This is a genomic window from Microbacterium barkeri, from assembly GCF_027921765.1.
Taxonomy (GTDB): Bacteria; Actinomycetota; Actinomycetes; order Actinomycetales; family Microbacteriaceae; genus Microbacterium; species Microbacterium barkeri.
Genome location: NZ_BSEJ01000007.1, coordinates 1 through 57,671, shown reverse-complemented (window position 1 = coordinate 57,671; position 57,671 = coordinate 1). Strand labels below are relative to the sequence as shown.

Here is a 57,671-nt window from a genome sequence, read left to right as displayed (position 1 = left end):
GGGCATGCGCCCGGCCCTCGCGCGTGCACGGTTCCTACAAGGCTAGACTTCCAGGCGACCGATTCCGACAGTGGGAGCTGACCTTGTTCTACTGGCTCATGAAGTACGTCTTCGTCGGTCCGATCGTGAAGGCCATCTACCGCCCGTGGGTCACCGGACGCGAGAACGTTCCGGTGACGGGCGCGGCCATCCTCGCGAGCAACCACCTGTCGGTCATCGACTCGGTCTTCCTTCCGCTCATGCTCGATCGTCCCGTGTCCTTCCTCGCGAAGGCGGAGTACTTCACGGGGCGCGGTCTCAAGGGCTGGGCCACGAAGTGGTTCATGAAGGGCACAGGGCAGATCGCCCTCGACCGGTCGGGCGGGCCCGCCTCGGAGGCTGCGCTCAACACGGCTCTCCAGGTCATCGGCCGAGGCGACCTGCTCGGCATCTACCCCGAGGGCACGCGCAGCCCCGACGGCAAGCTCTACCGGGGCCGCACGGGCATCGCGCGGATGGCGCTCGAGGCGAAGGTGCCGGTCATCCCCGTCATCATGGTCGACACCGGCACGATGATGCCGATCGGCCAGACCCTCCCGCGCGTGATGCGCGTGGGCGTCGTGATCGGCGAGCCGCTCGACTTCTCGCGCTACGCGGGCATGGAGGGCGACCGCTACGTGCTGCGCTCCGTGACCGACGAGATCATGGTCGCGCTTCAGCGGCTCGGCGGCCAGGAGTACAGCGACGAGTACGCGTCGACGGTCAAGAACCGCCTCGCCGCCAGCTGACATCCGCCGGCCACCGGCCGTGAACGGAGGGGCCGCCGTCCCGCGATAACATCGGACAATGCCCCGAACGCTGGATGCACTCGACGCCTGGAAGTCCCTGCCGATCAAGCAGCAGCCGGTGTATCCCGACGCGGCGGCGGTCGCCGAGGTCGCCGCCGAGCTCAGCACGCTCCCGCCGCTCGTCTTCGCCGGCGAGGTCGACACCCTCAAGGCGCGTCTGGCCGACGCGGCCGCGGGCCGCGCGTTCCTCCTCCAGGGCGGCGACTGCGCCGAGACGTTCGCGGGTGCCACGGCCGACAAGATCCGCAACCGGGTCAAGACCGTGCTGCAGATGGCCGTCGTCCTCACGTACGGCGCCTCGATGCCCGTCGTCAAGATGGGGCGGATGGCCGGCCAGTTCGCCAAGCCCCGCTCGAGCGACACCGAGACGCGCGGCGACATCACCCTCCCCGCGTTCCGCGGCGAGATCGTCAACGGCTACGACTTCACCGCGGCGTCGCGTGAGGCCGACCCGCAGCGCCTCCTGCAGGCGTACCACACGTCGGCTTCGACGCTGAACCTCATCCGCGCGTTCACGCAGGGCGGCTTCGCCGACCTCCGCGAGGTGCACTCGTGGAACAAGGGCTTCGCGGAGAACCCCGCCAACAAGCGATACGAGCGCCTCGCCGCCGAGATCGACCGCGCCATCCGCTTCATGGACGCGTGCGGCGCGGACTTCGACGAGCTGCGCCGCGTCGAGTTCTACACGGGGCACGAGGGCCTGCTCATGGACTACGAGCGCCCGCTCACGCGCATCGACTCGCGCACGGGGGAGATCTACAACACGTCGAGCCACTTCCAGTGGATCGGCGAGCGGACGCGCGAGCTCGACGGCGCGCACGTCGAGTACTTCTCGCACATCCGCAACCCCATCGGCGTCAAGCTCGGTCCGACGACGTCGACCGACACCGCACTCGCGCTCATCGACAAGCTCGACCCCGAGCGGGAGCCCGGTCGCCTCACCTTCATCACCCGGATGGGCGCCGGCAAGATCCGCGACGCGCTGCCCCCGCTGCTCGAGGCCGTCAAGGCCTCCGGCGCGCAGCCGCTCTGGGTCACCGACCCGATGCACGGCAACGGCATCACGACCCCGACCGGCTACAAGACGCGTCGCTTCGACGACGTCGTCGACGAGGTCCGCGGCTTCTTCGAGGCGCACCGCGCGGCGGGCACGTTCCCGGGCGGCATCCACGTCGAGCTCACGGGCGACGACGTCACCGAGTGCCTCGGCGGATCCGAGCAGATCGACGAGGCGACCCTCGCGACCCGCTACGAGTCCCTGTGCGACCCGCGCCTCAACCACATGCAGTCGCTCGAGCTCGCCTTCCTCGTGGCCGAGGAGCTCGAGAAGCGCTGACCTGCGCGGCACCCGCGCACACCGGCCCCGGGCATCCGATTCGGGTGACGGGGGATGGCGCCGCATCGGTTCCGGGAATCGGATCGGTGGGGCGGGTGAGCGCCAGTGGGGTCGACACGCGCACACCAGGCGCGTGCATCCGATTCCGGTGACGGCGGATGGCGCCGCGGAACGAACGCGCGCGGCTAGAACGAGCCGGTGATCGTCAGCGTGATCGTCGTGCCGGCACGCTGCTGCGAGCCGCCCTCGGGGCTCATCGACACGACCTCGGTGAACTCGTCGACCACCGCGTCCCACAGCCCGTTGTACGAGTAGGCGAAGCCGGCGGCCTCGAGCTCGGCCTTCGCCTCGTCGCGCGTCATGCCGACGACGTCGGGAACCTCGAACAGCTGCGGGCCGAGCGAGGTGACGAGACGCACGGTGTCGCCGGGGCGCCAGCTGCCCGGCTCCGACCGCTCGAGGAAGTAGATTACGTGACCTTCGGGCACCGTGTCGTGGTACTCCTGCGACACGACCTCGGTCTTCACGCCGACGGCGTCGAGGGTCGCCGCGGCCTCCTCGGAGCTCATCCCGACGACGTTCGGCAGCTCTCCGAGGGAGACGGTCAGCTGCGCCGCGTCGCCCTGGTGCACCGAGCAGCCGGCGGCGCAGTCGACCGGGTCGCCCCCGGCCGCCGGAGTGATGCTCACCCCGAGGACCGTCCCCTCCGCCTCCTCGGCGAAGAGCGGCACGTCGTCCTCGGCTACCGAGATCCGACTGTCCTCGAGCAGTCCGCGCACCTCGTCGGCGCTCAGACCCGCGAGCTGGCCGAGCTCGGCGCTGGCGGGACCCGCCGACGTCACCACCGTGACGACCGTGTCCCTGTCGACGCGCGCGCCCTCCGAGGGGTCGGTGCGGATGACCTCGCCGGCGGGCACGTCGAGCGTGTTCTCCGTGCGCTCCTGCGCGTCGAGCTCGAGCCCCGCGAGCGTGCTCTCCGCCTCGGCGTAGGTGAGCCCGTCGAGATCCGGAACGGCGACGTACGATCCCGGACCCGAGCCCCACCACCATCCGGCGCCCGCCGCGCCTCCCGCGAGCAGGAGCGTCAGCACGATCAGCCACACGCCGCGCGCGCGTCGGCGCTTCGCCCGTCGGCGGAGGACCGCGGCGTTGTCGGCGTCCTCCTGCGGGCCCGTGCTCGTCAGCGACGGCGGGAGCACCGAGGTCGCCGCCTCGGGCATGACCTTCGTCTGGCCGCCCGTCTGCTCGCCCTCGTCAGGAAGCTCCTCGGGGAACCTGCTGGCCGCGGCCGTGCGCGTCGGCAGGGGAGTGACGCCGAGCTCGCGCTCGATCTCGCGCAGCCGTTCGAGCATCTGCTGCGCGTCGGACGGACGCTCGTCCGGCTCCTTCTCGGTCGCCCACAGCACGAGCTCGTCGAGCTGCTCGGGCACGCCGGGGTTCTTCACGCTCGGTCGCGGCACCGACTCCGTCGCGTGCTGATACGCGATCTGCATGGGCTGCTCGCCCTTGTACGGCTGCTCGCCTGCGAGCATCTCGTACAGCATGATGCCGAGGGCGTAGATGTCGCTGCGGGTGTCGGCGGTGCCGCGCGTGACGAGCTCGGGTGCGAGATAGGCGATCGTGCCCAGAAGCTGCTGGCCGGTCGCGGTGTTCGCGGACGTCGCGCGCGCCAGGCCGAAGTCGCCGATCTTGATGCGGCCGTCCTCCGCGAGGAGCACGTTCTCGGGCTTGACGTCGCGGTGGATGAGCCCCGCGCGATGCGCGGCGGACAGCCCGGCGAGCACGGCGTCCATGATCGTGATCGTCTGCGTCACCGTGAGCCGGCGCTGCTCCTTGAGCAGCTCGCGCAGCGTGATCCCCGGCAGGTACTCCATCACGAGGTACGCGAGCTCGCCGTCCTGGCCCTGGTCGAAGACGTTGACCACGTGCGGGTCGGACAGGCGGGCCGCGGTGCGCGCCTCCTGGATGAAGCGGCTCTGGAAGACGCTGTCGTCGCTCAGATGACTGTGCATCACCTTGAGCGCGACGCGGCGCTCAAGTCGGAGGTCCGTGGCCACGTAGACCGTGGCCATCCCACCACGCGCGATACGGGCGCGGACCCGGTATCTGTCGTCGACAAGCCGCCCGATGAGGGGATCGACCTGCTGACTCATGGACACCGTTGAATTCTACGAAAGGGCCCCTGAGACGCCTGTGACCGGCGCGCCCGGCGCCGGTCACAGGTCGATGACGATCCCGCGCGCCTCCGCGCGGATCAGCCGAGCTGGGCCAGCCAGCTGTAGGCCTGCTGCTCCCAGCGGCGGTACCGGTCGGGGAACGCCGAGATCTGGACGGTCTGGGCCGCCTCGCCGAACTCCATGCTCTCCCAGCCGGGGATGTCGCGCAGGCCGCGCGTCGTGTGCCCGTTCGGGTCGCCCGCGCCGCCGTAGAAGACCCGGATGGAGTAGTCGCGGTCGAGGATCTGCTCCTCGGTGCCCCAGCCCGTGCTCGGGCGCTGCTGGAACAGGCCCAGCGAGTCGCGGTCACCCCAGCTGACGTTGCGCAGCGAGGACTCGACCATCGCGGTCGCCAGCGCGATCGCGATGCCCTTGTCCGGGATGCCGAGCTCGCGTCCGATGCGGATGATCATCTGCGCGTTCTCGGTCTGCGGCGCGTTGAGCGACGAGGTGAGCTGATCCTGCGGCGAGTCGTAGATCGACGGGGGAGCGGACTCCTCCTTCTTCTCCTCGCCCTGCGGCGCCGGCTTCGCGTCGGCGCGCGGGATGACGATCTTCTGCCCGGGGTAGATGATGCTCGACCCGTTGAGACCGTTCTCCGCGAGGAGCTCGCTCACGCTCACACCGTGCTCCTGCGCGATGCTCCAGAGGGTGTCGCCGGCCTGGACGATGTAGGTCTCGTCGGCGGGGGATTCGGGGACGGCGGGCGCCTGGGGTGCCTCGGGCGCCGACTCCTGCTGCTTCGCCTCGGCCTGGGGCGCGACGGCGTTGCTCGCGACGAGGAGCTTCTGCCCGGGGAAGATCATCGCGTCCGCGCCGAGCTTGTTGAGCGAGATGATGCGGTCGACCGACGTGCCGTGCTTCTGCGCGATCGACCAGACCGTGTCGCCCGCCGCGACCGTGTGGCTCTTCGTCGTGGCGGACGCCTCGATCGAGGGCTTCGCCTCGGTCTGCGCAGGCGCCGCGGCGCGCGTGGCCAGCGTGAGCTTCTGGCCCGGGTAGATCGTGCTCGACCAGCTGAGGCCGTTCCACGTCAGCAGGTCGACGGTGCGCAGGCCGTGGCGGATGGCGATCCCGGTGATCGTGTCTCCCGACTCGACCGTGTAGCTCGTCGCGACAGCGGCGGCAGCGCGCACCGTGATCTGCGCGGCGGCGGCCATCGGCTGCTTCGGGGCCGTGCCGGCGGCGACCGCGAGGCTGCCCTGCACGTGGCCGAACGCCGACGGCAGATGGCGCATGCCGTCCCGCGGCTTCGGCTCCGCGGCGACGGCAGCGGCAGGAGCTCCCAGGGTCACGGCGATGGCGCCGGTGACAGCCATGGGAACGGTGGTGAACAGGTCGCGCCTGCGGCGCGGAGTCGGTCGATGCACGTTGAACCCCCAACGATCGGACTCGAGAAACGTTGTCACGGAAGTGTTACGAAGTCAATTGGTGTCACCGGAAGTGACCGGTGGTGCCCGGGGTGTCAACGGGACGGGTGTGACTGATGTGATTTGTGCCGCGGTGCCGCCCGAGCGGCGTCGCCCGTCGAGGAGATGAGAAACTGATGACGTGACTGCGGAGACCTCCTCGACCGTTCCCACCGACTGGCTGACCATTCCCGAGCTCGTCGAGATCCTCGGCGAGCCGCAGGGGCGCATCCGCCGGCTGCTCGATGAGCGCGCGCTCATCGGCTCGCGGCGCGAGGGGCCGCTCAAGGTGCCCTCCGTCTTCATCGTGGACGGCCATCCGCTGTCCTCGCTCCGGGGCACCGTGATCGTCCTCGCGGACGCCGGCTTCACCGACGACGAGGCGATCGACTGGCTGCTCACGACGGATGACACGATCGGCGTCGCGCCGATCACGGCGCTGCTCGCGGGGCGCAAGAGCGAGGTGCGCCGGGTCGCTCAGACGCTCGCGTGACTCACGCGGTGCGCTGGGTGGCCGCGTCGAGCAGCTGACGCAGCTCGACGACCGCATCGGCGTCGATGGGCGCGGATGCCAGCGCCGCGACGGCCTCATCGGCGTACGCGGCGATGCGCTCCTCGACGCGCTCGAGCGCTCCGCTGCCGACGATCTGCTCGCGGAGGAAGGCGATCTCGGCGTCGCCGAGATCGGGGTCGCCGACGAGCGCGTCGATCCGCGCGCGGATGTCCGCGGTCGCGCGCTCGCGCGCGTACGCGATGAGCAGGGTGCGCTTCCCCTCGCGGAGGTCGTCGCCGGCGGGCTTGCCGGTCTCGTCCGCGTCGCCGAACACGCCGAGCACGTCATCGCGCAGCTGGAACGCGAGCCCGAGCGGATGGCCGAAGGCCGCGAGCGCCGCGAGCTGCGCGTCCGAGCCGCCCGCGAGGGCCGCGCCGATGACGAGGGGCTGCTGCACGCTGTATCGGGCCGACTTCAGGGACGCGATGCGGAGGGCGCGATCGGCGTGCTGCGCGTCGGGTGTGCGCGGCCAGGCCGATTCCTCGGCGACATCGAGGAACTGCCCGATCATCACCTCGCGGCGCATCCGCGCGTACTCGGACCGCGCGCGGCCAGGGGTCGTGTCGAGCCCCTCCAGCGCGGCGTCGAAGAGATCGGCGCTCCATGACAGGAGCAGGTCTCCCAGCAGGACCGAGCCGGATCGCCCGAAGGCGGCCGCGTCGCCGGCCCAGCCGGCGTCGCGGTGCCACGCCTCGAGGGCGCGGTGGGCGGAGGGCCGCCCTCGGCGCGTGTCGGAGTTGTCGATGAGGTCGTCGTGCACGAGCGCGGCGGCCTGGAACACCTCGAGCGCCGCGCACGCATCGACGACGCTGCTCGGGAGGGCGGCGTCCGCCCCGCGCACCGCGCGCCATCCCGTCGCGCAGAACCGCCCGCGGAGGCGCTTCCCGCCGACGAGCGCGGCCGTCGCGCTGGCGACGAATCCCTCGGCCTCGGGGCCGTGCTCGCGAGCGGCCTGGTGCTGCACTGTCGAGAAGCTCTCCAGTCGCTGGGAGATCGTCTCGATCAGGGGGAGAGGAGGCGCCACAGGCCTAGCCTAGTGAGGACACGCGGCGATAGAATGATCGTCAGTTTCACCCGAGGGGGACACCATGCCACTCTCCGAACAGGAGCAGCGCCTGCTGGACGAGATGGAACGCCATCTCATGCAGAACGACGCCGACGTCGTGAGCGCTTCGGCGAGCCGTGCGCTCAGCTATCGCAATCTCATCTACGGGGCCATCCTCGTGCTCGTCGGCCTCGCCGCCGTGATCGCGGGCATCGCCCTGTGGAACAGCATCCTGGCTCTCGGCATAGGACTCGGGGTCGCGGGCTTCGCCGCGATGGTCGGCGGGGTCGTGCTCGCCACGACGCCGGCCAAGGGCGACGACGCGCAGGGTCTCCCGCGCACGGGCACCGTGCCCGGCAAGCCGATGCAGGGTGCGTCCTTCATGGACCGCATGAACGATCGATGGGACCGCCGCCAGCAGGGCCGCTGAGCCCCACCGTCCTCCACACCAAAAGCGCCGACCTTCGGGTCGGCGCTTTTTCTGTGCCCGGCGACCGCCGTCCGCTCCACTCGCCCTCCACTTGGCCTCCACTCTCCTCCACCGCGTTCTCCCTTGAGATCACGCGGCACTCCGACGCGCCGCATTCCTGAGAATGCGCAGATCTCCCTGGACAGTGGAGGGAAGTGGAGTAAAGTGGGGCGCACCTGAGTTGGCCGGAACGAAGGGGGGTGTGATGGCCGATGCTGTTGGGCACGCATACCCCCAAGCTCGACGACAAGGGCCGCGTCATCCTCCCCGCGAAGTTCCGCGAGGAGCTCGCCGGCGGGATCGTCGTGACGCGCGGACAGGAGCGCTGCCTGTACGTGTTCAGCACGGCGGAGTTCGAGCGGGTGCACGAGCGGATCCGCGAGGCTCCGCTCACGAACAAGCAGGCGCGCGATTTCATGCGCATGTTCCTGTCCGGTGCGAGTGCCGAGACCCCCGACGGTCAGAACCGGATCACCATCCCGTCCCACCTGCGCACCTACGCGGGTCTGGAGAAGGAGCTCGTCGTCACGGGCGTCGGGTCGCACGCCGAGATCTGGGACGCGGGCGCGTGGAACGCGTACCTCGAGAGCAATGAAGAGAGCTACTCCGAACTGGAGGAGGAGGTGATCCCCGGACTGTTCTGACCCCGGTTGTGATCCCCACCCGCAGCCCTGAAGCCACTTCCCCGGCGGCAGGTCGAGCGGTTGGGAATCAGAGCCGGGGACGGATGAGGGAGACGACATGGGCATCCGCGACATCCACACCCCGGTGCTGCTGGAGCGCTGCGTCGAGCTGCTCGGCCCCGCGCTCGAGCACGACGGCGCCGTGTACGTCGACGGCACCCTCGGCATGGGCGGCCACTCGGAGGCGTTCCTCGAGCGCTTCCCGGGGATCCGCCTCGTCGGCCTCGACCGCGACCCCGATGCGCTGCGCATCGCGGGGGAGCGGCTCGCGCGCTTCGCCGACCGGACGACGCTCGTCCACACGGTGTACGACGGCATCCGGGCGGCGCTCGACTCCGCCGGCTTCCCCCGCGCCGACGGCATCCTCTACGACCTCGGCGTCTCGTCGCTCCAGCTCGACGAGGCCGAGCGCGGCTTCGCCTACGCCCAGGACGCTCCGCTCGACATGCGGATGGATCCCACGGGCGGCATGACGGCAGCGGACGTCATCGCGACGTACGGCGAGGGCGACCTGCGCCGCATCTTCGAGCGGTACGGCGAGGAGAAGCTCGCCGGGCGCTACGCCCGCGCGATCATCGCGGCGCGGGCAGAGGCTCCCATCGAGCGCTCGGGACGGCTGGTCGACATCCTCCAGGACGCGACGCCGTCGGCGCTCAAGAACGCCGGGCACCCCGCGAAGCGCGTCTTCCAGGCGCTGCGGATCGAGGTGAACGGCGAGCTCGCCGCGCTCGAGCGGGCGATCCCGGCCGCGCTCGCGTCGCTCGCGGTGGGCGGACGGATGGTCGTGCTGTCGTACCAGTCGCTCGAGGACCGCTTCGTCAAGCGGCTGTTCGCGGAGGCCGTCAAGTCGAAGGCGCCGGCCGGCCTCCCGATGGAGATGCCCGAGCACGCCGCCGAGTTCCGCCTCCTCGTCCGCGGCGCCGAGCTCGCGAGCGACGCCGAGGCGGAGTCGAACCCCCGTGCCAAGCCGGTGCGCCTGCGCGCCATCGAACGAGTGAGGGATGTGCCATGAGCCTTGCCACCCAGAGCTCCGTGCTCGCGCCGCCCGCCCGGCGGCCCGTCGAGAAGCGCCGCCCCGACCTGCGCCCGGTCGAGGCCCCTGCCCGCCGCAGACGTCCGAAGCTGGCCTACGCCGTCGTCGCGGTGGTCGGCGCCGTGCTCATCGCGGTCGCGCAGATGGCGCTGTCGGTCATGACGACGCAGAGCACCTTCGAGATCGCGGCGCTCGACGCGCAGCAGCGCGAGCTGACGCTCGAGACGCAGGCGCTCTACGACGAGGTCGCGGGCCTCAGCTCGCCGCAGCACCTGGCCGAGCAGGCCGCGTCGCTCGGCATGGTCATCGACGCGGCTCCCAGCTACCTGCGCCTCAGCGACGGAGCCGTGATCGGCGGCGGCGCCGCGGCGGGCTCCGCCTCGGCCGTCGATGCGGCGGGCCGCGGAGCGGTCGGCAACGCGTTCCTCGCCGACACGCAGTCGGGCTCCGCCGAGGAGTCGGCGGATGAGGCACCCTCGAGCCAGACGGAGAAGAGCGACGAGAGGGCTCAGGAGGAGCAGCCGCAGCTGCCGCCCGCCGTGACCGACGGCCTGCCGAGCCCCACGACCCACTGATCCGACCCGCCGAAGCACGCGACACCAGGAGGCGAGATGCACGCGAAGGCCCGTCGAAGCGCGAGGCGCCGCACCGCCGTCGCCGGAGCCCTCGTCGCGGTCGTCGTGGCCGGCTTCGCCGTGCGCCTGGTCGACATCCAGGTGGTCAACGCGCAGGAGCACCTCGACAACCGCGCGGCCTACAGCGGCATCGCCTCGACGCAGACGCTGTACGGGACACGCGGCTCGATCGTCGACGCGAACGGAGCCGTGCTCGCGAGCAGCACGATGCAGTACGCCGCGCAGTTCAACCCGCAGAACGTGAAGGACCTCACGCGCGAGGACGAGGACGGCGAGGAGCACGTCGTCACGTGGGAGGAGAGCGCCGCCGCGATCGGCGAGATCGTCGGGATGAGCGGCGAGGACATCGAGAAGATCGTCTCGGACGCCCTCGCGGCCAACCCGGACTCGGAGTACGCGCCGCTCGGCAAGAAGCTGTCGACCGAGCAGTACCGCAAGATCCTCGCGCTCGGCCTGCCGTACATCCACTTCGAGCCGGTGCAGTCGCGTGCTTACCCGTACGGCGCCGTGGCGGGGAACCTCCTCGGGTTCGTCGGAACCAACGGGACCCCCCTCGCGGGCTACGAGTCCGCGCAGAACGCGTGCCTCGAGGCGAAGAACGGCTCGCTGAGCTACCAGCAGGGATCGGACGGGCTCATCATCCCGGGCACGGAGACGACGAAGGCGCCCGTCGACGGCGGCACGCTGCAGCTCACGATCGACGCCGATCTCCAGTGGTACATGCAGCAGATGATCGCGGAGGAGACCCAGAACCAGGGTGCGCAGTCGGGCGCGGTCATGGTCGTCGAGGTGGCGACCGGCGCGGTCCGCGCGGCTGCGGAGTACCCCACGGTCGACCCCAACGACTTCGGCGCGAGCAAGGAGGACGACCGCTACTCGCGCATCTTCTCCCGCACGTTCGAGCCGGGTTCGACGTTCAAGGCCATCACCGCGGCGACGCTGCTCGACCAGGGCGCCGTGACCCCCTCCAGCTCCGTGACCGCCTCGGGGTTCGAGACCTTCCCGAACGGCGCGCGCGTCGGCGACTCGTTCTCGCACGGCACGTTCAACTACACCCTCACCGGCGCCCTCATCGACTCGTCGAACGTCGCGCTGTCGAAGTTCGGCGAGCTCGTCCCCGATGAGACGCGCTACGAGTACCTGCAGAAGTTCGGCGTCGGCACCCCCACCGACATCGGATTCCCCGGGGAGGAATCCGGGCTGATCTACCCGCCCGATCAGTGGGGCCCGCAGGGCCACTACGCCACGACGTTCGGGCAGGCGTTCACGACGACGATGCCGCAGGTCGTCAACGCCTACCAGACCATCGCCAACGGCGGCGTGCGCGAGCCCCTCCATATCGTGGAGTCGTGCACGACGGCCGACGGCGAGGTCGAGAAGCCCGAGCTGAGCGACCCCGAGCGCGTGGTCAGCGAGGACGCGGCCGACACGACCATCCGCCTGCTCGAGAACGTCGCGACGCAGGGCACCCTCGCCGACCAGGTGGCCGTCGACGGCTACCGCATCGGCATCAAGACGGGCACCGCGCAGAAGAGCGACGGCAAGGGCGGATACAAGGCCGGCGTCTACTTCACGAGCATCGTCGGAGTGGTCCCCGCCGACGACCCCGAGTACATCGTGATGGTCACGCTCGACGAGCCGACGCGGGTAACATCGTCTGCGGCCACGGCTCCCGCCCTGCAGAAGGCGATGACGCAGGTCGTGAAGAACTACCGTGTGATGCCGTCTGAGACGACAGAAGAGCCGCTTCCCAAGTTCGCCGAATGACGCGCACCGCGCGGAGGATCTCCATTCCATGATCGCTTTGTCCCTTGCCGAGATCGCTGCCGCCGTCGGCGGAGAGCTGCGCCTGCACGGCGCCGACACTCCCGAGACGACGGTCGACGGGGTCGTCGACACCGACTCGCGGAACATCCGCGAGGGCGGCGTCTTCGTCGCCAAGCCCGGCGAGGCGACCGACGGGCACCTCTTCGTCGGGAAGGCGCTCGAGCAGGGCGCGGCACTCGCCCTCGTCGAGCGCGTCGTCGACGAGCCGATCACGCAGATCGTCGTGCCCGATGTCGTGGTCGCGATCGGCGAGCTCGCTCGCGAGGTCGTCGCCCGCGTGCGCGCCGCCGGCCGCCTCCAGGTCGTCGGGATCACCGGCTCGAACGGCAAGACGACGACCAAGAACATGCTCGCGACGATCCTGCGCGCAGAGGGCGAGACGGTCGCGCCCGTCGGCTCGTTCAACAACGCGGTCGGAGCCCCGCTCACCATGCTCCGCGTCACGCATGACACCCGCTTCCTCGTGTGCGAGTTCGGCGCCGACGCCTCGGGGCAGATCGCGCGCCTCGCGGGGCTCGTGACGCCCGACGTGGGCGTCGTGCTCATGGTCGGGATGGCCCACGCGGGCGGATTCGGCGGAATCGAGGCGACGGTGAAGGCCAAGTCGGAGCTCGTCTCGGCCATCCGCGACGGCGGCACGGCCGTCCTGAACATCGACGACGCGCGTGTGGCGAGCATGGCCGGCATCGCGCGCGAGCGGGGCCTCGGCCTCCTCTGGTTCGGCGAGGGCGAGGGCGCCGACGTCCGCGCCTCCGACCTCCGTGTCACGGCGTCGGGCACGGATGCCGTGATCTCGGCGGGGGAGACCGCGCTTCCGCTCCACCTGCAGGTGCTCGGCAGCCACCATGTCAAGAACGCCCTCGCCGCCGCGACCGCGGCGACCGCGCTCGGGGTCTCGCTCGACGACGCGATCGCGCGCCTCGAGACCGTCGAGCTCGCCGAGCGCTGGCGCATGCAGGTCATGGGATCCGAGCGCGTGCGCATCATCAACGACGCCTACAACGCGAGTCCCGACTCGATGCAGGCCGCGCTGCGCACGCTCGCGCAGATCACGGGACCGGACGAGCGGATGGTCGCGGTGCTCGGCGCGATGAGCGAGCTGGGCGAGTACGCCGTCGAGGAGCACAGCAAGATCGGCCTCCTCGCCGTGCGCCTGCGCATCCCGCGCATCGTCGTCGTCGGCCAGGAGGCCCGGCCGCTCTATCTCGCGGCCGTGGCCGAGGGGTCGTGGAACGACGAGGCGGTCTTCTTCGAGGACGCCGAGGCGGCGTTCGCGTACCTCCAGGGAGAGCTGCGCGACGGCGATCGGGTGCTCGTGAAGTCGTCCAACTCGGCGGGACTCAGGTTCCTCGGCGATCGTCTGGGAGAATCGTTCTCGTGAGATCACTTCTGACGGCCGCGGCGATCTCACTGGCGTTCACGCTCTTCCTCACGCCCCTCTTCCTCCGCGCGTTCCGCCGCTGGGGCTGGGGACAGGTCATCCGCACCGACGGCGAGAACTTCAACGCGCCCAAGCACGAGCTGAAGCGCGGCACGCCCACGATGGGCGGCGTCGTCTTCATCGTCGGCACGATCGTCGGCTATCTCATCGGCGCGTACACGGGCTACAACCCGCCCACCGTCTCCGGCTGGCTCGTGCTCTGGATGATGGTCGGCTTCGGCGCCGTCGGGTTCATCGACGACTTCCTCAAGGTGCGCATGCAGCACTACGCGGGGCTGTCGGGCTGGAAGAAGATCGTCGGCCAGGTGCTCGTCGTCATCCCGTTCGGCATCGTGTCGCTGAACTTCGCCGACACCTACAACCTCACGCCCGGCAGCGCCTACGTGTCGTTCTTCCGCGACATCTCGGTGCTCTCCTTCATGGCGCTCGGCCCCGTGCTCGGATGGATGCTGTACCTCGCCTGGCTCGCGCTGCTCGGCGTGGGCTTCTCGAACAGCGTCAACCTGACCGACGGCCTCGACGGCCTCGCGGCGGGGGCGGGAATCTTCGTCGTCGGGTCGTACAGCCTCATCGCGTTCTGGCAGTTCAATCAGTCGTGCTCGACGACGCAGCTGGCCGACGAGTACCTGCAGGCCTGCTACCAGGCGCGCGATCCGCTCGACCTCGCCATCGTCTCGGCCGCCTTCGTGGGATCGCTCGTCGGATTCCTCTGGTGGAATGCGCCCAAGGCGAAGGTCTTCATGGGCGACGTCGGGTCGATGGCGATCGGCGGCGTCGTCGCGGCGCTCGCCATCCTCACCCGCACGGAGCTGCTGGGCGTGCTCATCGCCGGCCTCTTCGTTCTGTCGTCGGGCTCGGTCATCCTGCAGCGCCTGTACTTCAAGGCCACCAAGGGCAAACGCCTCTTCCTCATGAGCCCGCTCCACCACCACTTCGAGCTGCGCGGATGGCCCGAGGTGACGATCGTGGTGCGGTTCTGGATCATCGCCGGCATGCTCGCCGTGAGCGGCGTCGGCCTCTTCTACGTCGAATGGCTCTCGAAGGTATGACGAACGAGCAGGACGCTCCGACCACCCGACTCGACGCTCTGACGAGCTGGCACGCGGACTGGAAGGGGCTGCGCGTCGCGGTGCTCGGCCTCTCGGTGACCGGCTTCTCCGTCGCCGACACCCTGGCCGAGCTGGGTGCCGAGGTGCTCGTCGTCACGGAGAGCGCGGCGGAGGAGTACGCGCGCCTGCTGCCGGTGATCGGCGCGCGCCTGTGGGAGGGGCCGCTCGACGTCGTCCCCGATGAGCTCGTCTCGTTCGCTCCCGAGGTCGTCGTCGCCTCACCCGGCTTCCCGCCGTCGCACCCCGTCATCCGGTGGGCCGACGAGGCGGGCGTCCCGCTCTGGGGCGACATCGAGCTCGCATGGCGCGTGCGAGACAAGGTCGTGCGCCCCGACGGCAGCCCCGCAGCCTGGGTGCTCATCACGGGCACGAACGGCAAGACGACGACCACGCGACTCGCGGCCACGATGCTGGTCGAGGGCGGCCTGCGCGCCGCGCCCTGCGGCAACATCGGGGTGCCGGTGCTCGACGCCGTGCGCGACCCCGCGGGATTCGACGTGCTCGTCGTCGAGCTCTCGAGCCACCAGCTCTGGTACCTCGGCCGCAGCGCGGAGGCGGGCGCTCCCGTCCCGCACGCGTCGGTGTGCCTGAACCTCGCCGACGATCACCTCGAGTGGCACGGGTCGTTCGAGGCGTACCGCGACGCGAAGGCGGTCGTGTACCGCAATACGCGCGTCGCGTGCGTCTACAACAAGTCGGACGCGGCGACGCAGCGGATGGTCGAGGACGCGGATGTCGTGGAGGGGGCGCGCGCGATCGGCTTCGATCTCGGCGTCCCTGGCCCGAGCGACTTCGGCGTCGTGGACGGCATCCTCGTCGACCGCGCGTTCCTCGACGACCGGCGGACGTCGGCGCTCGAGCTCACGACCGTGGCCGACCTCGCGGAGGCCGGGCTCGCCGCGCCGCACGTCGTGGCGAACATCCTCGCCGCGTCGGCTCTCGCGCGCTCCCTGGATGTGCCGCCTGCGGCCATTCGCTCGTCGCTCGCGTCGTTCCGCCTCGACCCGCACCGGATCGAGGTCGTCGGCGTCGCCGACGGCGTGACGTGGGTGGACGACTCGAAGGCGACCAACCCGCACGCCGCTGCCTCGTCGCTCGCGGCGTACCCGGGAGCCGTGTGGGTCGTCGGCGGGCTCCTCAAGGGCGTCGACATCTCCGATCTCGTCGCCCAGCACGGCGCCCGCGTGCGCGCCGCGATCGTCATCGGCGTCGACCGCTCGGCGGTGCGCGACGCGTTCGAGCGACACGCGCCGGCGGTACCGCTCTTGGAGGTCGACGACGCGGACACTGAAGACGTCATGGCGCGGGTCGTGGAGCTCGCCGCAGGGGTCGCCGTCGCAGGCGACACGGTGCTCCTGGCACCGGCGGCGGCGTCGTTCGACCAGTTCCGCAGCTATGGCGACCGCGGGGAGCGCTTCGCCGCCGCGGTGAGGGAGCGTCTGGGGAAGGGGACCGAGGATGGCCCGCACGACGACGATCCCGAAGGCCGCTGAGTCCGAGCGCCGCGCGCTCTCGGCACGGGTCTCGCTCGGCGCGGCCTTCAAGCCGGTTCCGCTCGAGTTCCTCCTCATCGCCTCCGCGGCGCTGCTGCTGACGATCTTCGGCATCCTCATGGTGTTCTCGGCCACGACCGTGACGTCGATGCAGGCGCAGAACAACCCGTACAACGACGGGGCGAAGCACGCGGTCTTCGCGGCGGTCGGCGTCCCGCTCATGTTCATCGTGAGCCGGTTCTCCATGGCATGGCTCAAGCGGCTGGCCTGGCCCGCGCTCATCGGGGCGATCCTCCTGCAGCTGCTCGTGTTCACGCCGCTCGGCATGGAGAACGGCGGAAACCGCAACTGGCTCAACTTCGGCTTCATGTCGGTTCAGCCGTCGGAGTTCATCAAGCTCGGCCTCGCGATCTGGTGCGCCTTCATGCTCGACCGGAAGAAGGCGGTCCTCGGGAAGTGGAAGCACGTCCTCATCCCGCTCGGCCCGGTCGCGGTGCTCGCGATGGGAACGGTCATGGCGGGCAAGGACCTCGGCACGGTCATGGTCATCGCGCTCGTCGTGCTCGGCGCGCTGTTCTTCTCGGGTGTGAAGCTCCGCTTCTTCATCGCCCCCGTGCTCGCCGCCGTGGCCGCGGTGGCGGCGTTCGCGATCGCGAGCCCCAACCGCATGCTGCGCATCATGAGCGTGCTCGACCAGAGCTGCCTCGACCGCTACCTCAACGAGTGCTATCAGCCGCTGCACGGCATCTGGGGACTCGCGAGCGGCGGCTTCCTCGGGCTCGGCCTCGGCAACTCCAAGGAGAAGTACGACTGGCTCCCCGCGGCCGCGGACGACTACATCTTCGCGATCGTCGGCGAGGAGCTCGGACTCCTCGGCTGCATCGCCGTTCTCGCGCTGTTCCTGGTGTTCGCGCTGGGCGCGTTCCGCATCGTGAGCCGCGCCGATGACCTGTTCGTGCGCGTCGTGGCGGGCGCACTCGGCGTCTGGATCATCGGCCAGGCGCTCATCAACATCGGCGTCGTGCTGAGGGTCTTCCCCGCGCTGGGCGTCCCATTGCCGTTCCTGTCATCGGGAGGCTCCTCGCTCATCGCGGTGCTCCTCGCGTCGGGTGTGCTCCTCGCGTGCGCGCGCACCCTGCCCGACCGGCCGGCGCGCCGCGCCTGACCCGCGCCATCCGGCCGGCGCCGTGCCTGACCCGCGCCATCCGGCCGGCGCCGTGCCACCCGCCCGCCATCCGGGTTCGGGTTCCGTGAACGTTCGGGACATGCCCGTCCGTGCGGTCGTGCCCGGGCGCGCGCTGCGCACATGGGAGGATCGAGGGGTGACGACGTACCTCCTCGCCGGCGGCGGGACCGCCGGCCATGTGAACCCGCTTCTCGCTGTCGCCGACGGGCTCCGCGCCCGCAGCGCGTCCGACGAGGTCCTCGTCCTCGGCACGCGCGAGGGGCTCGAGTCGCGTCTCGTGCCGGAGCGCGGCTATGAGCTGCTCGTCGTCGACAAGGTGCCCTTCCCGCGTCGGCCGAACGGGTACGCGCTCCGCTTCCCGGCGAAGTGGCGGAAGGCCGTCGCGGACGTGCGCCGTCACATCCGCGAGCGCGGTGTCGACGTCGTCCTCGGCGTCGGGGGCTATGCGGCAGCGCCCGCGTACGTCGCCGCCCGGAAGGAGGGCGTGCCCTACGTCGTCCACGAGGCCAACGCCCGTCCGGGTCTCGCGAACGTCCTCGGAGCCCGCGGCGCCGCGCACGTCGGCGTCGCATTCGAGGGCACGCCGCTCAAGCGCGGCGAGGTCGTGGGCATGCCGCTGCGCCCCGAGATCGTGAACCTCGACCGGGCTGCCGCGCGCGAGGAGGCCGCAGCGCACTTCGGCCTCGACCCCGACCGGCCCACCCTGCTCGTCTTCGGCGGGTCGCTCGGCGCGCGCCGCCTCAACGAGGCGATCGGCGCGTCGTGGCAGGAGATCCTCGACACCGGATGGCAGCTGCTGCACGTCACGGGGGAGAAGTCCGACCTGGTCGACCCCGGCGTCGCCGGATACGCGGTCCGCCGCTACGTGGACCGGATGGACCTCGCGTTCGCCCTCGCCGACCTCATCGTGTCTCGCTCCGGCGCCTCCACGGTGAGCGAGGTCAGCGCGCTCGGCATCCCCGCGATCTACGTGCCGTATGCCGTGGGCAACGGCGAGCAGCGCCTCAACGCGGCATCCGCGGTCGACGCGGGCGCCGCCATCCTCATCGACGACGCCGATTTCACTCCCGAGAAGGTGCGCACCGACATCCTGCCGTTCCTGCAGCGCTCGGACCTCCTCGAGCGGATGGCCGCGGCGGCCGACGGGGCCGGCACGCGTCGCGGGACCGAGAACGTCATCGAGCACCTCGACCGGGCCCTCGCGGAGCGGCCCCGGGCATGACAGCGCGCCGTGAGCCCGATGCCAGGCGCGCGGCTTAGACTCGACGGGCCATGATCAAGCCCGACCTCTCCGTCCCCATCCCCGAGCGCATCGGCGCCGTGCACTTCATCGGCATCGGCGGCTCGGGCATCTCGGGCCTCGCCCGCATGTTCCTCGCCGCCGGCATCCCCGTCTCGGGCTCCGATCGGTCGGAGAGCCAGAACACGCGCGATCTCGCCGAGCTCGGCGCCACGGTGCACATCGGCCACGACGCCGCGAACCTCGGCGACGTCGACACCGTGGTCTACACGGGCGCGATCTGGCCCGAGAACCCCGAGTTCCTCGCGGCGAAGGAGCGCGGCCTCGCCGTCATCCACCGCTCGCAGGCTCTCCACTACCTCATCGGCGGGCGTCGCCTCGTGTCCGTCGCGGGCGCGCACGGCAAGACGACCTCGACGGGCATGATCGTGACCGCCCTGCGCGCGCTCGACGCCGACCCGAGCTACGTCAACGGCGGCGTCATCCAGCAGGTCGGCGCGTCGAGCGGCGTCGGCTCCGATGACCTCTTCGTGATCGAGGCCGACGAGTCGGACGGGACGTTCCTCCTCTACGACACCTCGGTCGCGCTCATCACCAACGTCGACGCCGACCACCTCGACCACTACGGCTCGCACGAGGCCTTCGACGACGCGTTCGTGCGCTTCGCCGACGAGGCGCGCGAGGCCGTCGTCATCTCGTCCGACGACCCCGGCGCCCAGCGCGTCGCCGCGCGACTGCGTCACGAGAACGTCGTGACGTTCGGCGAGGCCGAGTCGGCCGGCGTGCGCGTCGTCGACATCGAGACCGACGGGCCCGTCGGCTTCACGCTCGTCCACGGCGAGGAGCGCGTCTCGGGCCGCCTCGGCGTGCCCGGCCGCCACAACGCGATCAACGCGGCCGGAGCCGTCGCGGTCCTCCTCACGCTCGGATACGACCTCGAACCCGCGGTCCGCGCGGTCGAGACGTTCGGCGGCACCGTGCGCCGATTCGAGCTGCACGGCGTCGAGCGCGGGGTGAGCGTGTACGACGACTACGCGCATCACCCGACCGAGGTCGCCGCCGCGCTGTCGGCCGCGCGCACCGTGGTGGGCGAGGGGCGGATCATCGCGCTCCACCAGCCGCACACCTACTCGCGCACGAAGCTCATGGCGGGCGAGTTCGCCAGAGTCCTCGAGGAGCTCGCCGATCACACCGTCGTGCTCGACGTGTACGGCGCCCGCGAAGATCCGATCCCCGGCGTCACGGGCGAGCTCGTGAGCGGCGCGTTCGACGACCCGTCGCGCGTGCACTTCGTCGCGGACTGGCAGCAGGCGGCCGACTACACGGCGTCCGTGGCCCGCGAGGGCGACTACGTCATCACCCTCGGCTGCGGTGACGTGTACCGGATCATCCCGCAGGTGCTCGACTCCCTCGCGAGCTCGGACGCCCGCGCAGCAGGCTAGGCGCCATGCGGCGACCGGGACCCCTCCCACCCTCCTCCGGCACGGAGGAGGACGCGTCGGCTCACGACGAGGAGCGCCGGCTCGCCGAACGGCGTTCGGCGATGCAGCGGCTCGGCATCGGCGAGCCCGTCTCCGAGAACCGCGCTTCGAGCGCACCTGCCGGCGATCACGTCGACACGGCCCCGATCGTGCAGATCCGCTCGGGCGGTTCAGCCGAGCCGGGTGACGGCGGTCGTGCGGAGGAGCGGTCTCGGCCGGGCGCACGCGGCGCCGACGACGAGGCGAAGGGCCGGGTGTCGGGCCGCGCGGACGACGACCGGGTCGGATGGCGCGGCGTCTGGCGCGCTGCGCGCGCACGCCGGAAGGCCCTCCGCGCGGAGGTGCGCCGGTTCACGGTGCGCGCGCGGCGGCGCCGTCTCGCGTGGCTGATCGGGATCGGCTCGGTGCTGCTCCTCGTCGTCGGGAGCGTCGGAGCGGCGTACAGCCCGCTCTTCGCGGTCGAGGAGATCTCGATCGAGGGTGCCGAGCAGCTCGATGCCGCGGCGGTCGAGTCCGCGCTGGCCGACCAGCTCGGCAAGCCGCTGCCCCTCGTCGACGCGAGCGCGGTGAAGGCCGCGCTCGTGGCGTTCCCGCTCATCGAGACCTACACCCTCGAGGCGCACCCGCCGCACGATCTCGTCATCCGCGTCGTCGAGCGCACGCCGGTCGGCGTGGTCGAGTCGGAGGCCGGCTTCACGACGGTCGACGCCGCGGGCGTCGTGCTCGCCACGGCGGGGGAGCGACCGGCCGGGCTGCCCCTCATCCAGGTGGAGGGCGGGACAGGCGCCGACGCGTTCCGCGCAGTCGGCCAGGTGCTCCGCTCCCTGCCGGAGGACCTCCGCGCGCGCGTCACGGGCGCGGGAGCGACGTCGCCCGAGGACGTGACTCTCACGCTCGGCGACGGCGGCCCGCAGGTCATCTGGGGGAGCGTCGACGACACGTCCGAGAAGGTCTCGACACTCCAGGGAGCGCTCAAGGGCGCCCTGGCCGAGGGGGCGACCGTCTACGACGTCTCCGCACCCGGGACCATCATCGTGCGCTGACAACCTTGGACCGTGTCTCACGACGGGCGGTTTTGGGCGTCGAGATCCGTGCCGAAGTGAGACATGCGAGCAGGGGGCGGGGCATTCCGGGAATTTCTCCCGACACGCCCGCATCCATTGCGCGCGTGGCGCCCGCGCCGCACGTAGCGTCGAGCACGAAAGAAATACATACCGGGCAATACTTTAACCCTCTACTTGAACGTGAAGGTTGAGGCCCGGTGAAGCCTGGGGTCGATACGGAGGCCGGCATGAGCCAGAACCAGAACTACCTCGCCGTGATCAAGGTCGTCGGCGTCGGCGGCGGTGGCGTCAACGCGGTGAACCGCATGATCGAACTCGGGCTTCGCGGCGTCGAGTTCATCGCGGTCAACACGGATGCGCAGGCGCTGCTCATGAGCGACGCCGACGTCAAGCTCGACGTCGGCCGCGAGCTGACGCGAGGGCTCGGCGCGGGCGCCGACCCCGAGGTCGGGCGCCGCGCGGCGGAGGACCACGCGGAGGAGATCGAGCAGGCGCTCGCGGGCGCCGACATGGTGTTCGTCACGGCAGGCGAGGGCGGCGGCACCGGCACGGGCGGCGCGCCCGTCGTCGCGCGCATCGCGAAGTCGATCGGCGCGCTCACGATCGGCGTCGTCACGAAGCCCTTCTCCTTCGAGGGCCGTCGCCGGCAGAACCAGGCGGAGCTCGGCGTCGCGACCCTGAAGGAAGAGGTCGACACGCTCATCGTCGTGCCGAACGACCGTCTCCTCGAGATCAGCGACCGCGGCATCTCCATGGTCGAGGCGTTCGCGACGGCCGACCAGGTGCTCCTCGCGGGTGTTCAGGGCATCACCGACCTCATCACGACGCCGGGTCTCATCAACCTCGACTTCGCCGACGTCAAGTCGGTCATGCAGGGGGCCGGTTCCGCCCTCATGGGCATCGGCTCCGCGCGCGGAGCCGACCGGGCGATCAAGGCGGCGGAGCTCGCCGTCGAATCGCCCCTGCTCGAGGCGTCGATCGAGGGTGCGCACGGCGTGCTGCTGTCGATCCAGGGCGGGTCGAACCTCGGCATCTTCGAGATCAACGACGCCGCGCAGCTCGTCAAGGAGGCCGCGCACCCCGAGGCCAACATCATCTTCGGAACGGTCATCGACGACACCCTCGGCGACGAGGTGCGCGTCACGGTCATCGCGGCCGGGTTCGACAGCGGCGAGCCGCAGCCGCGCGTCGAGGTCCCCGCGTTCGGCGGGCGCGTCGAGCCGCAGAAGCCCGCGTCGCTCCCGACCGTCGTGAAGACCGAGGAGAAGCCCGCGGCCGAGACGTCGCGTGCCGAGCGCGAGCCCGTCAGCGTCGGCGCGACGAACCCGGTCCTGCCCGACTCGAGCGGGTTCGACTCGGCGTTCGGCGACGACGACCTCGACATCCCCGACTTCCTGAAGTAGGCCGTGTCGGGCCTCGCCGAGCGTCTGGCGGCCGTCGACGCTCAGATCGCTGATGCCGCACGCGCGGCGGGGCGCGACGCCGGGGAGATCACCCGGATCGTCGTGACGAAGTTCCATCCCGCCGCGCTCGTGCGCGAGCTGCACGGGCTCGGGGTCGTCGACGTCGGCGAGAACCGCCAGCAGGAGCTCGTCGCGAAGGCGGAGGAGCTCGCGCCCCTCGGCCTGCGCTGGCACTTCATCGGCCAGCTGCAGACGAAGAAGGCGCGAGCGGTTCGCCGGGTCGCCTCGGCCGTGCACTCGGTCGACCGTGATCGGCTCGTCGACGCGCTCGAGGCTGCGGCCGAGCCGGGGGAGAGCCCGCTCGACGTGCTCGTGCAGATCAACCTCACCGACGACCCCGCCCGCGGGGGCGTCGCGCCGGATGGCATCGAGGCGCTCGCCGAGCGGATCGCCGCGGCGCCGTCGCTCGCCCTCAGGGGCGTCATGGCCGTCGCGCCGCTCGGAGAGGCCCCTGCTGCCGCGTTCGAGCGACTCGCGGGCTACGCCGCGCGCGTGCGCTCGGTGGAGCCGCACGCGACCTGGATCTCCGCCGGCATGTCGGCGGATCTCGTCGAGGCGATCGCCTGCGGCGCGACACACCTGCGGATCGGATCCGCAATCACGGGCCCGCGCGACGCGCGGGGTTAGCCTCGGACAAGACGCGAACACAACGGAGGACGCCATGGCGAACCCGCTCAAGAAGACGATGGTCTACCTCGGCCTCGCCGACGAGGAAGAGTACGAGGAAGAGGCCGCGGCGCAGTCCCGCACGCCGCGCGAAGAGCGCATCGTGCGCGAAGAGCGTCCGCACCGAGAGGAGAAGCTCATCGAAGAGGCAGCTCCCGCGCCCGTCACGCCGCTGCGTCGCCCCGCCGTGGTGCGCCAGCCCGCGTCCGGCGCGGTCAACGAGATCGTCACGGTCCACCCCAAGCAGTACCGCGACGCTCAGACGATCGCCGAGCACTTCCGCGACGGCATCCCCGTGATCATCAACCTCTCGCAGATGAGCGACGCCGACGCGCGCCGCCTCATCGACTTCGCGAGCGGTCTCTCGCTCGGCCTGTACGGCCGCATCGAGCGCGTCACGAGCAAGGTCTTCCTGCTGTCGCCGGAGAACATCGCCGTCTCGGGCGACGGGGCGATCGCGCACGCCGACATCGAGTCGGCGCCGTTCGCGCAGTCGTGACGGCCCCGCACAGCCGAATCGGGCAGAATCGTACGCTGTGAGCGCACTCGGACTCATCGCGTCGATCCTGAACTTCGCACTGCTGCTGTACATCTTCGTGCTCTTCGGGCGCCTCATCCTGGAGTACATCCCGATGTTCAACCGCGAGTGGCGTCCCAAGGGAGCGGTGCTCGTGCTCGCGGAGATCGCGTACACGCTCACCGACCCTCCGATCAAGATGTTCCGGCGAGTCATCCCCCCGCTTCGCGTCGGCGGGATCGCGATCGACTTCGCGTTCGCGCTCACGATGCTGCTCTGCTTCATCCTGCTGTCGGTGACGCGGACCCTCACCTATCTCTGACCCCTCCCCGGGTCGCGGCTCGGCAACGCCCATGAGCGGCGGTTATGCTGTCAGACACGGACACGTGCCAGGTTCGTTCCCGGCCGCCGACCGAGTACTCATCGAAAGAGGAGCCAAAACCATGGCATTGACCCCGGATGACGTCGTCACCAAGCAGTTCCAGCACGTCCGGTTCAAGGAGGGCTTCGACCCGGACGAGGTCGACGACTTCCTGGATGAGATCGTCGTCGAGTGGCGCAAGACCATCGAGGAGAACGAGCAGCTGAAGGCGAAGCTCGCTCAGTACGAGTCGGGCGAGGCCGCTCCGGCGCCTGCCGCCGCTGAGGCTCCCGCCGAGGTCGCTCCGGCTCCTGTCGCCGAGGCACCCGCCGCGCCGGCCCCCGCGCAGGAGGCTCCGGCCGCTGCTCCCGCCGTGTCGTCGACCGCCACGAGCGCCGCGAGCATCATCGAGCGCGCGCAGCGCCTGCACGACGAGCACGTCGCCGAGGGCCAGGCCACGGCCGAGCAGATCGTCAGCGAGGCGAACACCAAGGCGAGCCAGATCGTCTCGGAGGCCGAGGCCAAGCAGCGCGAGATCCACGCGAAGCTCGAGAGCGAGCGCAAGACGCTCGAGGGCCGCATCACGGAGCTCCGCCAGTTCGAGCGCGACTACCGTCAGCAGCTGCGCACGTACTTCGAGACCAAGCTCAAGGACCTCGACTCGTCGGCCACGCCCGCGAGCTCGACCCCGGTCTCGGCAATCGGTCTGTAAAGCCCGTCTTGTCGGGCCGACCCCCTCTGCGTGCGGCGGCGGCCGGTACGACGATCGCGATCCTCGCGATCGTCGTGCTGGCCGCCGACCAGTTCAGCAAGCAGCTCGCCATCCAGAGCCTCGACCCCGGGCGCACGGTTCCCGTCGTCGGCGACGCTCTGCAGTGGCACCTCGTCTACAACCCGGGTGCGGCGTTCTCCCTCGGTGAGGGCGTGACCTGGGTCTTCACCCTCGCCATGGCGCTCGTCGCGTCGGCGATCGTCTGGCTCGCGATCACGCGCATCCGCTCGCGGCTCTGGGCGGTCGTGCTCGGCCTGCTGCTCGGCGGCGTGCTCGGCAACCTCGTCGACCGGGTGTTCCGGGAGCCCGGGTTCGCCGTGGGCCACGTGGTCGACTTCATCCTGACGCCGTGGATGTGGTTCTGGACCACTCCCGCGATCTACAACGTCGCCGACATCTTCATCGTGTCGATGATGATCTCGGTCGCGCTGCTCACTCTCGTCGGCATCCGCTTCGACGGCTCGCGCGAGAAGGACCGCGCCGTCGCCGAGGGCGCGCATCCGGATGACGAGGGCGCCGACGCAGGACGGCACGCGTGAGCCAGTCCCGGCGGCTGCCGATCCCCGACGGGCTCGAGGGGACGCGCGTGGACGCGGCTCTCGCGAAGATGCTCGGCTTCTCGCGGACCTTCGCCGCCGAGGTCGCCGAGTCCGGCGGCGTGCAGGTCGACGGCGTCACGGTCGGCAAGTCCGACCGCGTCTCGGCCGGCTCCTGGATCGACGTCGAGTGGCAGCCGAAGGAGGAGCCGCGGGTCGTGCCGGTCGAGGTGCCCGAGCTGGGCATCGTCCACCAGGACGACGACATCGTCGTCGTCGACAAGCCATCGGGAGTGGCGGCGCATCCCTCCCTCGGCTGGGAGGGGCCGACCGTGCTGGGCGCCCTTCTGGCCGCGGGCGTGCGCGTCGCGACGACGGGCGCCGCGGAGCGCCAGGGCATCGTGCATCGCCTCGACGTCGGCACGAGCGGGCTCATGGTCGTGGCGAAGACCGAGCGCGCCTACACGCTGCTCAAGCGCGCGTTCAAGGAGCGCACGGTCGACAAGATCTACCACGCGGTCGTGCAGGGCCACCCCGACCCGCTGACCGGGACGATCGACGCGCCGATCGGCCGCCATCCGAGCCATTCGTGGAAGTTCGCCGTCACTCCGGACGGCAAGGACTCCATCACGCACTACGAGACCATCGAGGCGTTCCCCGGCGCCTCGCTTCTCGAGATCCACCTCGAGACGGGCCGCACGCACCAGATCCGCGTGCACATGGCGGCGCACCGCCATCCCTGCGTCGGCGACCCCCTCTACGGCGCGGACCCGACGCTCTCGGCGCGGCTCGGTCTCACGCGCCAGTGGCTGCACGCGCATAAGCTCGCGTTCGCGCATCCCGGATCGGGGGAGTGGGTGCAGTTCACCTCGGAGTACCCCGCGGATCTCGCCCACGCGCTCGCGGTCCTCCGCGGCGAGTAGCGCCGTCGCCCGCCCTCGGGCGGCGCGGGCGGCGCGCGCCCGACACGCCCCCGGCTCCGTGTCGGACGCCGAACGTAGACTCGAGGCATGGCGTCTGATTCCTTCGTCCACCTCCACGTGCACAGCGAGTACTCGATGCTCGACGGGGCGGCGAAGCTCTCGGCGATGACGCAGGCGGCGGCCGACTACGGCATGCCGGCGATCGCGGTCACCGACCACGGCAACACGTTCGCGGCGTTCGAGTTCTACAAGGCCGCCAAGGCCTCGGGCGTGAAGCCGATCATCGGACTCGAGGCCTACGTCACGCCCGGAACGCACCGCAGCGACAAGTCGCGCGTGCAGTGGGGCTCGCCCGATCAGAAGAGCGACGACGTGTCGGGCTCCGGCGCGTACACGCACATGACGCTGTTCAGCGAGACGACGCAGGGCATGCACAACCTGTTCCGCCTCAGCTCGCTGTCGAGCATCGAGGGCTACTACTTCAAGCCCCGCATGGACCGCGAGCTGCTGCAGACGTACGGCAAGGGCCTCATCGCCACGACCGGATGTCCGTCGGGCGAGATCCAGACGCGCCTGCGCCTCGGGCAGTACGACGCCGCGCGCGCGGCCGCCGCCGAGTTCCAGGACATCTTCGGCAAGGAGAACTACTTCGCCGAGATCATGGATCACGGCCTCTCCATCGAGCGCCGGATCATGAGCGACCTCCTGCGCCTCGCGAAGGACCTCGGCATCCCGCTCGTCGCGACGAACGACTCGCACTACACGCACCAGCACGAGGCCGATGCGCACGCGGCGCTCCTCTGCGTGCAGTCCGGCTCGACGCTCGACGACCCCAACCGCTTCAAGTTCGACGGCGACGGCTACTACGTCAAGACCGCGCAGGAGATGCGCCAGCTCTTCCGCGACCATCCGGAGGCGTGCGACAACACGCTGCTCATCGCCGAGCGCTGCAACGTCGAGTTCAACACGTCGGCGAACTACATGCCGCGCTTCCCGGTGCCCGAGGGCGAGACCGAGGAGAGCTGGTTCGTGAAGGAGGTCGAGAAGGGCCTCCACTACCGGTACCCGAACGGCGTCCCGGAGGCGTCGCGCAAGCAGGCCGAGTACGAGATCGGCATCATCACCCAGATGGGGTTCCCCGGCTACTTCCTCGTCGTCGCCGACTTCATCAACTGGGCGAAGGACAACGGCATCCGCGTCGGTCCGGGCCGCGGCTCGGGCGCCGGCTCGATGGCCGCCTACGCGATGCGCATCACCGACCTCGACCCGCTCGAGCACGGACTCATCTTCGAGCGCTTCCTCAACCCCGACCGCGTCTCGATGCCCGACTTCGACGTCGACTTCGACGACCGCCGCCGTGGCGAGGTGATCGACTACGTCACCGAGAAGTACGGCTCCGAGCGCGTCGCGCAGATCGTCACGTACGGCACGATCAAGTCCAAGCAGGCGCTGAAGGACGCCGGCCGCGTGCTCGGCTTCCCGTTCAGCATGGGCGAGAAGCTCACGAAGGCCATGCCTCCGGCCGTGATGGGCAAGGACATGCCGCTCGACGGGATGTTCAACCCCGAGCACCCGCGCTACAAGGAGGCCAGCGAGTTCCGGACGGTCATCGAGACCGATCCCGAGGCGCGCACGGTCTTCGACCGCGCGGTCGGCCTCGAGGGCCTGAAGCGCCAGTGGGGCGTGCACGCGGCCGGTGTCATCATGTCGAGCGAGCCGCTCATCGACATCATCCCGATCATGCGCCGCGAGCAGGACGGGCAGATCGTCACGCAGTTCGACTACCCGGCGTGCGAGTCGCTGGGCCTCATCAAGATGGACTTCCTGGGGCTGCGGAACCTCACGATCCTCTCGGACGCGCTCGACAACATCCGCACCAACCGCGGCGAGGAGGTCGACCTCGAGCACCTGCCGCTCGACGACCGCGGTGCCTACGACCTGCTCTCCCGCGGCGACACGCTCGGCGTCTTCCAGCTCGACGGCGGCCCCATGCGCTCGCTTCTGCGGCTCATGAAGCCCGACAACTTCGAGGACATCTCGGCCGTCATCGCCCTGTACCGTCCGGGCCCCATGGGCGCGAACTCGCACACGAACTACGCGCTCCGCAAGAACGGGCAGCAGGAGATCACGCCGATCCACCCCGAGCTCGAGGAGCCGCTGCGCGAGATCCTCGACACGACCTACGGCCTCATCATCTACCAGGAGCAGGTGATGGCCATCGCCCAGAAGGTCGCGGGCTTCAGCCTCGGCCAGGCCGACATCCTCCGGCGCGCGATGGGCAAGAAGAAGAAATCCGAGCTCGACAAGCAGTACGAGGGCTTCTCGAACGGCATGAAGGAGCGCGGGTTCGGCGAGGGCGCGATCAAGGCCCTCTGGGACATCCTGCTGCCCTTCTCGGACTACGCGTTCAACAAGGCGCACTCGGCCGCGTACGGCGTCGTCTCGTACTGGACCGCGTACCTCAAGGCGCACTATCCCGCCGAGTACATGGCGGCGGTGCTCACGAGCGTCGGCGACTCGCGCGACAAGCTCGCGATGTACCTGAACGAGTGCCGTCGGATGGGCATCCACGTGCTGCCGCCGGATGTCTCCGAGTCGATCGGCTTCTTCGCGGCCGTCGGCGACGACATCCGCTTCGGCCTCGGCGCGATCCGCAACGTCGGGTCGAACGTCGTGGACGGCATCATCGCCGCGCGCGAGGAGGGCCCCTACACCGACTTCCACGACTTCCTCCGCCGGGTGCCGATGCACGTCGCGAACAAGCGCACGGTCGAGTCGCTCATCAAGGCGGGCGCCTTCGACACGATGGGCTCGACGAGGCGCGCGCTGCTCGAGATCCACGAGCAGGCGGTCGAGTCCGCGGTCACCGACAAGCGCAATGCGGCGGGCGGCGCGATCGGATTCGACTTCGACAGCCTGTGGGATGAGCCAGAGGCCGTGCAGAAGGTGCCGGACCGCCCCGAGTGGACGAAGAAGGACAAGCTCGCCTTCGAGCGCGAGATGCTCGGGCTCTACGTGTCCGACCATCCGCTCGCGGGCCTCGAGGTGCCGCTCGCGAAGCACCGGTCGATCACGATCAGCGACCTGCTCGCCTCCGAGGACCTGCAGGATGGCGACCAGGTGACCGTCGCGGGGCTCGTCACGAGCGCGCAGCACCGCGTCGCGAAGTCGAGCGGAAACCCCTACGGCATGATCACCGTCGAGGACTTCGACGGCGAGGTCACGGTCATGTTCATGGGCAAGACGTACACGGAGTTCCAGCCGATCCTGCAGCAGGACTCGGTGCTGGCCGTGCGCGGCCGCGTGTCGCGACGCGACGACGGGCTGAACATCCACGCGCAGATGGCCTTCGTGCCCGACGTGGGCGCGCTCGAGGTGTCGGGGCCGCTCACGCTGCTCCTTCCCGAGCAGCGTGCAACCGAGCGCGTCGCGCAGGACCTCGCGGAGGTCCTGCGGCGCCACCGCGGCGAGACCGAGGTGCGCCTGAAGATGCACCGCGGGCGCACGGCGAAGGTGTTCGAGATCCCGATGCCCGTCTCGATCACGGCCGAGCTCTTCGGCGACCTCAAGGCGCTCCTCGGGCCGCAGTGCATCGCGTGAGCGATCGCCCGGCGGGCAGGGGAGTCGTGCCCGCGGCCGCGCTGAAGCGCGGCAAGTAGGATCGACCCGCACCTCGACGGAAGGACACAGGGTGAGCGACCAGTACCCCGGCTACACGCCCCAGCCCGAACCGGCGGCGCACGCGCCGCGGGAGACGAACAGCGGGCGCCCGCAGAACGGCGTCGGGCCGTTCACGGCGCGTGAGCTCATCCTCGTCATCGTCGGCGGCCTCGCGCTGCTGTTCTCGTTCTTCTCCATCGTGCGGTTCTCGTTCGTGCCGATCTGGGCATCGGGCCTCGACTGGATCCTCGGCGCCCTCCTGCCCGCCGCCGGCGCGTTCCTCATCCTGCTCCGCCGTCTCGCGCCCACGGCCATCACCCGCGTCGGATCGCTCGGCGTCGACCAGTTCGCCTCGGTCGCGTTCTCGGTGGGCGCGGTGCTGTGGGTGAGCCGCCTCGCCTGGGGTGCGCAGGGCGGCGAGTGGTTCCTCACGTGGGTGCCCTGGCTCGAGGCGCTCCTCATGCTCGCCGGGGTGTTCTTCACGGTGGTCGCCCCGTTCGTCCCGCCCTTCCGCGAGGACTTCGACGGCCGTGAGGAGAGCACCGCGCACCCCGCGGCGCGGAAGGCGCGTCCTGTCGCACGCGCGCCGCGTCCGCAGCCGGCCGCGCAGGGCGGATGGCCGAACGCGCCGGCCGGGCAGGGCGGATGGCCGCAGGCGCCGGGAGCGCAGCAGGGCCAGCACCCCTACGGTCAGCAGTACGCGCAGACACCGTACGGCCAGCAGGCGTACGGGCAGCAGCCCTACGGTCAGCAGCCCCACGGGCAGCAGGGCTACGGCCAGCAGCCGTACGGACAGCCCTACGGTCAGCAGCCGTACGGACAGGCCGGCTACGGTCAGCAGCCCTACGGGCAGCAGCCCTACGGCCAGCAGGCCGGTCAACCGGGTCAGGCCGCATACGGCCATCAGCACGGTGCCGCGCAGGACGCCTGGGTCGCTCCGGGCGCGAATCCCTACGTGACTCCGGCGGCAGCTGCTCCGGACGACGCGTCGGCGCCCGAGTCCGCCGCGGCGCCCGAGTCCGCCGCGGCGCCCGAGGAGCAGTCGGCGCCCGAGCAGGCGTCGGCCGCGCAGCCTGCCGATGAGGGTCTCTACGACACGATCCTCAGCGACGACGAGCCGCGCGGCGCCGAGCATGGTGTGCAGGAGACCGAGGTCTTCTCCGACGTCCAGGTCACCGAGCCCGATGCCGAGCAGCCGGCGCCCGCCCCCCATGACGGTGCCGACGAGCTGTCGCGCCTCGTCGAAGGATCCGAGGGCGCCCCGGCGGCCGATGCTCAGACGACGCAGGCCGACGAGCGTCCGACCTCCGCCCAGCCCTTCTGGGCTCTCGTCCCGGTCGAGCGCGACGTCGTGGATGAGAGCGGCGATCCGCTGTTCCGCATCGGTCCCACCGCGTGGGCCCTCGTCCTGGAGGACCGCGGCGACGTCTTCGTCGTGCGCGACGACGACGGCCGCATCGGCTACCTGCACGATGTATCCGGCGTGACGCGCGGCTGATCGCCCTCACCGACGGCCTCTCCTCGCTGCGAGGGGAGGCCGTCTGTCATGAGCACGTCGCCGCCGCGGGATAATCGATGCATGCGCACCATCGACCTCCGCGGCCGCTCGCTCACCCCCGCCGAGCTGCTGGCCGTCGTCCCCCGTGCCGCCGAAGCGCTGCAGGCGGCGGCGTCGGTCGCCGTCGAGATCGTCGCCGACGTCCGCGCCCGTGGCGAGGCGTCCCTGCGGGAGCAGGCCGAGAGGTTCGACCGCGTCTCGGGGCACGAGATCCGCGTGCCGGCCGAGCACATCGCCGAGGCGGTGGCGGGGCTCGAGCCCGAGGTGCGGTCGGCGCTCGAGCAGGCCATCGACCGCGTGCGCGCGGCATCCGCCGCACAGGTGCCCGAGGGGCGTGAGACGCGCATCGGGCAGGGAGCCCGCATCATCCAGCGCTGGCAGCCCGTCGCCCGTGCCGGTGTCTACATCCCGGGTGGGAAGGCCGTCTACCCGTCGAGCGTCGTGATGAACGTCGTGCCCGCGCAGGTTGCGGGCGTCGAGAGCATCGCACTCGCGTCGCCTCCGCAGGCCGACCAGGGCGGCCGCGTGCACCCGACGATCCTCGCTGTGGCGGGCCTGCTCGGCGTCGACGAGGTCTACGCCATGGGCGGGGCCGGCGCGATCGGCGCGCTCGCAGCGGGCGTGCCCTCGCTCGGCCTCGATCCGGTCGACGTCGTGTCGGGGCCGGGGAACAACTTCGTCGCGGCGGCCAAGCGCGCCGTCGCTGGCTTCGTCGGCACGGACGCCGAGGCCGGCGCGACCGAGATCCTCGTCGTGGCCGATGACGCCGCCGATCCGCGCCTCATCGCCTACGACCTGGTGAGCCAGGCCGAGCACGACGAGCAGGCCTCGGCCGTGCTCGTCACGACGTCGGCTGCGCTCGCCGACGCGGTCGCGACCGAGCTCGCGCGCATCGCGCCGCTCACCCGCCACGCGGAGCGCGTTGCGACCGCCCTCGCGGGGGAGCAGTCGGCGATCGTCCTCGTCGACGATGAGGCGACCGCTGAGGCGTTCAGCAATGCCTATGCGCCCGAGCACCTCGAGCTGCACCTCGAGGACGCGTCTCGCGCGGCGGCGCGGTACACGAGTGCGGGCGCCGTCTTCGTCGGCGGCTTCGCTCCGGTGAGCCTCGGCGACTACCTCGCGGGGTCGAACCACGTGCTGCCGACGGGCGGGCAGGCGCGCTACGCCGCAGGACTCGGCGCGCACACGTTCTTGCGACCGCAGCAGGTCATCGAGTACGACCGGGATGGCCTCGCCGAGGTCGCCGACGCGATCGTCGCGCTCGCGAACGCCGAAGCGCTCCCGGCGCACGGCGAGGCGATCACGGCCCGATTCGCAGGAACCGCCGAGTAGGCTGACGCGCTATGCACTGCCCGTTCTGCCGCCACGGCGACTCCCGCGTCATCGACTCGCGCACGAGCGACGACGGCCTCTCGATCCGGCGTCGACGGCAGTGCCCGCAGTGCGGGGGCCGCTTCTCGACCATCGAGACCGCGAGCCTCAACGTCATCAAGCGGTCGGGCGCCGCTGAGCCGTTCAGCCGGGAGAAGGTCGTCGCCGGTGTGCGCAAGGCCTGCCAGGGGCGCCCGGTCACGGACGCCGACCTCGCGATCCTCGCGCAGCGTGTGGAGGAGTCGCTGCGGCAGACCGGGCTGAGCCAGATCGACGCGAACGACATCGGCCTGGCCATCCTCGGCCCGCTCCGCGAGCTCGACGAGGTCGCGTATCTGCGGTTCGCGAGCGTGTACCAGGCGTTCGACTCGCTCGAGGACTTCGAGGCGTCGATCGCCGACCTGCGCGCGGACCACGCGCGGCGCCGCAGCGCAGAGGCTCCGTCGGCGAACTGACGGCGGCACCCGATACCCTGGCGGGGATGTATCCCCTCATCTTCACGCACGTCCTCTCGCGCTTCGACCCCGAGGTCGCGCACCACCTCGCCATGCCCGTGATCCGGGCCATGGGCATCCGCCCGCTCTCCTGGGTGGCGCGCGCTCTCACGCGCCCGGCTCCGGAGCTGCGCGTGAAGGCGCTCGGGCACGAGTTCCCGACGCCGTTCGGCGTCGCCGCGGGATTCGACAAGAACGCCGTGGCCGTGCGTGGTCTGGACGCCCTCGGGTTCGGCCATGTCGAGGTCGGCACCCTCACCGCGATCCCGCAGCCGGGCAACCCCCGTCCGCGCCTGTTCCGTCTCGTGGCCGACCGGGCGCTCATCAACCGGATGGGCTTCAACAACGCGGGCGCGGAGGCGGCCGCGCGGCGACTCGCCCGACTGCGTCGCGGAGGCGCCGTCGTCGGGGTGAACATCGGCAAGAGCCGGGTGGTCGCCGTCGAGGACGCCACGGCCGACTACGTTGCGAGCGCCCGCATGCTCAGCCCGCTCGCCGACTACCTGGCCGTGAACGTGTCATCGCCCAACACACCGGGCCTGCGCGGGCTGCAGGCCGTCGAGACGCTGCGCCCCCTCCTCGCCGCGGTCAAGGACGCGGCGGGGGAGACGCCCCTGCTCGTCAAGATCGCGCCCGACCTGCCCGACGACGAGGTCGAGGGTGTGACGCGTCTTGCCCTCGAGCTCGGGCTCGCGGGCCTCATCGCCACGAACACGACGATCTCGCGCGAGGGCCTCACCGCCGACCCCGCGACGATCATCGCGGCGGGCGAGGGCGGCCTCTCCGGCGCTCCGCTCAAGGCGCGCTCGCTCGAGGTGCTGCGGATCGTCCGGTCGGTCGCGACCGATCCCGGCTTCTGTGTCATCTCGGTCGGCGGCGTCGAGACGGCCGAAGAGGTGCAGGAGCGCCTCGACCTGGGCGCGACGCTCGTGCAGGGGTACAGCGCGTTCATCTACGAGGGCCCGCTCTGGGCCCGCAGGATCAACCGCGACCTCGCGGCTCTTCGCGCCCCCGGTCGCTGAGCTCCCGGCGCTCCGCGCCCGGAATCGCAGAAGCCCCGGAGCCGATGGCTCCGGGGCTTCTGCGATGCGTCAGACCGCGGGGTACTGGCCGCGCTTGACCTGCGCCTTGGGGAGGCGCATGAAGCGCATCTGCACCGAGCGCATCGCGGCGTACCAGCCGAGGCCCTTCTCGAGCTTGTCCTTGCCGCCGAACTTCTCCGCCGCCTTCGTCTTCACGCGTCGCGACAGGATGATCATGTCGCCCACGGCGAAGAGGATGAAGACCCAGAGCACGATGAACGACCAGTACTGGGTCGCCGGCGACGGGATGAACGTGGCGACGATGACGAGCACCATCATCGGCATGAGGAACTCGCCGAGGTGCCAGCCTGCGTCGGTCCAGTCACGGGCGAACCGCTTCTGCGGGCCCTTGTCGCGCAGGGGGAGGTACTTCTCCTCGCCGTTCGCCATGCCGATGCGGGCACGCTCCTGGCGCGCGCGCAGCTCGGCCTTCGCGGCCTGGCGGGCCTCCTTGGTGTCGGGCACGAGGGGTCGACGGCGAGCCGCCTCGCGTTCGGCGCGGGTCGGGGTGGGGCGCCCCTTCCCGACGGGGGGCGTCGCCTCGGACGCGTCGTTCTCGGCGGGTGGTGTCTTGGCCATGAGGGAACCTCGGAAGTCTCGTCGCGGGATGTACCTAAGATTACCGGCATGAACTCCCAGCTCCCTGCGGAACCCCAGCTCATCGACGCCGCGGAGGGCGGCATCCCCTCGGCGCTCGCCGATCTCGGGCGCCTCGTGCGCATTCCCGGGATCGCATGGCCGGCTTTCGACCAGGAGCAGCTGCAGCGCAGTGCGCAGGCGATCGCGCAGCTCGCGGAGGACACCGGCGTCTTCGACGAGGTCCGCGTCCGCACCGCGGCGATCCCGGAGACGGGGGAGCAGGGGCAGCCGGCCGTGCTCGCGACGCGGGCGGCGCGCAACGGCCGCCCGACGGTCATGCTCTACGCCCACCACGACGTGCAGCCCCCGGGCGATGAGGCGCTCTGGGAGACGCCGCCGTTCGAGCCGACGGTGCGCGACGGGCGCCTCTACGGGCGCGGTGCGGCGGACGACAAGGCCGGCGTCATGGCGCACATCGCCGCCCTGCGCGCCCTGCGCGAGACGTACGGCGATGATCTCGACCTCGGCATCGTCCTCTTCGTCGAGGGCGAGGAGGAGTACGGCTCGCGGTCGTTCACGTCGTTCCTCGCCGATCACGCCGAGGAGATGCGCTCGGACGTCATCGTCGTCGCCGACTCGGGCAACTGGGACGCGGAGACCCCGGCCGTGACCGTATCCCTCCGCGGGAATGCGAAGTTCCACCTCACCGTCCGCACCCTCGACCACGCGTCGCACTCCGGGATGTTCGGAGGGGCCGTGCCCGACGCGATGATGGCGACCATCCGCCTCCTCTCCACGCTGTGGAACGACGACGGCTCCGTCGCCGTCGACGGGCTCGCCGCACGCGAGGCGGAGACGCCCGCCTACGACGAGGACACGCTGCGCAGCGAGACCGGGCTCCTGCCGGGCGTCCAGCCCATCGGGAACGGCAGCATCCTCTCGCGGATCTGGAACAAGCCGTCGATCACCGTGACCGGCATCGACTTCACGCGCGTCGCGGCCGCGTCGAACACCCTGTCGCCCGAGGTCACGGTCGTCGTGAGCGCCCGCGTGGCACCGGGGCAGAGCGCGCAGGACGCGTACGACGCGATCGAGAGGCATCTCCGCGCCCACGCGCCCTTCGGCGCCGAGCTGGCCTTCAGCGAGATCGACCTCGGGAACGGCTTCCTCGTCGACACGAGCGGATGGGCCGTGGAGACCGCGCGCGGGGCGATGCGCGACGGCTACGGCAAGGATCCGGTCGACCTGGGGGTGGGCGGGTCCATCCCGTTCATCGCCGACCTCGTCGAGCGGTACCCCGGCGCGCAGATCCTCGTGACCGGCGTGGAAGACCCTCACTCGCGCGCGCACAGCCCGAACGAGTCGCTCCATCTCGACACGTTCCGCCACGCCGTGCTCGCCGAGACCCTCCTGCTCGCACGCGCGAACGCGCGCACCGTCTGATCGCGTCGCGCTGAGCCCGCACCCGGCGGGCGGCGGTACCATGGATCGACCCCGCCGCCTGCGCGGCCGTCCCCGAAGGAGCGTCATGACAGACACGACACTTGCGGCCGATGCCGCGACGCGCGCTCACGGCGTGAGCCTCACCGACGCCGCAGCCGCGAAGGTCAAGAGCCTGCTCGAGCAGGAGGGTCGCGACGACCTGCGCCTGCGCGTCGCCGTGCAGCCCGGCGGCTGCTCGGGCCTCATCTACCAGCTGTACTTCGACGAGCGCTACCTCGAGGGCGACGAGACCGTCGACTTCGACGGCGTCGAGGTCATCGTCGACAACATGAGCATCCCGTACCTCGACGGCGCTCAGATCGACTTCAAGGACACGATCTCGGAGCAGGGCTTCACGATCGACAACCCGAACGCATCGGGTTCCTGCGCCTGCGGCGACAGCTTCCACTGACCCCGCCCCGCGAAAAGCCCCGCGCCACGCCGGAGCGGGGCTTTCGTGTGCCCAGACGGGCCCTGCGAACCGGGGCACGCGCTGGAAGGTTGGCCAGAATCGCATGTGCGGTTGCCCTAGACTTGAAGACGCCCTATCCACGTTCGAAAGGTGAATTCGTGCCGTCGAAACGCCATCTCCGCTGGGCTGCGATCCCCGCGATCGCTGCGGCAGCCGTCGCTCTCGCAGGGTGCACGCCCACGGAACTGCACGGATACCTCCCCGGGTTCGATGAGTCCGGGACCCCCACCACCGACCAGGCGCCCATCATCGCGTCGCTCTGGGTGGGCTCGTGGGTCGCGGCGCTCGTCGTCGGCATCATCACCTGGGGCCTCATGCTCTGGGCGATGGTCGTGTACCGCCGCCGCAAGGGCCAGACGGGGCTGCCCGTGCAGCTCCGCTACAACATGCCCATCGAGATCTTCTTCACCTCGGTGCCGCTCATCCTCGTGCTCGGCCTCTTCGCCTTCACGGCGCGCGACCAGGCGATCATCGAGACGCCGCACGAGGACCCCGACGTGACGATCACGGCGATCGCCAAGCAGTGGGCCTGGGACTTCCAGTACAACGGCGAGGCCGAGGACGGCTCGGACACCGTCTGGACGATGGGCGTCCAGGCGCAGCCCGAGGCCAACGGCGACATCGACCAGGACGAGCTGCCCACGCTCGTGCTCCCGGTCGACAAGCGCGTCACGATCGACCTGCAGTCGCGCGACGTCATCCACTCGTTCTGGATCATCGACTTCCTCTACAAGAAGGACATGTACCAGGGACACGAGAACTCGTGGTCGTTCATCCCGACCCGCGAGGGCGAGTACCAGGGCAAGTGCGCCGAGCTCTGCGGCGAGTACCACTCGATGATGCTCTTCAACGTGAAGGTCGTCAGCGAGGCCGAGTACGAGGCGTACCTCGACGAGCTCGAGGCCAAGGGCCAGACGGGCGACATCACCGACGCCTACGACCGTCTCGCCAACAACCCCGGCACCGGGGCTGCCAGCACCACGGAAGAGGAGCACTGATCATGGCGACCGTCACGGAGCGCCCGACCACGCTGCCTCCCCGCCAGGCCGCTCTCCTGAGCGGCTCGCGCGTGGAGCAGAAGGGCAACATCGTGGTCAAGTGGATCACCTCCACCGACCACAAGACCATCGGGTACATGTACCTGATCGTGTCGCTGCTGTTCTTCGCGCTCGGCGGCGTCATGGCCCTCGTCATCCGCGCGGAGCTCTTCGCGCCGGGCATGCAGATCATCCCGACGAAGGAGCAGTACAACCAGCTCTTCACGATGCACGGCACCGTGATGCTGCTCATGTTCGCGACGCCGCTCTTCGCGGGCTTCGCGAACGCGCTCCTGCCCCTGCAGATCGGTGCGCCTGACGTCGCGTTCCCGCGTCTGAACGCCTTCGCCTTCTGGCTGTTCACGTTCGGATCGCTCATCGCGGTCGCGGGCTTCCTCACGCCGCAGGGTGCGGCCTCGTTCGGATGGTTCGCCTACCAGCCGCTCGCCAACGCGTCGTTCACGCCCGGCATCGGCGGCAACCTCTGGATGCTCGGCCTCGGCATCTCGGGCTTCGGCACGATCTTCGGCGGTGTGAACTTCATCACGACGATCATCACGATGCGCGCACCCGGCATGACGATGTGGCGCATGCCGATCTTCACGTGGAACACGCTCATCACGAGCCTGCTCATCCTGATCGCGTTCCCCGTGCTCGCGGCCGCCATGTTCGCCGCCGCCTCCGACCGCATCTTCGGCTCGCACATCTACGACCCGGCGAACGGCGGCGTGCTCCTCTGGCAGCACCTGTTCTGGTTCTTCGGTCACCCCGAGGTGTACATCATCGCTCTGCCGTTCTTCGGCATCGTGTCGGAGATCTTCCCGGTCTTCAGCCGCAAGCCGATCTTCGGCTACAAGACGCTCGTCTACGCGACGATCGCGATCGCCGCGCTGTCCGTCTCGGTGTGGGCGCACCACATGTACGTCACGGGCGCCGTCCTGCTGCCGTTCTTCGCCCTCATGACGATGCTCATCGCCGTCCCGACCGGCGTGAAGATCTTCAACTGGATCGGCACGCTCTGGCGCGGCTCGGTGACGTTCGAGACGCCCATGGTCTTCGCCCTCGGCTTCCTCGTGTCGTTCGTCTTCGGCGGCCTGACCGGCGTCATCCTCTCGTCGCCGCCGCTCGACTTCCACCTGAGCGACTCGTACTTCGTCGTGGCGCACTTCCACTACGTCGTGTTCGGCACGGTCGTGTTCGCGATGTTCGCCGGCTTCTACTTCTGGTGGCCGAAGTGGACGGGGCGGATGCTCAACGAGCGCCTCGGCTATGTGCACTTCTGGATGCTGTTCATCGGCTTCCACATGACGTTCCTCATCCAGCACTGGCTGGGCGTCGACGGCATGGTCCGCCGCTACGCGGACTACTCGGAGGCCGACGGATGGACCTGGGGCAACCAGCTCTCCACGGTGGGCGCGGTCATCCTCGGCGCCTCGATGCTGCCGTTCCTCCTCAACGTGTGGATCACGGCGCGCACCGCTCCGCGCATCACGGTCAACGACCCGTGGGGCTACGGCGCCTCGCTCGAGTGGGCCACCTCGTGCCCGCCGCCGCGCCACAACTTCACGTCGATCCCGCGCATCCGCAGCGAGCGCCCGGCGTTCGACCTCAACCACCCCGAGGCCGGCGTGCCCGTGGGTGTCGGACCGGCCAAGGACGCGCCTGACGCGCCCGCGGTGGACCTCGCCGATGGGAAGGTGAAGTAATGCGCTCCAACGTCGTCATCTGGTGGCTGCTCAGCGGGTTCTTCCTGCTCTGCGCGGTCATCTACGTCGGGTGGGGGCTTGCCTACTACGGCGGCCACATCGAGTGGGTGGGCGCCGTGGCGCTCCTCTTCACGGCCTTCATGGCCGCTCTGATCGCCTTCTACGTCCAGCTGGTCCACAAGGGCCAGCACGGTGTGGAGCTTCCCGAGGATCGACTCGACGCCGACATCGACGATGGCGAGACCGAGCAGGGCGAGTTCAGCCCGTGGTCGTGGTGGCCCCTCGTGCTCGGCAGCGCCGTGGCGGTGGGCGCCGTCTCGCTCGCGACCGCGCACTTCCTGATCCCCGTCGCGGCCGGCCTGCTGATCGTCGCCCTCTTCGGGTGGGTCTACGAGTACTACCGCGGCAACTTCGCGCGCTGAGCAGCGCACGCGCCGCAGAGGCCCCGATCCGGTTCGTCCGGGTCGGGGCCTCTTCCGTTCATGCTCTTGTCTTCGTCGTTCCCCGAGAGGAACCTGAAGAAGGAGGGCGACATGGGTGCCGGTTACCTCGTCAACGGACGGCGTATTCTGCAGCTCGCCTCCGCGGCTCTCGCAGCGGGAGGCGCACTCACGGCCGCACTCGTGCCCGGTTTCGTCACCGTGTCCGCGGACTCTGCAGGGAGGCAGGGGACCGAGACGCGCACTCTCCTCGAGGCGATGGGAGCGGTGTCTCTCCTGATCGTCCTCGTGCCTGTCCTGGTCGCATGCCTTCCGCTGCTGTTCCGCGGTCGCGCCTGGGCTGTCTCGTCCGTCGTCGCGCCCCTCTTGCTGGCTCTCTGGGTTGGGATCGGGATCACGACGCTCGGAATGTTCTTCGTTCCTGCCCTCGTCGTATCCGTTCTCAGCCTCTTCTTTCCATTGCGGGCACGGGCTGCGCCGAGAGCCGCGTGATCATGCGCCGCTCACTCTACGCGCGCCGCTAGGTTCGGAGCATGGGATCTCTTCGCCGACTGGCCGTGCTCGACGACTACCAGCGCGTGGCGGCGTCCTACGCCGACTGGGATGCGCTCCGTGCGCGAGGCGTCGACGTGGTCTTCTTCCACGAGCACTTGGGGGATGACGCCGCTCGCGCCCTGCAGGGCTTCGACGCGGTCGCGGCGATGCGCGAGCGCACGGCGTTCGACCGGGTCGCTCTCGAGCGCCTGCCGGCTCTGCGCCTTCTCGTCACAACCGGGATGGCCAACGCGTCCATCGACCTGGTGGCGGCGCGCGAGCGCGGCATCGTCGTCGCCGGGACTCCCGGCTCCGCGGCCGGTGCTCCAGAGCTCACCTGGGCGCTCCTGCTGGCCGCCCTCCGGAACCTCCCCGTGGAGGACGGGAACGCGCGCAGCGGGGCCTGGCAGCAGACCGTCGGGCGCGAGGCGGAGGAGATGACGCTCGGCATCGTCGGGCTCGGACGCATCGGCTCGCGCATCGCCCGCTATGCGCACGCGTTCGGGATGTCGGTGGCCGCGTGGAGCCCGCATCTCACGGAGGAGCGCGCCGCTGCCGCCGGCGCCGAGCGCGCGTCGACGCTGCTCGAGCTCGCCGAACGAGCGGACATCCTCTCGCTCCACCTGCGGCTGTCCGACAGCACGCGTCTCGTCGTGGGGGAGAGGGAGCTGCGCGCGCTCGGCCCGGACGGACTGCTCGTGAACACGGCGCGCGCTGGCCTTGTCGACACGGACGCTCTCGTCCGCGGGCTGACGGAGGGATGGCTCGGCGGCGCCGCGCTCGACGTGTTCGACACCGAGCCGCTTCCGCACGACCATCCGCTTGCGTCCGCGCCGCGGACCGTCCTCACGCCCCACCTCGGCTACGTGACGAGCGCGTCGTACGAGGTGTTCTATCCCGCGATCGTGGAGAACGTTCAGGCGTTCCTGGATGGCGCGCCCATCCGCGTGCTCGGCTGAGGGATCCGGTGACAGCAGAAGGGCCCCGGATCCGAGGATCCGGGGCCCTTCTGCTGAAGCCGTTGGCTCAGTGCTTGTCGTGGCCCGACTCGAGCTCGCCGTGGGCGTGCCCGTCGCCGTACTCGTGAAGCACGTGCTGCTGGTGCTCGAGCGCCGCGCGGTACTCCGTCTCGGTGACCGGAGCGAGGCGGTCCTCGAAGAACCAGCGCGAGAGGCCCGCGCGGAGCTTCTGGCCAGCCGTGATGCGGCCACGGTCGTCAGGACGGACGACGAGAGGCTCGTACGTCTCCTCCGCGACGAGCTTCCAGCGCTCGTACTCGTTCACGGGCTTGTGCACCTCGCGGTACTCGCCGCCGGGGAGGCGGACGATGCGGCCCGACTCGTAGCCGTGGAGGACGATCTCGCGGTCCTTCTTCTGCAGCGCGATGCAGACGCGCTTCGTGATGAAGTACACGACCACCGGGGCGAGGATCAGCGAGATCTGGAGGAAGAGGATGACTCCCTCCATCGTCAGGCGGAAGTGCGTCGCGATGATGTCCGACGAGGCAGCGGCCCACAGCGTCGCGTAGAAGACCACGCCGGCCGCGCCGATCGCGGTGCGCGTCGCGGCGTTGCGCGGGCGCTGGGCGATGTGGTGCTCGCGCTTGTCGCCCGTGATCCACGCCTCGATGAAGGGGTAGAACATGACGACCACGATGAAGAGGCCGAGGACGACGAGCGGGATGAGGATGCCGAACGACAGCGTGTAGTTGCCGATGACGACGTCGAGGTGCGAGGGGGCGAGACGCAGCGCGCCGTCCGCGAAGCCGATGTACCAGTCGGGCTGGGTTCCAGCCGAGACGGGGGACGGGTCGTACGGACCGTAGTTCCAGATCGGGTTGATCTGCACGAGCGATGCGATGAGCACGATCGCGCCGAACACGATGAAGAAGAAGCCGCCCATCTTGGACATGTAGACCGGCATCATCGGGTAGCCCACGACGTTCTCGTTCGTGCGGCCGGGGCCGGCGAACTGCGTGTGCTTGTTGACGATCATGAGCAGCAGGTGCACGGCGATCAGGCCGATGACGAGCAGCGGCAGGATCAGGATGTGCAGCGTGTACAGGCGGCCCACGATGTCGGTGCCGGGGAACTCGCCGCCGAAGAGGAGGTACGAGGTCCACGTGCCGATGAGCGGGATGCCCTTGATCATGCCGTCGATGATGCGGAGGCCGTTGCCCGAGAGGAGGTCGTCGGGGAGCGAGTAGCCCGTGAAGCCCTCGGCCATCGCGAGGATGAACAGGACGAAGCCGATGACCCAGTTCAGCTCACGCGGCTTGCGGAACGCGCCCGTGAAGAACACGCGGAGCATGTGGATGCCGATGCCCGCCACGAAGACGAGCGCCGCCCAGTGGTGGATCTGGCGGACGAGCAGACCGCCGCGGATGTCGAAGCTGATGTGCAGCGTCGACTCCATGGCCGCGGACATCGGGATGCCGCGCATCGGCAGCCAGGCGCCGTCGTAGTGCGTCTCGACCATCGACGCCTGGAAGAAGAACGTGAGGTACGTGCCCGAGAGCAGGACCACGACGAACGACCACAGCGCGATCTCGCCGAGCATGAACGACCAGTGGTCGGGGAAGACCTTGCGTCCGAGGGCCTTGACGAAGCCGGACATGCTCGTCCGCTCGTCGATGTAGTTCGCCGTCGCGCCGACGAAGCGTCCGCCGAGGGGCTTCTCCTGCGGCTTGTCAGTGACGGTTGCGGTGCTCAATGACGCTCCCAGAAGCTCGGGCCGACGGGTTCGGTGAAGCCGCTCTTGGCGACGAGGTAGCCCTCGTCGTCGACGGTGATGGGCAGCTGCGGCAGCGGACGCGCGGCGGGGCCGAAGACGACCTTCGCGTGGTCGGACACGTCGAACTGCGACTGGTGGCAGGGGCACAGGAGGTGATGCGTCTGCTGCTCGTACAGGGCGACGGGGCAGCCGACGTGCGTGCACACCTTGGAGTACGCGACGATGCCGTCGTACGACCAGTCCTTGCGCTCCTCGCTCTCGGTGAGCTGCTCGGGGAGCAGGCGGACGAGGAGCACGATGGCCTTCGCCTTCTCCTCGAGGTAGCCGTCGGAGTGCGACAGCGACGCGAGCGACTCGGGGATGATGTGGAACGCCGACCCGAGCGTGACATCCGACGCCTTGACGGGCGTGCCCTCCGGGTCGAGCACGAGGCGCTCGCCCTTCTCCCACATCGTCTCGTTGAGCAGCTGGACCGGGTCCTTGCCGTCGTTCGGGGCGAGGTTGCGGAAGAGCGTGATGCCCGGGATGATGCTGGCCGCGAGAGCCGCGAACAGCGAGTTCCGGATCATCTTGCGGCGTCCGAAGCCGGACTCCTCGTTCGCGTCGGCGAAGGCCTTGACGGCGGCCGCGCGCGTCGGCTCGGAGCCGCGGGTCGTGTGGCGCTCCTCGACGAACTCCTTGTCGCTCATGATCGCCTTGGACCAGTGGATGGCCCCGATGCCGATCGCGAGCAGCGCGAACGCGATGCCGAGTCCGATGAACAGGTTGTTGTTTCGGATGGCCGACATCGTGGCGTTGTCGCCCTCGATGGGGAACAGCATGTAGGCGGCGACCGCCCAGATGCTCGCCGCCACCGAGACGTAGAACAGCGTGTAGATCGTGCGGACCGCACGGCGATTGGCCTGCGGGTCCTTGTCCGTGATGCGCGCCCGGTGCGGGGGGAGCCCCGGGTTCTTCACGGGGTCGTCGACCGCGACGGCGAGGCCGGGAGAAGGCCGGTAGGCCTTCTCGACCGCCTGCGTGTCGTGCTCGTGTGCCATGTCGCTCTTGTCCTCTTCGTTCGCCATGCTCAGTTCGACTTCGCCGTGATCCACACCGTGATGGCCACGAGGCCACCGATGCCGAAGATCCACACGAAGAGACCCTCCGCGACGGGGCCGAGCGAGCCGATCGTGAAGCCGCCGGGCGCCTGCTGCTCCTGCTGGTAGAGGAGAGCGGAGATGATGTCGCGCTTGTCCTCGGGCGTGAGGTTCATGTTGTTGAAGACGGGCATGTTCTGCGGGCCGGTGACCATGGCCGCGTAGATGTGCAGGGCGCTCGTGTCCTGGATGTCCGGGGCCCACTTGCCCTGGGTGAGCGCGCCGCCGGCTGCGGCGACGTTGTGGCACATGGCGCAGTTGATGCGGAACAGCTCAGCGCCACGCGCGAGGTCGCCCTCGCCGTCGAGCACGTGGTCCGACGGGAAGTCGGGGCCGGGGGCGACCGACTGCACGTACTCGGCCATCGCGAGGATCTGCTCCTCGGTGAACTGGACCGGCTTCTGGTCGGCCTGCGGGCCCTGGGCGGCCATCGGCATGCGGCCGGTGGAGACCTGGAACTCGACCGCGAGCGCGCCGACGCCGTACAGCGAGGGGCCGTCGTCCGTGCCCTGCAGGTCGAGGCCGTGGCAGGTGGCGCAGTTCGCCTGGAACAGCTTCTCGCCGTCCTCGGCGGTCAGGCTCGTCTCGGCCGCGGTGGGCTGGCTCGTCGCGGCGACGGCCGCGGACGCGCCGGCGTAGATGCCGCCGGACAGGACGAGGCCGATGCCGATGAGGGCTGCTGCGGCGAGGGGGCTGCGACGGCCGTGGGAGCGGCGCTTCTTCTCTCGTGCCATGGGGATGTTGTTGCTCCGCTCTTACTTCAGGAAGTAGATGACCGCGAACAGGGCGATCCAGACGACGTCGACGAAGTGCCAGTAGTACGACACGACGATCGCCGTGGTGGCTTCCTTGTGCGTGAACTTCTTGACCGCGTACGCGCGGCCGATGGTGAACAGGAACGCGACGAGGCCGCCGGTCACGTGCATGGCGTGGAAGCCGGTCGTGAGGTAGAAGGCCGACGAGTACGAGTCGGCGCCGTACGGCATGCCCTCGCTGACGAGCTGCGCGTACTCCCAGACCTGGCCGGAGACGAAGATCGCGCCCAGCGCGAAGGTCACCCAGAACCACGGGACCATGCCCCAGCTCTTCCAGCCGTTGCCCTTGACGGTGTAGGGCTGCATGCGCTCCGCGGCGAACACGCCCATCTGGCACGTGACACTCGAGAGCACGAGGATGATCGTGTTCACGAGCGCGAACGGCACGTTGAGGAGCTCGGTGCGGCTCTCCCAGAGCTCGGGGGAGGTGCTGCGGAGGGTGAAGTAGATCGCGAACAGACCCGCGAAGAACATGACCTCGCTGCCGAGCCAGACGATCGTGCCGACGGCGACGGGATCGGGGCGCTTCACGGTTCTCGGCGCAGGGGCATACGTAGCTGAGGTCGTCACCCGTCCATTATGGCCGATATCGGGGAGTGATTTTGGCACCGGAGGGTGTGCGTCGCACCCTCCTGCGACTTAGGTTCGCCTTACAACCTGCTGGGAGACCGCCCCGCATGCGCCCTAAGATCGAGGCATGATCGATGAGCTCAGCTGGCCGTCCGTTCTGACCACGGTGCTGTCCCGTCAGGACCTCAGCGTGTCGGAGGCGACCTGGGCCATGCGGCAGGTCATGCAGGGTCAGGCGACGCCCGCTCAGCTCGGCGGATTCCTGCTCGCCCTGCGCGCCAAGGGGGAGTCGGTCGAGGAGATCATCGGCTTCCGCGACGCGATCCTCGAGGCCGCCGTGCCGCTGCCTGTCGATCCGCGCGTGCTCGACATCGTCGGGACCGGGGGCGATCGCTTCGGCACCGTCAACATCTCCTCGACGGCATCGATCATCGTGGCGGCCACGGGCATCCCCGTCGTGAAGCACGGCAACAAGGCCGCGAGCTCCAAGTCGGGCGCATCGGATGTCCTGAGCGCGCTGGGCATCGATCTGCGCCTCCCGGCTGAGGCCGTCGCGCAGGTGCTCGACGCGGCCGGCATCACGTTCGCCTGGGCCGCCGCGTTCCATCCGGGCTTCAAGCACGCCGGTCCGACGCGCGCCGAGCTGGGCGTCCCGACGGTCTTCAACTACCTCGGGCCGCTCGTGAACCCGGCGCGTGCCGAGGCGAACGCGGTGGGCGTCGCGCAGATCGAGAGCGTTCCGCTCATCACCGGCGTGTTCCGCACGCGGGGCGCGACGGCCCTCGTGTTCCGCGGTGAGGACGGGCTCGACGAGCTCACCACGACGGGGTACAGCCGCATCTGGGAGATCTCGAACGGCGACATGCACGAGTTCGACATCCATCCGCGCGACATCGGCATCCCGACGGCGCAGATGGAGGACCTCCTCGGCGGCACCCCCGAGCACAACGCCGATGTGCTGCGTCGCACGCTCGCGGGCGAGGAGGGAGCTGTCCGGGACATCGTCCTGCTCAACGCCGCGGCGGGGATCGTGGCCTACCGGCTGTCGCAGGACCCGACGCAGGCCCAGCGCAACATGATCCAGCGGCTCACCGAGGCGCGCGACGAGGCGGCGGCCGCGGTCGACGACGGGCGGGCGACCGCGAAGCTCGAGGAGTGGATCGCGGCGACGCAGCGGTTCAGCGTCGCCTGATCGTCAGCGGTCGAGCGCGTCGATCGCGCGGGCCATCGACGTGCCGAGGTTCCATCGCTCGGCGAGCTCGAGGGCGGCGGTGCGGCGCGCCTCGTCGAGCGGGCGCAGCTCTCCGTCGACGTCGCCGAGCGCGAGGTCTCTGACGACCGCGACGACCCGAGGCGCCACGTCGAGGTACGGCGCGGCGGCGAGGACCTTCGCGGCCTGACCCTTCGTCATGCCCGCGCCCTCGGCGGCGGCAGAGCGGATGGCCGCGAGATCGCCATGCGCGGCGAGGAGCGTCGCCGCCGTCTTCTCGCCGACCCCCGCGACGCCCGGCAGCCCGTCGGACGCGTCGCCGCGGAGCGTCGCGAAATCCGCGTACTGGTCGGCGCGGATGCCGTATCGCTCGAGGATGACGCCCTCCGTCATCACCTCGAGCTTGCTCATGCCCTTCACGGTGGAGATGACGCGCACCTCGCGGGCGTCGTCGACGAGCTGGAAGAGGTCGCGATCGCCCGTGACGATGTCGACGGGCATGGCGGACTGCGTCGCGAGAGACCCGATGACGTCGTCGGCCTCGTGCTCCGCCGCACCCACGATCGGGATGCCCAGCGCGCTGAGCTCCTCGCGGATCACCGGCACCTGCGCCTCGAGGGGATCGGGGACCTCCTCCACGTCGGGGCCGGCCGCGACGACTTCGACGACGCGGTGCGCCTTGTACGACGGGATGAGGTCGACGCGCCACTGCGGGCGCCAGTCGTCGTCCCAGCAGGCGACGAGGTGCGTCGGCTCGTAGGTCGTGACGAGCTTCGCGATCATGTCGAGGAGGCCGCGCGCCGCGTTGACGGGCGTGCCGTCGGCGGCGCGCACCGTGTCGGGAACGCCGTAGAACGCGCGGAAGTAGAGCGAGGCGGTGTCGAGCAGCATGAGGCGGGGCACGTGCCCATCCTGCCAGTGCCGCCGCGTCACCATCCGTTCATGTGCGCGTCGTCCGCGGCTCACCCGCGGACCGGGGCCCGTTCACGACCTCGACTCACCCTGGTCGTCAAGGTGGGACACCCGCGTCTCGCCGCGCGGGGCATCCCGCAGAGCCAGGAGGTCACGTGGAGCGCGAGCCGGTCGCATGGATCGAGTCGCCCCTGCAGCTGCTCGGGGCGGCCGAGTGGGCGCACGCTCACGGCACGGTGATCGATGTCGCGTGCCGCCTCACGACCCAGGTTCCCGAGACCGCGGCAGAGCTCTCGGCCCGGCGCGCGCCGCTCGGAGACATGCTCCCGTACTTCGGCATCCCGTGGCGGCTGCTCGCGCGTCACCGGCACTGGATCGTCGGCGACGGCTTCTCGGGGCAGTTCCGTCTCGCCGCGAGCGTGCTGCGCCCCGACCGCGTGACGTTCCTCGACGACGGCGCGAACACGCTCGCCCTCGCCGACGCGCTCACGGGGCGGCGCCCCTACGCGCGACCGGGGCAGACCGAGCGCGGGCTCACGGCGCGATTCGGCCCCTCGGCCCTCGAGCACCTGCGCCGACGCGCACACGCCGGCGGCGTCGACCTCTTCACGGCGTTCGCACTGGGCGACGAGCGCACCGCGGCGCTGGGCACGCTGGGGGTCGGCGTCGGCGCCCACGGATTCGGATGGCTGCGCGACAGCGCGCACAGCGACCGGATGAGGCGGGCCGTGGGTGGAGATCGCCTTCTGCTCGGCAGCGCGCGCCCGGTGGACGGGCATATGCCGCTTCCCGACTACATCGCGTGGGTCGCCGACGAGGCGGCCGCTGAGCCGGTGACGTACCTGCCGCACCGCCGTGAGACCGATGAGCAGCTCGACCTCGTCTCGGCGCTGCCGGGTGTGACGGTCGCACGCCTCGGGCTTCCGGTCGAGCTGGTGCTGGCGGGGGCCGGGCGGCCGCTCGAGGTCCTGTCGCTCGCGACGAGCGCGACGACGACGCTGTCGCTGCTGCTCGAGGGCACGGGAAGCGTGCTGCGCGAGAAGGACGGCATCGTGCGACGCACGGGCGAGCCGTTCGCGGACGAGCTGCCGGGGCGGACAGCCCCGGATGAGACTGCGGCGGTCGGCGCGAGGGAGCTGGGGGGCTCCGGGGGCGCGCCGACCGCTGCGATCGACGACGCGGCGACGGCGCCGGCCGACGTCGTCGCGGTGATCCCCGCTCGCGGCGGGTCGGTGGGGGTGCCGGGCAAGAACCTCCGCCGCATCTCGGGGGTCCCGCTTGTGGGCCGCGCGGTGCGCTCGGCGCTCGACGCGGGCATCGACCAGGTGTTCGTGTCGACCGACGATGCGGAGATCGCGGCGACCGCGACGGTCCACGGGGCGGCGGTGATCGAGCGTCCGGCGGAGATCGCCGGTTCGACCGCGAGCTCGGAGTCGGCGCTCCTGCACGCGCTCGACGCCCTCGCGGCCCAGGGCGTGCGCCCGCGCGTGCTCGTCTTCCTGCAGGCGACGTCGCCGTTCATCGACGCCGAGGCGCTCCGGATGGCGGTGGCCGGGGTCCGAGAGGGGAATGCCGATTGCGCGTTCTCGGCGGTCGAGTCCTACGGCTTCCTGTGGCGGCGGGGCGAGCAGGGGGCCGAGGCGGTCAACCACGAGGTCGGGTACCGGCCGCGGCGGCAGGACCGCGAGCCGCACTTCCTCGAGACGGGCGCGTTCTACGTGCTGGATGTCGAGGGCTTCCTCCGCGCCCGCCATCGGTTCTTCGGCCGTATCGAGATCGTCGAGGTTTCCGAGCGCACGGCCATCGAGATCGACTCCGAGGAGCAGCTCGAGATCGCCCGGGCGATGGCGCCGCTCATCGACCGGATGCGCGTTCGCGCGGGCGCGCGGCGTCGGTTCGCGCACGCGATCGACGCATGACCACCGCCGCACTGCGGCGGGTCGTGGGGATCGCCGACACGGACTCGTACGTCAAGTGGGCGGCCGCCCTGCTCGGGACCCTCCCGGATGAGGCCGGCGAGCTCATCGTGCTGGACACGCCGCTCGTCGTGAGCGACGCCCAGCTCGAGACGGCGCTCGCGGGAAGCGGGCTCGATCGCAGCCGTGTTCGGCGCGCCGCCTTCGACGAGCTCGCGGAGCTCGTGGCGGATGCCGACGCGGTGCTCGTCGCCGCGCGCGGTCCGCTCGTGCGCGTCGTCGCGAGGGAGGTCGCACAGCTGGAGCCGCGGCCCGTCATCGTGACGGGGCTCCCGGGCATCTCCGTCCCCGCGACGTGGCTCGCGCTGCACTTCCGGCGTCAATGCGATCTCTTCGTGCTGCATGCGCATCGCGAGGTGCGTGAGTTCGCCCGGCTCGCGGAGGAGCGGGGGATCGCGCAGCGGTTCGGCCTGGCTCGCCTGCCGTTCGCGGCAGGAGGCACGCCGAGCGGGCAGCCGGCGCGCGGCGGAACGGACCTCGTGTTCGCGGCGCAGGCGATCGTGCCGCGCGCGCGTGAGGATCGTGAGCTCGTCGCGCGCATCCTCGTCGACGCGGCGAAGCTCGACCCGAGTCGCCGTGTCGTCGTGAAGCTGCGCGGGTGCGCGGGGGAGCAGCAGACGCACGCCGAGCGGGATGCCTATCCGGATCTCATCGCCGAGCTCGGCGACGTGCCGCCGAATCTCGTCTTCTCGACGGAGCCGATGGGCGAGGCGCTCGACAGGGCCGAGGGGCTCGTGACCGTCAGCTCGACCGCGGCGATCGAGGCCATCGCGCGCGGCGTGCCCGTGATCGTGCTCGACACGTTCGGCGTCTCGCGCCGCCTCATCAACGTCGTGTTCGAGGGGAGCGGCCTGTTCGGCGGTGAGGACGACGTGATCGCGCGGAGCTTCCGCATGCCCCGCGCGGAATGGCTGCGCGACAGCTACTTCCACGACACGGCGGACGACGACTGGAGCGAGCAGCTCGCCGGGCTCGTGGCGCAGCGGCGGGCGGGAGCGCTCGCGCCGCGCCCGCCGTACCGGCGCTGGGGAGGCCGCGCTCGCGACGCGTGGGAGCGGCGGCTCGCGCTGGGCGACGCCGACCGCACGGTCTCGGGAGCCGTCGCGTACGCGATCGGCGTGCCCATCCGCTCGGTGCTGCGCTTCACGAGGCGCATGAGACGACGCCTCGGCGCTGCCGTCTCAGCAGCCGGGGCCCGCGGGGTTCTCGACGCATGAGCCCTCGACGAGGGCGGTGTGCGCCTCGACCACCCGCACGGATGATCCTGCTGACGTCGCGGTGACGAGCCCGTCGACGGGATAGACGCCCCACACGCCGAAGTCGACCACGGCGCTGTACGACACGGCGACGACGACGTCGTACGAGCCGCGGGCCGCATAGGCGTGACTCGTCTCGGTCGCCGAGAACTCCGGGAGCCCGAGGTCGTTCCACGTCGATCCGCCCGAGCCGACCGTCTGCACCGTGCCGTCGCCGAAGTCGAAGGCGAACGACGCGGGGGTGAAGGTCACGGTGACCGGCAGCCCGAACAGCGAACCGCCAGCGACGTGCTCCTGAGCGGGCGCGACGACGTTCATCGGCATGCCCACGATCGCGATGCCGGCGGGCTCGGTGGTCACGCTCGGCGGAGCCGGAGCGAACGTCAGCACGTCGCGCTCGGTCAGCGGCGGGATGACCGGCGCCTCCGGCTCGGGATCCTCCTCCGCCGGCGGCTTCTCGACACGGCACTGATCCCGCGCCTCCGGCCAGTTCTCGAGCCGGCACGGCACCCGCTCCTCCTGCTGCCCCGGCACCTGCGGCAGGCCGTTGTCGCCGTAGTCGATGTACTCGTACTCCTGCTGCGGGTTCTGCTGCTGCGGCGGAGGAGCCTGCGGGATATGCCGCTCTCCCTCGAGTTCGACGTGGTCTTCCTCATTGTCCGGGCACGAAATCCAGGCGTTGGGCGCGGCGCAGACCGGGACGGCCTCAACATCACCGGGAGCAATAACGAGTGCCTGGCCCGCTGCGAGCATCGCGAGAGCGATCGTCCACGCGCGAGTTAGCATTCGTAATCACCTGCCACATCGCTCTCGGCGATTGCATAGCCGGTCCGGGTCGACGCATGTTCGAATGCGACTTCAAGCGGTTGACGGTCTAGCCGCTCTTCAGTGACGAGGGATATACCTTCTGCGTCAACAACATCAACGTCAGTCACATCGAGACAGAGCATGGCAACTGTTCGCCCGCCATCGGTGCTAAAGCTCACTCCGGAAAATGTGTCATATTTCGTTTCGCCGGTTACGGTCCATCCATCGGCGTGCATTTGGGAGAAAAGTTCTCTGAGCTCAGCGTTCTCCTTCTCCACGGCCCATTCATAGACGTTCTCAAAAGTTTTGGGATCGCTGAGTATCACGGCGTTCGTTGCCTCGATATACGCCCGATACGTCTCCTCCGCCGCGGCGAACGCCTCCTCCTCGGACGCGAAGCCGGTCGGCGTCGGCGTCGGCGCGGGCTCGGGAACGCAGCCCGCGAGCGAGATCGCGCCGACGATCGCGGCGACGAGGGCGAGGGGCCTGCGGGGCATCATGCTTGTCACGGTAGTGCGCTCGCGGCGCGGACGCGGCAGTTATCCACAGGCCATGATGCGGTCACTGGAAGTCGCGCGAGTTGTGCTTGACCCCGACGCGGAGGTCTTCGAACGCGTCGGCGAGGAGGTTGATGACGCCCTCCGGTGAGCGCTCGAGGATGCCGCGTGCGATGAGCGCGGGGCTGTCGCGCAGCACGCGTCGGTAGCGGTTCCAGACGCCCGTCGAGCAGATGACGTTCATGAGCCCGTGCTCGTCCTCGAGGTTGAGGAACGTCACCCCCGATGCGGTCGCCGGGCGCTGCCGGTGGGTCACGAGGCCCGCGATCTCGACGCGGCGACCGGACTCGTGCGTGCGCAGCGCGGTCGACGGCAGCACGCCCCGGCCGTTGAGCTGCACGCGGTAGTGCGCGAGCGGATGGTCGTTGACCGAGATGCCCGTGGCCCACAGGTCCGCGGCCAGGCGCTCGAAGCTCGAGGGGTCGGGGAAGAGCGGCGGCTGCACCGACGCGACCGTTCCCGGCAGGAACTCCGCGCGATCGAGCGCCGCCGAGCCGGCCATCCAGATCGCCTCGCGACGGGTCATCCCGAGGCCCTCGAACGCCCCCGCCGTGGCGAGCGCCTCGACCTGCGCCTCGGTCACGCCCGTGCGCCGCACGAGCCCGTTGAGGTCGGTGAACGGGCCGTTCGCGGCGCGTTCGGCGACGATCCGCTTCGCGGTGGCGAGGCCGATGCCGGTGACCCCGGCCAGGCCGAGGCGGACGGCGTGCGCCCCATCGCGGCGGTGCGCCTCCGATTCGTCGCGCGCGCTCCGGTCGAAGTCGCCGACGGGAGGCTGGTCGTGCTCACGGCACGTTTCCCGTCCGGTCGGCGCCCTGCGCGCCGCGCCGATCGTCTCGCGGCTGTGCACACGGTGCGCAGGCTCGTCGGCGCGCTCGAGGGGCTCGAGCTCCTCGGCCGCACCCGACAGATTGATGTCGGGCCGGCGCACGCGCACCCCGTGTCGACGCGCATCTGCCGTGAGCGACGCGGGCGAGTAGAAGCCCATGGGCTGCGAGCGGAGGAGCCCTGCGAGGAATGCGGCGGGGTAGTGGAGCTTGATCCACGACGAGGCGTAGACGAGCAGCGCGAACGACAGCGAGTGCGACTCGGCGAAGCCGAAGTTCGCGAACGCCTGGATGCGCCCGTACAGGTCGTCGGCGAGCTCTCCCGTGATGCCGTTCTCGGCCATCCCCGCGTAGAGCTTCTTCTTGAGCGTCTCGATCTTCTCCTGCCCGCGCTTGGAGCCCATCGCCCGACGGAGCAGGTCGGCCTCGCCCGCGTCGCAGTTGCCGACGGCGACCGCCATCTGCATGAGCTGCTCCTGGAAGATCGGCACGCCCAGCGTGCGCTTGAGCACCGGCTCGAGCTTGGGGTGGGGGTACTCGACGACCGCCGCGACGCACGCGTCGTACGACAGATCCGGATGCTCGCGGCGGTAGGCCTCGAGGGCCGCCTTCCGCTTCACGAACGGATGGACGGCCCCGCCCTGGATCGGACCGGGGCGGATGAGGGCGATCTGCACGACGAGGTCGTAGAACGAGCGCGGCTGCAGCCGGGGGAGGAGGCCCATCTGCGCACGCGACTCCACCTGGAAGACGCCGATCGAGTCGGCGCGGCACAGCATGTCGTAGACCGCGGCCTCCTCGCGCGGGAGCGTCTCGAGCCGCCACTCCTCGCCTGTGGCCTCGCGGATGATGTCGAAGCAGTGCTGCAGCGCCGCGAGCATCCCGAGACCCAGCAGATCGAACTTGACCAGACCCATCCACGCCGCGTCGTCCTTGTCCCACTGGATGACCGTGCGCTTCTCCATGCGGGCGTGCTCGATGGGCACGACCTCGCCCACGGGGCGCTCGGTGAGCACCATCCCGCCCGAGTGGATGCCGAGGTGCCGAGGCGCCTTGAGCAGCTCGGTCGCGTACGCGAGCACCTGCTCGGGGATGTCGTGGTCGGGACCGGTGTCGACCGAGGCGCCCCAGCGCTCGACCTGCTTCGACCAGGCGTCCTGCTGGCCGGGGGAGAAGCCGAGGGCCTTGGCCATGTCGCGGATGGCGTTCTTCGGCCGGTACTGGATGACGTTCGCGACCTGCGCCGCGCGCTCGCGGCCGTACTCGTCGTAGACCCACTGGATGATCTCCTCGCGCCGATCCGAGTCGAAGTCGACGTCGATGTCGGGCTCCTCGTCGCGCAGCGCGGAGAGGAAGCGCTCGAAGGGGAGGTCGTAGAAGATCGCGTCGACCGCGGTGATGTCGAGCAGGTAGCAGACGGCGCTGTTGGCGGCGGAGCCCCGACCCTGGCAGAGGATGCCGCGGCGCCGGGCCTCCTGCACGATGCCGTGGACGATGAGGAAGTAGCCGGGGAAGTCCTTCTCCTCGATGACGCGCAGCTCCTTCTCGATGCGCGTGCGCACCTCCTCGCGGCGACCGGGGTACTTGCGGTCGACGCCCTCCCAGACGAGATGGCGCAGATGCTCCATCGGCGTGCATCCGTCGTCGAGATCGAGCTTCGGCAGCGCGGGCTTCGCGAGCCGCAGCGGGAAGGCGAGCTCGTCGGCGAGCGGCACGGTGCGCTCGACCGCCCCGGGATGGCGCGCGAAGAGCCGCGTCATCTCGGCGCCCGAGCGCAGGTGCGCCGCCGTGTGCGCGGGAAGCCAGCCGTCCAGATCGTCCATGCTGCGGTTCGCGCGCACGGCCGCGATCGCCGTCGCGAGCTGGGCGTCGCGCGGCGAGGCGTAGTGCACGTTGTTGGTCGCCACGGTCGGCAGGTGCAGGCGGCCGGCGAGCGCCGCGAGCGCGTCGTTGCGGGGCGAGTCGAGCGGATCGCCGTGGTCCGTGAGCTCGACGCTCACGTTGTCGCGGCCGAAGAGCGCGACGAGGCGCTCGAGCTCGCGCCCCGTGCGCTCGAGATCTCCTCCTCCGCGCAGCGAGGCATCGAGCGCCCTCCGCACCGCGCCCTTGCGGCACCCGGTGAGGACGACCCACTCGCCGCCGGCCTGCGCGCCGAGCTCCTCGAGGTCGTAGAGGGGGCGCCCCTTCTCCCCTCCGCGCAGCTGCGCGTGCGTGATCGCGGCCGAGAGCCGGTGGTATCCCTCCTCGCCCCGGGCGAGCACGAGCAGATGATCGCCCTCGGGATCGGCATGGCCCTTCTGCGGCTCGGAGAGCCCGAGCGAGAGCTCGGCGCCGAACACGGTCTTGACGCTCGTCGTCTCGGCCGCCTCGGCGAAGCGGGCGAGACCGTAGAAGCCGTCGTGGTCGGTGAGGGCGAGGGCATGCAGGCCGAGGCGCTCCGCCTCCTCGACGAGGGCCTCGGGTGACGAGGCTCCGTCGAGGAACGAGTACGACGAGTGCGCGTGCAGCTCGGCATAGGGGATGGCGTCGACCGGGCGCTCGATGGGAGGCGGCGTGTACGCGCCGCGCTTGCGGCTCCACGCGGGGCTGTCGCCGCCGTCCGCTCCGGCCGGGACGGGATCGGGGCGACGCCCGCTCAGCGCGCGCTCGAGCTCCGACCAGCGCACGGGCGGGTTGTGCCATCCCATCAGGCGTACCTCCCCTCGATCCACCAGGAGTCGTCCTCCAGCACGATGAGCCAGGCCGTCTGCTCCGCGTCGACCACCTGGAAGCGGTGCGCCCGCCGCATCCGCTCGCCGTCCCATCCGCGCTCGATCACGGGCCACGGCCCTGCCCATGCCGTGATGGGGCGCCCGTCGATGACCGCGGGCGCCGCCGTGAGCAGCCCGCGGTCGTCGACGGAGACCTCCGCGCCGCCCTGGCCGGAGACGCGCGTGCGCCTCGGATGGCGGAACACCTCGCTCGGCAGCGGCTGCGGCAGCGATCCCGGCCACGGCGCGTCGCGTCGCTGAGCCGGCCGCTCCCCGTCGCCCCACGGCACGCGCACCTCGCGCTCCTGCAGCCAGCGCCCGCCGCCGACGGCAGGGGTGACGACGCCGCGGTGCCCGAGCATCGCCTGCACGCGCGACATCGCGTGATGGAGTCGCTCGTCGGGGCCCTGGCCGATGAGCGTCGGCTGGTGATGCACGCTGTCGTCGACGGCCTCGGGCTCGATGCGGACGTGCGCGATGCCGCCGATGAGGCTGCCGCCGTCGTCGGCGGCAGCCTGCAGCTGCCAGCGCACGCGGTCGACGAGGGCCGCGGGGTCGAACCGCGTGGGATGCAGCCACACGCGCTCGCTGCGCGTGCCGCGGTCGTCGGTGAGGATGATCCGGGCCTCGGTGCAGACGAGCCCGGCTTCGCCGAGGGCAGTGCAGACGTCGTCGCACGTCTGGCGCACGGCGAAGGCGATCTGATCGGCGAGCTCGAGCGGCGGCTCGAGATCGAGCTCGCGCGCGAGCTCGGGCGGCGGCGTGCGCGGCTCGACGGGACGGGAGTCCGCGCCGCGTGCGAGATCGTGCAGCCGCACGCCGTGCTCGCCGAGTCGTGCGCGGACCTGCTCGCCGTCGAGCGCGGCGAAATCGCCGAGGGTCTGCACGCCGAGCTTCGCGAGCAGCCCCACGAGGGCGTCGTCTTCGATGGCCGCGATGGAGAGGGGCGCGAGGAAGTCGGCGGATGCTCCAGGCGGCACGCAGCGGACGGGGGCGTCCGCGCGCGTCAGGCGGGCGGCGCGCTCGGCGGTGAAGACGCCGTCGGCGACGCCGGCGCGGGCTCCTGGGAGCCCCATCGCCGTGAGCGCCTCGATGAGGGCGAGGGCGGCGGGCTCCTCCCCGCCGTAGAAGCGGGCGGGGCCCCGAGCCCGCACTGCGGCGAGGCCCGGTCGCAAGGGCTGCACACCGGGGGTGAGCTCGTCGAGGCGCGTGAGCACGGGCAGGAACGCGCGCTCGTCGCGCCCCGGATCGGCCGGGGCGAGCTGCAGAGAGGGGCAGGCCGCCTGCGCGTCGCGGCGGCGCTGTCCGCGGCGCACCCCCTCGGCGCGCGCCGCCGCCGAGCAGGCGACCACGCGGTTGGCATGCAGGATCGCGACCGGCGGAGCGGCGGCGACCGCCGCAGCGGCGGTCGCCGGC

50 protein-coding genes are annotated in these 57,671 nt (G+C 70.6%); 37 read left to right on the top strand and 13 right to left on the bottom strand.

Annotated elements, in window-relative coordinates; all coding sequences use genetic code 11:
* Positions 1–83: 83 nt before the first annotated feature.
* Entirely contained in the window at positions 84–767 is a 684-nt protein-coding gene (locus PKE79_RS08595; protein WP_271173280.1) for a lysophospholipid acyltransferase family protein, read from the top strand.
* Between the two features lie 58 nt (positions 768–825).
* Positions 826–2,163 (top strand): class II 3-deoxy-7-phosphoheptulonate synthase, encoded by a 1,338-nt coding sequence (locus PKE79_RS08590; protein WP_271173279.1) that lies wholly within the window; start codon positions 826–828, stop codon positions 2,161–2,163.
* A gap of 185 nt (positions 2,164–2,348) precedes the next feature.
* On the opposite strand, the gene pknB is transcribed toward PKE79_RS08590, so the two are convergent.
* Positions 2,349–4,322, bottom strand: a complete 1,974-nt coding sequence (gene pknB / locus PKE79_RS08585) for a Stk1 family PASTA domain-containing Ser/Thr kinase (protein WP_271173278.1) — start codon at positions 4,320–4,322, stop codon at positions 2,349–2,351.
* 95 nt (positions 4,323–4,417) lie between these two features.
* The gene (locus PKE79_RS08580) at positions 4,418–5,698 is read right to left on the bottom strand and encodes a LysM peptidoglycan-binding domain-containing protein (protein WP_271173277.1); all 1,281 of its coding nucleotides are present in this window, start codon (positions 5,696–5,698) and stop codon (positions 4,418–4,420) included.
* A gap of 232 nt (positions 5,699–5,930) precedes the next feature.
* Here PKE79_RS08580 and PKE79_RS08575 point away from each other — a divergent pair, with 232 nt between their 5' ends.
* Positions 5,931–6,281: an Rv2175c family DNA-binding protein gene (locus PKE79_RS08575; RefSeq protein ID WP_271173276.1), complete on the top strand. Its 351-nt coding sequence runs from the start codon at positions 5,931–5,933 to the stop codon at positions 6,279–6,281.
* A gap of 1 nt (position 6,282) precedes the next feature.
* Here PKE79_RS08575 and PKE79_RS08570 read toward each other — a convergent pair whose 3' ends face one another.
* Complete coding sequence (locus tag PKE79_RS08570) at positions 6,283–7,365, bottom strand: polyprenyl synthetase family protein (RefSeq protein ID WP_271173275.1); 1,083 nt, start codon at positions 7,363–7,365, stop codon at positions 6,283–6,285.
* A 64-nt stretch (positions 7,366–7,429) separates the two neighbouring features.
* Here PKE79_RS08570 and PKE79_RS08565 point away from each other — a divergent pair, with 64 nt between their 5' ends.
* The 24 genes from PKE79_RS08565 (at position 7,430) to PKE79_RS08450 (ending at position 34,393) form a co-directional block, all read left to right on the top strand.
* A complete protein-coding gene (locus tag PKE79_RS08565; RefSeq protein ID WP_271173274.1) occupies positions 7,430–7,816 on the top strand; it encodes a DUF3040 domain-containing protein in 387 nt (128 codons plus the stop codon).
* Positions 7,817–8,067: 251 nt separating this feature from the next.
* A complete protein-coding gene (mraZ, locus tag PKE79_RS08560; RefSeq protein WP_271173273.1) occupies positions 8,068–8,499 on the top strand; it encodes a division/cell wall cluster transcriptional repressor MraZ in 432 nt (143 codons plus the stop codon).
* 97 nt (positions 8,500–8,596) lie between these two features.
* A complete protein-coding gene (gene rsmH, locus PKE79_RS08555) occupies positions 8,597–9,550 on the top strand; it encodes a 16S rRNA (cytosine(1402)-N(4))-methyltransferase RsmH (protein WP_271173272.1) in 954 nt (317 codons plus the stop codon).
* Positions 9,547–10,146, top strand: a complete 600-nt coding sequence (gene ftsL, locus PKE79_RS08550; RefSeq protein ID WP_271173271.1) for a cell division protein FtsL — start codon at positions 9,547–9,549, stop codon at positions 10,144–10,146. The genes rsmH and ftsL overlap by 4 nt, the downstream gene beginning before the upstream one ends.
* A 36-nt stretch (positions 10,147–10,182) precedes the next feature.
* A complete protein-coding gene (locus PKE79_RS08545; RefSeq protein ID WP_271173270.1) occupies positions 10,183–11,973 on the top strand; it encodes a peptidoglycan D,D-transpeptidase FtsI family protein in 1,791 nt (596 codons plus the stop codon).
* Positions 11,974–12,001: 28 nt separating this feature from the next.
* Positions 12,002–13,414, top strand: coding sequence for a UDP-N-acetylmuramoyl-tripeptide--D-alanyl-D-alanine ligase (locus PKE79_RS08540; protein ID WP_271173269.1), 1,413 nt, complete (start codon positions 12,002–12,004; stop codon positions 13,412–13,414).
* Positions 13,411–14,523, top strand: coding sequence for a phospho-N-acetylmuramoyl-pentapeptide-transferase (mraY, locus tag PKE79_RS08535; RefSeq protein WP_271173268.1), 1,113 nt, complete (start codon positions 13,411–13,413; stop codon positions 14,521–14,523). The genes PKE79_RS08540 and mraY overlap by 4 nt, the downstream gene beginning before the upstream one ends.
* Positions 14,520–16,076: a UDP-N-acetylmuramoyl-L-alanine--D-glutamate ligase gene (gene murD, locus PKE79_RS08530; RefSeq protein ID WP_271173267.1), complete on the top strand. Its 1,557-nt coding sequence runs from the start codon at positions 14,520–14,522 to the stop codon at positions 16,074–16,076. The genes mraY and murD overlap by 4 nt, the downstream gene beginning before the upstream one ends.
* Entirely contained in the window at positions 16,042–17,241 is a 1,200-nt protein-coding gene (ftsW, locus tag PKE79_RS08525; protein WP_271173266.1) for a putative lipid II flippase FtsW, read from the top strand. Before murD ends, ftsW begins: the two co-directional genes overlap by 35 nt.
* Positions 17,242–17,398: 157 nt before the next feature.
* Entirely contained in the window at positions 17,399–18,484 is a 1,086-nt protein-coding gene (locus PKE79_RS08520; protein ID WP_271173265.1) for a UDP-N-acetylglucosamine--N-acetylmuramyl-(pentapeptide) pyrophosphoryl-undecaprenol N-acetylglucosamine transferase, read from the top strand.
* A gap of 50 nt (positions 18,485–18,534) precedes the next feature.
* A complete protein-coding gene (gene murC, locus PKE79_RS08515; protein ID WP_271173264.1) occupies positions 18,535–19,944 on the top strand; it encodes a UDP-N-acetylmuramate--L-alanine ligase in 1,410 nt (469 codons plus the stop codon).
* A gap of 5 nt (positions 19,945–19,949) precedes the next feature.
* Entirely contained in the window at positions 19,950–21,026 is a 1,077-nt protein-coding gene (locus PKE79_RS08510) for an FtsQ-type POTRA domain-containing protein (RefSeq protein WP_271173263.1), read from the top strand.
* Positions 21,027–21,274: 248 nt separating this feature from the next.
* Positions 21,275–22,450 carry a cell division protein FtsZ gene (ftsZ, locus tag PKE79_RS08505; RefSeq protein WP_271173262.1) on the top strand — a complete coding sequence of 392 codons (1,176 nt, stop codon included), beginning with the start codon at positions 21,275–21,277 and terminating at the stop codon, positions 22,448–22,450.
* A 3-nt stretch (positions 22,451–22,453) separates the two neighbouring features.
* Positions 22,454–23,137, top strand: a complete 684-nt coding sequence (locus tag PKE79_RS08500; RefSeq protein ID WP_271173261.1) for a YggS family pyridoxal phosphate-dependent enzyme — start codon at positions 22,454–22,456, stop codon at positions 23,135–23,137.
* A 34-nt stretch (positions 23,138–23,171) separates the two neighbouring features.
* Complete coding sequence (locus tag PKE79_RS08495) at positions 23,172–23,675, top strand: cell division protein SepF (protein ID WP_271173260.1); 504 nt, start codon at positions 23,172–23,174, stop codon at positions 23,673–23,675.
* Between the two features lie 37 nt (positions 23,676–23,712).
* Positions 23,713–24,015, top strand: coding sequence for a YggT family protein (locus PKE79_RS08490; protein WP_271173259.1), 303 nt, complete (start codon positions 23,713–23,715; stop codon positions 24,013–24,015).
* Positions 24,016–24,136: 121 nt separating this feature from the next.
* Positions 24,137–24,766, top strand: a complete 630-nt coding sequence (locus tag PKE79_RS08485; protein ID WP_271173258.1) for a DivIVA domain-containing protein — start codon at positions 24,137–24,139, stop codon at positions 24,764–24,766.
* 8 nt (positions 24,767–24,774) lie between these two features.
* Positions 24,775–25,365: a signal peptidase II gene (gene lspA / locus PKE79_RS08480; protein ID WP_271173257.1), complete on the top strand. Its 591-nt coding sequence runs from the start codon at positions 24,775–24,777 to the stop codon at positions 25,363–25,365.
* Entirely contained in the window at positions 25,362–26,285 is a 924-nt protein-coding gene (locus tag PKE79_RS08475) for an RluA family pseudouridine synthase (protein WP_271173256.1), read from the top strand. Before lspA ends, PKE79_RS08475 begins: the two co-directional genes overlap by 4 nt.
* A gap of 87 nt (positions 26,286–26,372) precedes the next feature.
* Positions 26,373–29,885: a DNA polymerase III subunit alpha gene (gene dnaE / locus PKE79_RS08470; RefSeq protein ID WP_271173255.1), complete on the top strand. Its 3,513-nt coding sequence runs from the start codon at positions 26,373–26,375 to the stop codon at positions 29,883–29,885.
* Positions 29,886–29,976: 91 nt separating this feature from the next.
* The gene (locus PKE79_RS08465; RefSeq protein ID WP_271173254.1) at positions 29,977–31,443 is read left to right on the top strand and encodes a hypothetical protein; all 1,467 of its coding nucleotides are present in this window, start codon (positions 29,977–29,979) and stop codon (positions 31,441–31,443) included.
* A gap of 81 nt (positions 31,444–31,524) precedes the next feature.
* Positions 31,525–32,838 carry a histidinol dehydrogenase gene (gene hisD / locus PKE79_RS08460; RefSeq protein WP_271173253.1) on the top strand — a complete coding sequence of 438 codons (1,314 nt, stop codon included), beginning with the start codon at positions 31,525–31,527 and terminating at the stop codon, positions 32,836–32,838.
* An 11-nt stretch (positions 32,839–32,849) separates the two neighbouring features.
* Positions 32,850–33,332 (top strand): transcriptional regulator NrdR, encoded by a 483-nt coding sequence (nrdR, locus tag PKE79_RS08455; RefSeq protein ID WP_271173252.1) that lies wholly within the window; start codon positions 32,850–32,852, stop codon positions 33,330–33,332.
* Positions 33,333–33,358: 26 nt separating this feature from the next.
* Positions 33,359–34,393 carry a quinone-dependent dihydroorotate dehydrogenase gene (locus PKE79_RS08450; protein WP_271173251.1) on the top strand — a complete coding sequence of 345 codons (1,035 nt, stop codon included), beginning with the start codon at positions 33,359–33,361 and terminating at the stop codon, positions 34,391–34,393.
* A gap of 69 nt (positions 34,394–34,462) precedes the next feature.
* On the opposite strand, the gene PKE79_RS08445 is transcribed toward PKE79_RS08450, so the two are convergent.
* Positions 34,463–35,032 (bottom strand): DUF3043 domain-containing protein, encoded by a 570-nt coding sequence (locus PKE79_RS08445; RefSeq protein WP_271173250.1) that lies wholly within the window; start codon positions 35,030–35,032, stop codon positions 34,463–34,465.
* 48 nt (positions 35,033–35,080) lie between these two features.
* Here PKE79_RS08445 and PKE79_RS08440 point away from each other — a divergent pair, with 48 nt between their 5' ends.
* The 7 genes from PKE79_RS08440 (at position 35,081) to PKE79_RS08410 (ending at position 41,662) form a co-directional block, all read left to right on the top strand.
* Positions 35,081–36,475 carry a dipeptidase gene (locus PKE79_RS08440; RefSeq protein ID WP_271173249.1) on the top strand — a complete coding sequence of 465 codons (1,395 nt, stop codon included), beginning with the start codon at positions 35,081–35,083 and terminating at the stop codon, positions 36,473–36,475.
* Between the two features lie 85 nt (positions 36,476–36,560).
* Positions 36,561–36,926 carry an iron-sulfur cluster insertion protein ErpA gene (erpA, locus tag PKE79_RS08435; RefSeq protein WP_271173248.1) on the top strand — a complete coding sequence of 122 codons (366 nt, stop codon included), beginning with the start codon at positions 36,561–36,563 and terminating at the stop codon, positions 36,924–36,926.
* A gap of 158 nt (positions 36,927–37,084) precedes the next feature.
* Positions 37,085–37,984, top strand: coding sequence for an aa3-type cytochrome oxidase subunit II (gene ctaC / locus PKE79_RS08430; RefSeq protein WP_271173247.1), 900 nt, complete (start codon positions 37,085–37,087; stop codon positions 37,982–37,984).
* Positions 37,985–37,986: 2 nt separating this feature from the next.
* Positions 37,987–39,729 carry an aa3-type cytochrome oxidase subunit I gene (ctaD, locus tag PKE79_RS08425; protein WP_271173246.1) on the top strand — a complete coding sequence of 581 codons (1,743 nt, stop codon included), beginning with the start codon at positions 37,987–37,989 and terminating at the stop codon, positions 39,727–39,729.
* Positions 39,729–40,151: an aa3-type cytochrome oxidase subunit IV gene (gene ctaF / locus PKE79_RS08420; protein WP_271173245.1), complete on the top strand. Its 423-nt coding sequence runs from the start codon at positions 39,729–39,731 to the stop codon at positions 40,149–40,151. Before ctaD ends, ctaF begins: the two co-directional genes overlap by 1 nt.
* Before the next feature lie 60 nt (positions 40,152–40,211).
* Entirely contained in the window at positions 40,212–40,661 is a 450-nt protein-coding gene (locus PKE79_RS08415) for a hypothetical protein (RefSeq protein WP_271173244.1), read from the top strand.
* Between the two features lie 41 nt (positions 40,662–40,702).
* Positions 40,703–41,662 (top strand): D-2-hydroxyacid dehydrogenase family protein, encoded by a 960-nt coding sequence (locus tag PKE79_RS08410; protein ID WP_271173243.1) that lies wholly within the window; start codon positions 40,703–40,705, stop codon positions 41,660–41,662.
* A gap of 67 nt (positions 41,663–41,729) precedes the next feature.
* Here PKE79_RS08410 and qcrB read toward each other — a convergent pair whose 3' ends face one another.
* Genes qcrB through ctaE form a run of 4 tightly spaced genes read right to left on the bottom strand, consistent with a single transcriptional unit; the run spans position 41,730 to position 45,960 of the window.
* Positions 41,730–43,415 (bottom strand): cytochrome bc1 complex cytochrome b subunit, encoded by a 1,686-nt coding sequence (gene qcrB, locus PKE79_RS08405; RefSeq protein WP_271173242.1) that lies wholly within the window; start codon positions 43,413–43,415, stop codon positions 41,730–41,732.
* On the bottom strand, positions 43,412–44,476 hold the full coding sequence (gene qcrA / locus PKE79_RS08400; protein ID WP_271173241.1) for a cytochrome bc1 complex Rieske iron-sulfur subunit: 1,065 nt from the start codon (positions 44,474–44,476) through the stop codon (positions 43,412–43,414). Before qcrA ends, qcrB begins: the two co-directional genes overlap by 4 nt.
* A 29-nt stretch (positions 44,477–44,505) precedes the next feature.
* Entirely contained in the window at positions 44,506–45,309 is an 804-nt protein-coding gene (gene qcrC, locus PKE79_RS08395) for a cytochrome bc1 complex diheme cytochrome c subunit (protein WP_271173240.1), read from the bottom strand.
* A 21-nt stretch (positions 45,310–45,330) separates the two neighbouring features.
* Entirely contained in the window at positions 45,331–45,960 is a 630-nt protein-coding gene (gene ctaE / locus PKE79_RS08390) for an aa3-type cytochrome oxidase subunit III (protein WP_271173239.1), read from the bottom strand.
* 127 nt (positions 45,961–46,087) lie between these two features.
* Between ctaE and trpD the strand changes: the two genes are divergently transcribed.
* Positions 46,088–47,152, top strand: a complete 1,065-nt coding sequence (trpD, locus tag PKE79_RS08385; protein WP_271173238.1) for an anthranilate phosphoribosyltransferase — start codon at positions 46,088–46,090, stop codon at positions 47,150–47,152.
* Between the two features lie 3 nt (positions 47,153–47,155).
* Here the strand turns inward: trpD and PKE79_RS08380 are convergent, their stop codons facing one another.
* On the bottom strand, positions 47,156–48,061 hold the full coding sequence (locus PKE79_RS08380; protein WP_271173393.1) for a 5'-3' exonuclease: 906 nt from the start codon (positions 48,059–48,061) through the stop codon (positions 47,156–47,158).
* 176 nt (positions 48,062–48,237) lie between these two features.
* Here PKE79_RS08380 and PKE79_RS08375 point away from each other — a divergent pair, with 176 nt between their 5' ends.
* Positions 48,238–50,001 carry an acylneuraminate cytidylyltransferase family protein gene (locus PKE79_RS08375; protein WP_271173237.1) on the top strand — a complete coding sequence of 588 codons (1,764 nt, stop codon included), beginning with the start codon at positions 48,238–48,240 and terminating at the stop codon, positions 49,999–50,001.
* Positions 49,998–51,275 carry a DUF6716 putative glycosyltransferase gene (locus PKE79_RS08370; RefSeq protein WP_271173236.1) on the top strand — a complete coding sequence of 426 codons (1,278 nt, stop codon included), beginning with the start codon at positions 49,998–50,000 and terminating at the stop codon, positions 51,273–51,275. The genes PKE79_RS08375 and PKE79_RS08370 overlap by 4 nt, the downstream gene beginning before the upstream one ends.
* Here the strand turns inward: PKE79_RS08370 and PKE79_RS08365 are convergent.
* The 4 genes from PKE79_RS08365 to PKE79_RS08350 form a co-directional block, all read right to left on the bottom strand.
* On the bottom strand, positions 51,240–52,100 hold the full coding sequence (locus tag PKE79_RS08365; protein ID WP_271173235.1) for a hypothetical protein: 861 nt from the start codon (positions 52,098–52,100) through the stop codon (positions 51,240–51,242). The two genes, PKE79_RS08370 and PKE79_RS08365, sit on opposite strands and share 36 nt — an antisense overlap.
* The gene (locus PKE79_RS08360; protein WP_271173234.1) at positions 52,094–52,621 is read right to left on the bottom strand and encodes a hypothetical protein; all 528 of its coding nucleotides are present in this window, start codon (positions 52,619–52,621) and stop codon (positions 52,094–52,096) included. Before PKE79_RS08360 ends, PKE79_RS08365 begins: the two co-directional genes overlap by 7 nt.
* Before the next feature lie 61 nt (positions 52,622–52,682).
* Positions 52,683–56,192, bottom strand: coding sequence for an error-prone DNA polymerase (locus PKE79_RS08355; RefSeq protein WP_271173233.1), 3,510 nt, complete (start codon positions 56,190–56,192; stop codon positions 52,683–52,685).
* On the bottom strand, positions 56,192–57,671 hold a 1,480-nt coding region (locus PKE79_RS08350; RefSeq protein WP_271173232.1), incomplete at its 5' end, for a DNA polymerase Y family protein. The genes PKE79_RS08355 and PKE79_RS08350, both read right to left, overlap by 1 nt.

What these genes read in the sequence shown, in the direction of transcription:
- PKE79_RS08415 (WP_271173244.1), top strand. Translation starts at nt 40,212, where the DNA reads ATGCTCTTGTCTTCGTCGTTCCCCGAGAGGAACCTGAAGAAGGAGGGC.
- PKE79_RS08545 (WP_271173270.1), top strand. Translation starts at nt 10,183, where the DNA reads ATGCACGCGAAGGCCCGTCGAAGCGCGAGGCGCCGCACCGCCGTCGCC.
- PKE79_RS08540 (WP_271173269.1), top strand. Translation starts at nt 12,002, where the DNA reads ATGATCGCTTTGTCCCTTGCCGAGATCGCTGCCGCCGTCGGCGGAGAG.
- PKE79_RS08510 (WP_271173263.1), top strand. Translation starts at nt 19,950, where the DNA reads ATGCGGCGACCGGGACCCCTCCCACCCTCCTCCGGCACGGAGGAGGAC.
- PKE79_RS08450 (WP_271173251.1), top strand. Translation starts at nt 33,359, where the DNA reads ATGTATCCCCTCATCTTCACGCACGTCCTCTCGCGCTTCGACCCCGAG.
- trpD (WP_271173238.1), top strand. Translation starts at nt 46,088, where the DNA reads ATGATCGATGAGCTCAGCTGGCCGTCCGTTCTGACCACGGTGCTGTCC.
- ctaF (WP_271173245.1), top strand. Translation starts at nt 39,729, where the DNA reads ATGCGCTCCAACGTCGTCATCTGGTGGCTGCTCAGCGGGTTCTTCCTG.
- ctaD (WP_271173246.1), top strand. Translation starts at nt 37,987, where the DNA reads ATGGCGACCGTCACGGAGCGCCCGACCACGCTGCCTCCCCGCCAGGCC.
- mraZ (WP_271173273.1), top strand. Translation starts at nt 8,068, where the DNA reads ATGCTGTTGGGCACGCATACCCCCAAGCTCGACGACAAGGGCCGCGTC.
- PKE79_RS08495 (WP_271173260.1), top strand. Translation starts at nt 23,172, where the DNA reads ATGGCGAACCCGCTCAAGAAGACGATGGTCTACCTCGGCCTCGCCGAC.
- qcrC (WP_271173240.1), bottom strand. Translation starts at nt 45,309, where the DNA reads ATGGCACGAGAGAAGAAGCGCCGCTCCCACGGCCGTCGCAGCCCCCTC.
- PKE79_RS08410 (WP_271173243.1), top strand. Translation starts at nt 40,703, where the DNA reads ATGGGATCTCTTCGCCGACTGGCCGTGCTCGACGACTACCAGCGCGTG.
- PKE79_RS08590 (WP_271173279.1), top strand. Translation starts at nt 826, where the DNA reads ATGCCCCGAACGCTGGATGCACTCGACGCCTGGAAGTCCCTGCCGATC.
- PKE79_RS08565 (WP_271173274.1), top strand. Translation starts at nt 7,430, where the DNA reads ATGCCACTCTCCGAACAGGAGCAGCGCCTGCTGGACGAGATGGAACGC.
- dnaE (WP_271173255.1), top strand. Translation starts at nt 26,373, where the DNA reads ATGGCGTCTGATTCCTTCGTCCACCTCCACGTGCACAGCGAGTACTCG.
- hisD (WP_271173253.1), top strand. Translation starts at nt 31,525, where the DNA reads ATGCGCACCATCGACCTCCGCGGCCGCTCGCTCACCCCCGCCGAGCTG.
- PKE79_RS08360 (WP_271173234.1), bottom strand. Translation starts at nt 52,621, where the DNA reads ATGATGCCCCGCAGGCCCCTCGCCCTCGTCGCCGCGATCGTCGGCGCG.
- PKE79_RS08440 (WP_271173249.1), top strand. Translation starts at nt 35,081, where the DNA reads ATGAACTCCCAGCTCCCTGCGGAACCCCAGCTCATCGACGCCGCGGAG.
- PKE79_RS08355 (WP_271173233.1), bottom strand. Translation starts at nt 56,192, where the DNA reads ATGGGATGGCACAACCCGCCCGTGCGCTGGTCGGAGCTCGAGCGCGCG.
- erpA (WP_271173248.1), top strand. Translation starts at nt 36,561, where the DNA reads ATGACAGACACGACACTTGCGGCCGATGCCGCGACGCGCGCTCACGGC.
- PKE79_RS08445 (WP_271173250.1), bottom strand. Translation starts at nt 35,032, where the DNA reads ATGGCCAAGACACCACCCGCCGAGAACGACGCGTCCGAGGCGACGCCC.
- PKE79_RS08485 (WP_271173258.1), top strand. Translation starts at nt 24,137, where the DNA reads ATGGCATTGACCCCGGATGACGTCGTCACCAAGCAGTTCCAGCACGTC.
- qcrA (WP_271173241.1), bottom strand. Translation starts at nt 44,476, where the DNA reads ATGGCACACGAGCACGACACGCAGGCGGTCGAGAAGGCCTACCGGCCT.
- PKE79_RS08580 (WP_271173277.1), bottom strand. Translation starts at nt 5,698, where the DNA reads ATGGCTGTCACCGGCGCCATCGCCGTGACCCTGGGAGCTCCTGCCGCT.
- murC (WP_271173264.1), top strand. Translation starts at nt 18,535, where the DNA reads ATGATCAAGCCCGACCTCTCCGTCCCCATCCCCGAGCGCATCGGCGCC.
- ftsZ (WP_271173262.1), top strand. Translation starts at nt 21,275, where the DNA reads ATGAGCCAGAACCAGAACTACCTCGCCGTGATCAAGGTCGTCGGCGTC.
- ftsL (WP_271173271.1), top strand. Translation starts at nt 9,547, where the DNA reads ATGAGCCTTGCCACCCAGAGCTCCGTGCTCGCGCCGCCCGCCCGGCGG.
- ftsW (WP_271173266.1), top strand. Translation starts at nt 16,042, where the DNA reads ATGGCCCGCACGACGACGATCCCGAAGGCCGCTGAGTCCGAGCGCCGC.
- PKE79_RS08365 (WP_271173235.1), bottom strand. Translation starts at nt 52,100, where the DNA reads ATGCTAACTCGCGCGTGGACGATCGCTCTCGCGATGCTCGCAGCGGGC.
- rsmH (WP_271173272.1), top strand. Translation starts at nt 8,597, where the DNA reads ATGGGCATCCGCGACATCCACACCCCGGTGCTGCTGGAGCGCTGCGTC.
- murD (WP_271173267.1), top strand. Translation starts at nt 14,520, where the DNA reads ATGACGAACGAGCAGGACGCTCCGACCACCCGACTCGACGCTCTGACG.
- PKE79_RS08380 (WP_271173393.1), bottom strand. Translation starts at nt 48,061, where the DNA reads ATGCTGCTCGACACCGCCTCGCTCTACTTCCGCGCGTTCTACGGCGTT.
- PKE79_RS08370 (WP_271173236.1), top strand. Translation starts at nt 49,998, where the DNA reads ATGACCACCGCCGCACTGCGGCGGGTCGTGGGGATCGCCGACACGGAC.
- nrdR (WP_271173252.1), top strand. Translation starts at nt 32,850, where the DNA reads ATGCACTGCCCGTTCTGCCGCCACGGCGACTCCCGCGTCATCGACTCG.